Source organism: Hathewaya limosa (assembly GCF_030815255.1).
Taxonomy (GTDB): Bacteria; Bacillota; Clostridia; order Clostridiales; family Clostridiaceae; genus Hathewaya; species Hathewaya limosa.
This window is the reverse complement of sequence record NZ_JAUSWN010000026.1, coordinates 1-44,625: the sequence shown is the minus strand read 5'-3', so window position 1 is coordinate 44,625 and position 44,625 is coordinate 1. Positions and strand designations below refer to the sequence as shown.

The 44,625-nt window shown below is 28.1% G+C and carries 38 protein-coding genes; 34 read left to right on the top strand and 4 right to left on the bottom strand.

What is annotated here, in order from left to right:
• The first annotated feature begins 228 nt into the window (after window positions 1-228).
• The 27 genes from QOZ93_RS12385 (at window position 229) to whiA (ending at window position 30,735) form a co-directional block, all read left to right on the top strand.
• On the top strand, window positions 229-1,179 hold the full coding sequence (locus QOZ93_RS12385; protein WP_307356861.1) for an AAA family ATPase: 951 nt from the start codon (window positions 229-231) through the stop codon (window positions 1,177-1,179).
• A gap of 10 nt (window positions 1,180-1,189) precedes the next feature.
• Window positions 1,190-2,311, top strand: a complete 1,122-nt coding sequence (locus QOZ93_RS12380; RefSeq protein ID WP_307356859.1) for a DUF58 domain-containing protein — start codon at window positions 1,190-1,192, stop codon at window positions 2,309-2,311.
• Window positions 2,308-3,612, top strand: a complete 1,305-nt coding sequence (locus QOZ93_RS12375) for a hypothetical protein (protein WP_307356857.1) — start codon at window positions 2,308-2,310, stop codon at window positions 3,610-3,612. The genes QOZ93_RS12380 and QOZ93_RS12375 overlap by 4 nt, the downstream gene beginning before the upstream one ends.
• Window positions 3,613-3,957: 345 nt before the next feature.
• Window positions 3,958-4,311: a DUF6514 family protein gene (locus QOZ93_RS12370; RefSeq protein ID WP_111940592.1), complete on the top strand. Its 354-nt coding sequence runs from the start codon at window positions 3,958-3,960 to the stop codon at window positions 4,309-4,311.
• A 259-nt stretch (window positions 4,312-4,570) separates the two neighbouring features.
• Window positions 4,571-4,945 carry a holo-ACP synthase gene (gene acpS / locus QOZ93_RS12365; protein ID WP_111940594.1) on the top strand — a complete coding sequence of 125 codons (375 nt, stop codon included), beginning with the start codon at window positions 4,571-4,573 and terminating at the stop codon, window positions 4,943-4,945.
• Window positions 4,946-6,436, top strand: coding sequence for an NAD(P)H-hydrate dehydratase (locus tag QOZ93_RS12360; RefSeq protein ID WP_307356855.1), 1,491 nt, complete (start codon window positions 4,946-4,948; stop codon window positions 6,434-6,436).
• 99 nt (window positions 6,437-6,535) lie between these two features.
• Window positions 6,536-7,240 (top strand): germination lipoprotein GerS-related protein, encoded by a 705-nt coding sequence (locus tag QOZ93_RS12355; protein WP_307356853.1) that lies wholly within the window; start codon window positions 6,536-6,538, stop codon window positions 7,238-7,240.
• A gap of 69 nt (window positions 7,241-7,309) precedes the next feature.
• A complete protein-coding gene (gene alr, locus QOZ93_RS12350; protein WP_307356851.1) occupies window positions 7,310-8,470 on the top strand; it encodes an alanine racemase in 1,161 nt (386 codons plus the stop codon).
• A 154-nt stretch (window positions 8,471-8,624) separates the two neighbouring features.
• A complete protein-coding gene (locus tag QOZ93_RS12345) occupies window positions 8,625-8,945 on the top strand; it encodes a CopG family transcriptional regulator (RefSeq protein ID WP_307356849.1) in 321 nt (106 codons plus the stop codon).
• Window positions 8,902-9,252: a type II toxin-antitoxin system PemK/MazF family toxin gene (locus QOZ93_RS12340; protein ID WP_111940604.1), complete on the top strand. Its 351-nt coding sequence runs from the start codon at window positions 8,902-8,904 to the stop codon at window positions 9,250-9,252. The genes QOZ93_RS12345 and QOZ93_RS12340 overlap by 44 nt, the downstream gene beginning before the upstream one ends.
• 191 nt (window positions 9,253-9,443) lie before the next feature.
• Window positions 9,444-9,845, top strand: a complete 402-nt coding sequence (locus QOZ93_RS12335; protein WP_111940606.1) for a hypothetical protein — start codon at window positions 9,444-9,446, stop codon at window positions 9,843-9,845.
• Window positions 9,846-10,147: 302 nt separating this feature from the next.
• Window positions 10,148-10,834 (top strand): cell division ATP-binding protein FtsE, encoded by a 687-nt coding sequence (gene ftsE / locus QOZ93_RS12330; RefSeq protein ID WP_307356847.1) that lies wholly within the window; start codon window positions 10,148-10,150, stop codon window positions 10,832-10,834.
• Window positions 10,800-11,714, top strand: coding sequence for a permease-like cell division protein FtsX (gene ftsX / locus QOZ93_RS12325; RefSeq protein WP_307356845.1), 915 nt, complete (start codon window positions 10,800-10,802; stop codon window positions 11,712-11,714). The genes ftsE and ftsX overlap by 35 nt, the downstream gene beginning before the upstream one ends.
• Before the next feature lie 148 nt (window positions 11,715-11,862).
• Window positions 11,863-13,218: a S41 family peptidase gene (locus tag QOZ93_RS12320; protein ID WP_307356842.1), complete on the top strand. Its 1,356-nt coding sequence runs from the start codon at window positions 11,863-11,865 to the stop codon at window positions 13,216-13,218.
• Between the two features lie 88 nt (window positions 13,219-13,306).
• Entirely contained in the window at window positions 13,307-14,617 is a 1,311-nt protein-coding gene (locus QOZ93_RS12315) for a PDZ domain-containing protein (protein ID WP_307356841.1), read from the top strand.
• 30 nt (window positions 14,618-14,647) lie between these two features.
• Entirely contained in the window at window positions 14,648-16,621 is a 1,974-nt protein-coding gene (uvrB, locus tag QOZ93_RS12310) for an excinuclease ABC subunit UvrB (RefSeq protein WP_307356839.1), read from the top strand.
• A 26-nt stretch (window positions 16,622-16,647) separates the two neighbouring features.
• Window positions 16,648-19,479, top strand: coding sequence for an excinuclease ABC subunit UvrA (gene uvrA, locus QOZ93_RS12305; protein WP_307356863.1), 2,832 nt, complete (start codon window positions 16,648-16,650; stop codon window positions 19,477-19,479).
• Window positions 19,480-19,578: 99 nt separating this feature from the next.
• Window positions 19,579-20,016, top strand: coding sequence for an FHA domain-containing protein (locus QOZ93_RS12300; protein ID WP_307356838.1), 438 nt, complete (start codon window positions 19,579-19,581; stop codon window positions 20,014-20,016).
• A gap of 17 nt (window positions 20,017-20,033) precedes the next feature.
• Entirely contained in the window at window positions 20,034-21,296 is a 1,263-nt protein-coding gene (locus QOZ93_RS12295; RefSeq protein WP_307356836.1) for an FtsW/RodA/SpoVE family cell cycle protein, read from the top strand.
• A gap of 3 nt (window positions 21,297-21,299) precedes the next feature.
• Window positions 21,300-22,703 carry a peptidoglycan D,D-transpeptidase FtsI family protein gene (locus QOZ93_RS12290; RefSeq protein WP_307356835.1) on the top strand — a complete coding sequence of 468 codons (1,404 nt, stop codon included), beginning with the start codon at window positions 21,300-21,302 and terminating at the stop codon, window positions 22,701-22,703.
• A 234-nt stretch (window positions 22,704-22,937) separates the two neighbouring features.
• Complete coding sequence (locus tag QOZ93_RS12285) at window positions 22,938-23,567, top strand: metal-dependent hydrolase (protein ID WP_307356833.1); 630 nt, start codon at window positions 22,938-22,940, stop codon at window positions 23,565-23,567.
• Window positions 23,568-23,603: 36 nt separating this feature from the next.
• A complete protein-coding gene (gene uvrC, locus QOZ93_RS12280) occupies window positions 23,604-25,469 on the top strand; it encodes an excinuclease ABC subunit UvrC (RefSeq protein WP_307356831.1) in 1,866 nt (621 codons plus the stop codon).
• A 179-nt stretch (window positions 25,470-25,648) separates the two neighbouring features.
• Window positions 25,649-26,386 (top strand): phosphatase, encoded by a 738-nt coding sequence (locus QOZ93_RS12275; RefSeq protein WP_111940628.1) that lies wholly within the window; start codon window positions 25,649-25,651, stop codon window positions 26,384-26,386.
• Between the two features lie 71 nt (window positions 26,387-26,457).
• Window positions 26,458-27,381 carry a UDP-N-acetylmuramate dehydrogenase gene (gene murB / locus QOZ93_RS12270; RefSeq protein ID WP_111940630.1) on the top strand — a complete coding sequence of 308 codons (924 nt, stop codon included), beginning with the start codon at window positions 26,458-26,460 and terminating at the stop codon, window positions 27,379-27,381.
• A 176-nt stretch (window positions 27,382-27,557) separates the two neighbouring features.
• Complete coding sequence (gene rapZ, locus QOZ93_RS12265) at window positions 27,558-28,442, top strand: RNase adapter RapZ (protein WP_111940632.1); 885 nt, start codon at window positions 27,558-27,560, stop codon at window positions 28,440-28,442.
• Window positions 28,439-29,764, top strand: a complete 1,326-nt coding sequence (locus tag QOZ93_RS12260; protein WP_111940634.1) for a gluconeogenesis factor YvcK family protein — start codon at window positions 28,439-28,441, stop codon at window positions 29,762-29,764. Before rapZ ends, QOZ93_RS12260 begins: the two co-directional genes overlap by 4 nt.
• A gap of 20 nt (window positions 29,765-29,784) precedes the next feature.
• Window positions 29,785-30,735 (top strand): DNA-binding protein WhiA, encoded by a 951-nt coding sequence (gene whiA / locus QOZ93_RS12255; RefSeq protein WP_111940636.1) that lies wholly within the window; start codon window positions 29,785-29,787, stop codon window positions 30,733-30,735.
• A 71-nt stretch (window positions 30,736-30,806) separates the two neighbouring features.
• Here whiA and QOZ93_RS12250 read toward each other — a convergent pair whose 3' ends face one another.
• The 4 genes from QOZ93_RS12250 to QOZ93_RS12235 form a co-directional block, all read right to left on the bottom strand.
• Complete coding sequence (locus QOZ93_RS12250; protein WP_307356826.1) at window positions 30,807-31,325, bottom strand: chromate transporter; 519 nt, start codon at window positions 31,323-31,325, stop codon at window positions 30,807-30,809.
• Window positions 31,322-31,867, bottom strand: a complete 546-nt coding sequence (locus QOZ93_RS12245; RefSeq protein ID WP_307356824.1) for a chromate transporter — start codon at window positions 31,865-31,867, stop codon at window positions 31,322-31,324. Before QOZ93_RS12245 ends, QOZ93_RS12250 begins: the two co-directional genes overlap by 4 nt.
• 165 nt (window positions 31,868-32,032) lie before the next feature.
• Window positions 32,033-32,203 (bottom strand): hypothetical protein, encoded by a 171-nt coding sequence (locus tag QOZ93_RS12240; RefSeq protein WP_307356822.1) that lies wholly within the window; start codon window positions 32,201-32,203, stop codon window positions 32,033-32,035.
• Window positions 32,204-32,457: 254 nt separating this feature from the next.
• The gene (locus QOZ93_RS12235) at window positions 32,458-33,003 is read right to left on the bottom strand and encodes an NADH peroxidase (RefSeq protein WP_307356820.1); all 546 of its coding nucleotides are present in this window, start codon (window positions 33,001-33,003) and stop codon (window positions 32,458-32,460) included.
• A gap of 519 nt (window positions 33,004-33,522) precedes the next feature.
• Here QOZ93_RS12235 and QOZ93_RS12230 point away from each other — a divergent pair.
• The 7 genes from QOZ93_RS12230 to QOZ93_RS12200 all read left to right on the top strand — a co-directional run bounded on the left by QOZ93_RS12230 (window position 33,523) and on the right by QOZ93_RS12200 (window position 44,360).
• Window positions 33,523-37,029 carry a DNA polymerase III subunit alpha gene (locus QOZ93_RS12230; RefSeq protein WP_307356818.1) on the top strand — a complete coding sequence of 1,169 codons (3,507 nt, stop codon included), beginning with the start codon at window positions 33,523-33,525 and terminating at the stop codon, window positions 37,027-37,029.
• 37 nt (window positions 37,030-37,066) lie between these two features.
• A complete protein-coding gene (pfkA, locus tag QOZ93_RS12225; RefSeq protein ID WP_307356816.1) occupies window positions 37,067-38,026 on the top strand; it encodes a 6-phosphofructokinase in 960 nt (319 codons plus the stop codon).
• 26 nt (window positions 38,027-38,052) lie between these two features.
• Window positions 38,053-39,807 (top strand): pyruvate kinase, encoded by a 1,755-nt coding sequence (gene pyk / locus QOZ93_RS12220; protein WP_307356814.1) that lies wholly within the window; start codon window positions 38,053-38,055, stop codon window positions 39,805-39,807.
• 230 nt (window positions 39,808-40,037) lie between these two features.
• The gene (locus QOZ93_RS12215; RefSeq protein WP_307356812.1) at window positions 40,038-40,412 is read left to right on the top strand and encodes a DUF1540 domain-containing protein; all 375 of its coding nucleotides are present in this window, start codon (window positions 40,038-40,040) and stop codon (window positions 40,410-40,412) included.
• A gap of 209 nt (window positions 40,413-40,621) precedes the next feature.
• The gene (gene rlmD / locus QOZ93_RS12210; RefSeq protein WP_307356810.1) at window positions 40,622-42,013 is read left to right on the top strand and encodes a 23S rRNA (uracil(1939)-C(5))-methyltransferase RlmD; all 1,392 of its coding nucleotides are present in this window, start codon (window positions 40,622-40,624) and stop codon (window positions 42,011-42,013) included.
• A gap of 281 nt (window positions 42,014-42,294) precedes the next feature.
• Window positions 42,295-42,870: a TetR/AcrR family transcriptional regulator gene (locus QOZ93_RS12205; RefSeq protein WP_307356808.1), complete on the top strand. Its 576-nt coding sequence runs from the start codon at window positions 42,295-42,297 to the stop codon at window positions 42,868-42,870.
• A 161-nt stretch (window positions 42,871-43,031) separates the two neighbouring features.
• Window positions 43,032-44,360: an MATE family efflux transporter gene (locus tag QOZ93_RS12200; RefSeq protein WP_307356805.1), complete on the top strand. Its 1,329-nt coding sequence runs from the start codon at window positions 43,032-43,034 to the stop codon at window positions 44,358-44,360.
• The last annotated feature ends 265 nt before the right edge of the window (window positions 44,361-44,625 follow it).

Here is a 44,625-nt window from a genome sequence, read left to right as displayed (position 1 = left end):
AATACATAATTCTTAATGAACCGCCGTATACCGAACGGTACGTACGGTGGTGTGAGAGGACGCTAAATAAAATAATTATTTAGCTCCTACTCGATACTTTTCTAAAAGAATAAAGAATAAAATAATAGAAAAAGAAAGTAATACAATATTCTTAATATTGAGAAAAATTATGATATAATAAGTTTAATTAATTTAGTTAATAGATTTGATTATAGGGGGAAACTTAAAATGGAAGTTATGAAATTTAAGGAGTTTAGAGATAAAATTAATGAAAATGTTAGCAAAGTAATTGTTGGAAAGACAAGTAAAATAGATAAAATTATTGTTGCATTTATTTGTTCAGGACATGTACTTTTAGAGGATGTTCCAGGTCTCGGAAAAACAAAACTTGCAAGAAGTTTAGCAAAATCTTTAAACTGTGAGTTTAAAAGAATTCAATTCACACCAGATTTATTACCATCGGATTTAACAGGAATATATTTCTACAATCAGAAAAATGGCGAATTTGAGTTTAGAAAAGGACCGTTACTTTCTCATTTTGTTTTAGCAGATGAAATAAACAGGGCAACTCCAAGAACTCAATCTGCACTTTTAGAGTGTATGGAAGAAAATCAGATTACTGTAGAAGGTAATACGATTCAATTAAATAAGCCTTTCTTCGTAATAGGTACTCAAAATCCAATAGAACAATTTGGAACATTTCCATTACCTGAAGCACAATTAGATAGATTTTTTATAACTTTGTCTATGGGATATCCTAATAAGACAGAAGAATTAGATATGATGGAAAGATTTCTAGAAGAGGATCCATTAGATAATTTAGAAAGTGTAGTTAATTTACAAGAAATTAAGTATGTACAAGAAAATTATAATAAGATTCATATAAGTTCGCATATAAGAGAATATATTTTAGACATTGTAAAGGAAACTAGAACTAATAATGAGGTAGTTACTGGTTGTAGTCCAAGGGCTACCTTAGCCTTGATGAAAGCAGTACAAGCATATGCAGCTATAAATGGTAGAGATTATGTAATTCCAGAGGATATAAAAGAAATGGCAGTTTCTGTTTTAAGTCATAGATTGGTGTTACATACTGATATGGATTTAAACAGGCGTTTGTCTAGTAAGATAATAGAAGATATTTTAAATACATTACCAACTCCCTTAGAAGAAATTTAGGTGATGAAAAATGCGTATAATATTTATTTTAATTTTAATATATTGTTTGCTCAAATTTGATAAAAAGATGAATGCTAAAAGTTTTAATGAATTTAATATTAAAAGAGAGTTAGATAAAATAAGAGTTTTTGAAAATGAAAGGTTTAATATAAAGACTACTATTGAAAATAATAAACGACTTCCACTTTCGTTTATATATGTTAGAGAAAAATTACCTACTGAGTTTGTAAAGATGAAACAGGAATTACAAAAAGACGATAATGGATTCAAGGTAAATATAAGTAGATATACTATGAGATCCTATGAACGTAAAATAAGGAATACTACTTTTAAAAGCAGTAAAAGAGGGATTTATACAATAAGTCATATAAAAGTTACAATAGGTGATATCTTTGGCTTTTCAAATTGTAAAAAAGAATTTATAGATTACTTGGAACTTATAGTTTATCCAGAAGTAAAAAAGCTAAGTCAATTTAAATTTTCCTCTAACACTTTATATGGAGATAATATAGTTAAAAGATGGATTTACAAAGATCCTATATATATTAAAGGAATAAGGGAATATAACACTAATGATAGAATGAAAGATATTCATTGGGCATCTAGTGCTAAGATGAATAGGTTAATGGTTAGAGAATATGATCATACTTCAGAAAAACAATTAATTATGCTTTTAAATGTGGAATCTGGAAGAAAGGTATGGAGGAGTGGCGATGAAATAGAATTAGAAAATGCAATTAGCTTAGTTGCATCTTTAGCATCAGAATGTTCAAATTTAAATATTAATACAGATTTTTGGACAAATGCACAAATAATTGGTAAAAATAAAAAAGGTGTAAGTGAAGTTATATGCTCAGAATATTCTTTAGGAAATGTGTTAGAAATGTGTGCTAGGATATATCCATCTAAAAAAATGAACTTTAGTGAATTATTATCTAAGAAAAAAAATGAATTTAAAAGAAACTATTCATATATAATTTTAGGATTTTATTTAGATAAAGAGAGTATAAATATGGTACAAGAATTAGTTTCAAGGGGAATATCCATAGCTATGATGGATGTTTCATCAGACTTAAGGTTACCTAATATTAAAGGTGTTAAAAAATTTGATTTTAAGGGGGCCATAAGATGATGAGTTGGTATGATGAAGTAAAGTTTATTTTTGCTGTTTTTATGAATACAATGCTTTTTATTTTATGGAGTTTTTTTATTAAAATACTTTTAAATATAGATTTAAGTAGATATATATATATATTGAATTTAACAATTTTATTTTTAACATTATATTTATCCAAATATATATTTAAAAGGTTGTATAAAAACAATAGGATACTATTATTAACATTAATTATTAGTATCTTAACAAGTCCCGTAGTTTATTTTTTAATGGATTCTAAAGTATTAGGCGTTATCTTAAATTTAGTTTATAGCTTAGTCCTAGTTTTTTCGATTGGAACATTTAAAGAAACTTTATATTCATATTATCAATATCAAAATATTGTTAGAAACTCACTAATTATCATAGGTATTTTAGGAGTTTTTATGAATTTTATTTTTGATGAGTTATTCCAAAGAATTAACACATTTTATTTTTTAATTTTAGTTTTTAGTATTCTCTTATTAAGAGAAAGTAGAAATTATAAATATAAAATTAGAAATAAAAATGCTAAAAAGACTAATGGTATGATTTTTAGTGTAGTTATGTTAATGTCTATAGAACCAATTTATAATATATTTATATTATTTTTTATGAAATTAAAAGGATATTTATCAGGTTATTTTGATAAGTTTTTCTATTATATCTTTTGTAAAATTGGAATAGTAATAAATAAGGTCTGTGATTTTATAAAAGTTAATTTAGGTAACTCTGATTCAGGTAAAATAGATGTACAGAAGGTTGATATGAAAGCAATTAATAAAGTATTAGAAAGTAAACAAGGTGTTGCTGGCAAAGTAAGAAATTTTATAATTACTTTGATAGGAGGAGGAGTTTACTGTATATTAAAAATATTAGCATTTATTATAATAGCATATACGGTAGTTAAGTTAATTAAAATTATAGTGGCTAGATTGTTTGATCATAAGGAAGATGAAGATGAAATTGTTGAAAGAATAAAGGAAAGTAGTAATAATAAGAAGCATATTAGTATTAAGAGAATTTTTAAAAGTAAAGGTGATATTAGAGATAATATAAGGAGCATATATAGAAAGTTTTTAAATCAGTGTTATAAAAAGAAAGTTTTTAAACCGTATATGAGTGCAACCGTTTTAAGTAATGTTTTAAAAATTAAAGTTGATAAAAATGAGGAGTTAGAAAACTTAGCTAAAATTTACAATGAAGCTAAATTTTCTAAACATGAAATGAATGTGGAAAAGTTATCCACAATGAAAAAAAGTTATTTAACTGTTGATAAGTATATGAAAAAGTTATAAACATATCCACAGTTTTTTCTAGAAGGCTTAATGCGACATGTGATTAAGTGGAAAAAACTGTGGATATTTTCTTATTATTCTGTTAATAATTTTTGTAAAAATAAAAAATAGTTTTTCAATTTTGTACATATAGACAAGCAATTCGACATATAGAATTTTATAATAAGTGATATAGAAATAAAAAATAGGTATAAAAATAGAGTTATGTGACTCTAAGGTATGTTTAAGTGTCAATTGATAGGGAAGAAAATTATTAACAGTGATACACAAAATGACATAGTTTTTTTCCACAAGATGATAAAATTAAAACATGGTAATTAACCGTGAAAGGGTAGGGGGATCAAAATGGAAATTGTAGAAAGCGTTTCAAAACATATTAGTGAAAATGAGGTGAAACATAATTATATCTACAGATTAGTAAAAAGTGAAATGTCACTTTATATTGAAAGTGAATTGTCCGTGATTCAAACTTATGGAATAGAAGTTGAACGTCAAGATGTTATAAATGGAACTCTTGTGAATATTGAAAGAGATTGTATAAAAAGTATTAGTCCGCAAAGATATAAAGTTCATAATCTATTAAAAATTTTATACAATCATGATGTATCACCCATTCATTTGGTAGATATACTAGGAGAATACATAGACAGTTATGTATCAGATTTTGATAAAGATATGGAAAGTATATGTTCATATTAAAATTTAAATTTTGGTTTTATTTGATTAATTAAACATGTAACTAATAACTAATTATTATATTAAAAGTAGGCAATTCCATTTATGGTAGTTGTCTATTTTTTTTAAGTAAAAAGGAACATTTTAAAATTGTAACCAAATTTACTTGTTAAAACTTAATAATAAATATAATGTTGTTTAAATAATGTTATATAATAGTCTATAATAATATAAAATTTTATATTCCTATTTTTATTAAAATAAATATAGAAAGGAAGAAAAAATGATTATTGGAGTTGGAGTAGATATAATTGAAATTAATAGAATAAAAAAGGCTTTAGAAAGAAGAGATGCTTTTTTAAATAAGCTTTTTAATAAATCTGAAATAGATTATTTTGCAAGGAAGAAGTTTAGACCAGAATTTGTAGCGGGAAAGTTTGCTGCAAAAGAAGCAGTAGCTAAAGCTTTAGGAACAGGATTTAGAGAATTTGATTTTAAAGATATATTAATTGAGAATAATACATTAGGTAAACCAATGGTTTCATTAAAGGGAAAGGCAAAACTAATTGCTAGTAAAAATGGAGATTATAGAATTCATATAAGTATATCCCATAGTTGTACAGATGCTATTGCTTATGCTGTTATGGAGGTTGATTAAATGATAATAGGACAAGCTCGAGATATAAGAGAATTAGATAAATATTGCATAGAAGAATTGAAGATACCTAGTATTATATTAATGGAAAATGCAGCTCTTAAGGTATTAAAGAATATATCAATTGAAGCATATAAAGAATTTATAGTTATATGTGGTAAAGGAAATAATGGCGGAGATGCACTGGCATTAGGAAGGCACCTAATAGCCTTAAATAAAAAAGTTAAGTTTTTTATAATAGGGGACAGAGAAGGGTCTAAGGATTTTAATGTAAATTATCAGATCTTAAAAAATATAAATGCAGATATAAGTGAAATTCTCTTGGAACAAGATATAAAAAACATAGATGACAACATAAAAGAAAATAGTTTAATTATAGATGGAATTTTTGGTACTGGTTTAAAACGTAATGTAGAAGGAATGTTTGAAAAGGTAATAGAGTTGGTTAATAGAAAATCAAATGATGTTATAGCTATAGATATTCCATCGGGTTTACATAGTGATACAGGTGATGTATTAGGATGTGCAATAAAGGCTACAAAGACAATTTCTTTTGTTATGTATAAAAGAGGTTTTTTAAGTTATGAGGCCTTCGATTATTTAGGAGATGTTATTGTAGAGGAGATTGGTATGCCTTTAAATGCTGTAAATAAGTTTAATAAAGGTGAATATCTTGTAGATGATGAATTTGTTAGAAGTAATTTTAAACATAGAAATTTATTGAGTCATAAAGGAGATTTTGGAAAGGATTTAATTTTTTCAGGATCAAAAGGATTTACTGGTGCTGCTATAATTTCTTCGAAAGCATGTGTTAAAAGTGGGGCGGGATTGGTTAGAGTATGTTGTGACCAGGATGTGTATAGTAATGTAAGCTCTAGAGTGCTAGAGGCAATGTGTATTCATAATGAAGATGAAAAATTAGAAGAATATATAAAAGGAGCTTCTTCCATAGCATTTGGTCCGGGAATGGGAAATAATGAATGTACATTAGAGATATTAAAAAAAGTTTTAATGTATAGAAGATGTCCTATTGTTATTGATGCAGATGGTATTAATGTATTGCAAAATAGGCTAGACATACTGAAAGAGAACAATAGTTATCCCATTATTTTAACTCCACATTTAGGTGAGATGAGTAGGCTAACAGGTATAGGTATAGAAGAAATTAAAAAACATAGAATAGAAATAGCTAAAAGTTTTGCACAGAATAATGGAGTAATTGTTTTACTAAAAGGATATAACACAATAATTACGGACGGAAAAGACGCATATATAAATACTACAGGAAATAGTTCTATGGCAAATGGAGGAATGGGAGATTGTCTAACAGGTATAATAACATCTTTCATTGGACAAGATTATAATCCGATGTTGGCTGCAGTAATGGGGGCATATATACATGGATTTATAGGTGAAGAATTAAGTAAAGATAAATTTGTGGTAACAGCAGAAGACATAAACTATAGTTTGCCAAGGTTTTTGAACTTATTTTAAAAAGAAATCTATAAAATAAAATAGTAATATAATTTTAGCTTCCTTAATAAAATCTATAGTAAGAAAGTATTCATACTATAGGTTTTTAGGGGGCTAATTATGAAAAAAGAATTAATAGTAAAAAAAAATAAACAGATTCTAGAAAAAATAAAATTTAAGAAACTAAAAGAAAATAAAATAAATAATAAAAATGTATTTAATAAACTTAAACTAACAGATGTTTTAATCTTTATTCTTGCCATAATATTGGGATTTAATATATATAAAATTTTAACTGTAGGAAAAAAAGGCACTTTAAATTCGCTGGAAAGTTTAAAAAGCATGAGTTCCTATACTTCTAAAATAGATATTATTATGAAAAATAATAAAGAAGAAATTTTATATTCAGGAGAACAGAAATATAAAAGATATCAAGGAAGTAAGTTAGAATTAGAAAAAAACACTTATTTTTTTAAAAATGATAAGATATACGTAAAGGATAATAAAGGAAAAATATATGAGGAAAAATCACAAGATGGTATGTATAAGTTATGTTTTATAGAACAGTATTTACAGTATTTGTATTTACAACAATATAGTAAAGAAAAGAACATAGATTATGAAGGTAAAACTTGTCAAGTATTTAAATTTGAGGTTCCAATGAATAATTCAAATCTTGAAAAAGCTTGTGTTATTTTAGATAAGAAAGAAAAAATACCTAAGATGATTAAAGTTTTTAATAGAAAAGGTGAGGAGACTTTAATTGTAAAATATAAAGAATTTTTAAAGAATATTCAACTTGATAATGATCAGTTTAAGATTTAATATAGAATAATACTTTTAATATATAGATTGAGTTTTAATAATCAAAAGAATAAAAATGAGGTGAAGAAAGTGTTTAAGCATTTAAGACCAGTATGGGCAGAAGTAGATTTAGATAATCTAGCACATAATATGAGAGAAATTAAAAAACTTTGTAAGAATAAGGAAGTTATGGCTGTAGTAAAAGCGGATGCTTATGGACATGGTGCTCTAAATGTAGCTCCAGTTCTTTTGGAGAATGGAGCTGATAGTTTAGCTGTTGCAGTTTTAAGTGAAGCTATAGAACTTAGAAAGTCAGGAATCCAATGTCCTATTTTAATTTTAGGTTTTACACCACCAAGCTTTATTGAAGAACTTTTAAAATATGATATAGATCAAACTGTATTTTCATATGAATTTGCAAAGGAATTATCAGAATGTGCAAAAATAAAAAACAAAATTGCTAAAATTCATATTGCAGTAGATACAGGTATGGGGAGAATTGGGTATTTAAAAGAAGATGAAAATATAGAAGAAGTTATTAGAATAAGTAAATTACCTAATTTAAAAATTCAAGGAGTCTTTTCTCATTTCTCCACAGCAGATGAATTTGATAAAACTTATACTAAAATGCAAATAGACAGATTTAATTGGTTTTGTAATGCTTTAAAAGAAAAGGGGGTCGATATAGGGAAAAAACATATTTACAATAGTGCTGCAATAATTGATTTACAAGAACCAATATCCGATAGGGTAAGACCAGGTATAATTCTTTATGGATATTATCCATCTGATGAGGTTAACAAAGATAAAATTTCGCTTAAACCAGTAATGTCTTTAAAAACCAATGTAGTGCACGTAAAAAGGGTTAAAAGAGGGGAATATATAGGTTATGGAAGAGTATTCCAAACGGAAAAGGATAGTATTATAGCAACTCTTCCAGTAGGATATGCTGATGGATATAGTAGACTACTAACAGGTAAGGCAAAAGTGCTCATAAGAGGAGAATTCGCCCCAGTAGTAGGTAAAATTTGCATGGACCAATGTATGATAGATGTCTCCAATATAAAGGATATAAAAGTTGGAGAGGAAGTTATATTAATAGGTCAAGATGGCAATAATAAGATAACAGCAGAAGAATTGGGGGAATTGATCGGTACTATAAGCTATGAAATTCTATGCGTTTTAGGAAAAAGAGTACCTAGAGTATACATAAAAGAAGGCAAAGTAGTTCAAATTCGTAATTATATCTAATTCATATTTGGCACAGGAAACTATAACTCTATATTCAGTAATTTATGTAGTAATTAGGGGAGAGAGTATTATTGATTTTCAATAATTTATAGAAATACAAAAATATATTGAGCATACATAAAGCTAGAGTTAAATAGGAGGAATTGGTTTTACTATGTCAAGTAAAAAATTAGTTATTAACCTCTCAGATGCACTAAATAAAGAGTTAAATGAGATACTAAAAAAAAATAATAAAAAAAAGAGTGAATTTATCAGAGAAGCCATAATAGTATATATAGAAGAGACAAAAAAACAAAGTATACAAGAACAGATGAAAAAGGGATATGAAGAGATGGCAGAATTGAATATAGAATATTGTCAGTTAGGTTTTCAAAATTATAAAGAAGAATTAGAAGAATATGAAGCCCAACTATTGGAGAGTGAGTTTCCTTATGGCGATGATGATAGTAAAAAGGGGAGATATATTTTACGCTGATCTAAGTCCAGTAGTCGGTTCTGAACAAGGTGGTATTAGACCGGTAATAATAATTCAAAATGACATGGGAAATAGGCATAGTCCAACAGTGATAATTTCAGCTATTACTTCACAAATTGATAAGGCGAAATTACCGACACATGTAGAAATTTCATCAGAAGAGTATGGCCTCAACAAAGATTCAGTAGTATTATTGGAACAAATAAGAACGTTGGACAAGCGAAGATTAAAAGAGAAAATCGGTCATATGTCAGATAAAGACATGGTACAAGTAGATCGAGCTTTAAAAATAAGCGTTGGTTTATAACGTATAAAATAAAGGGTTATACTAGAAAATTAATTAAAGATTTACTAGTATAACCCTATTTATATTAATGATTTTAAAAATAAATTATGATATAATATATAAAACATAAATCGGTTTTTGTATAATTCTTATAAGTCAAAATGGTAATATACTGGTACAAGATAATTTACAATAAGATGGGGAGGATAATAATGAAAGAAGTTATAAAAGAAAATGCAAAAAATACTTTCAAAGATAGATTAATAGATTTTAATAGTTGTTTTATTCTATCTTTAAAAGTTAGCTTAATCCCTATTATAATAGGCATAATTGTAGGTATTATTGTAGGATTAGTAAAGAAAGATCTAACATATTTAAATGTGCTGTATTGGGTTTATGCTTTTGCAACATATATATCTTGTTTGGGTCTTGTTATATGTGCAATTGCTTTTATGAGTCCTAAGCATATGGAAAAGTTAAATCATCAAAAGCAATGGGAAAGATATTTTAAAGTATTTGGATTAATAAAAGTTATAGGCTATACTAGTACATTTATATTAATATATAGTCTAATTTTAGATATCATCATATTTTATTTAAAACATAGTATTTAACATAAACATAAAAAAGCTCTAATTCTTGACTATATTTTTATATAGAAGATTAGAGCTTTAAATATATTAGATAATATGTTATTTTATTATTAAAATTTTAATAAATTTAATTATCTATAATAAAGTATTATGTTATAATAAAAAGAGTAATGTAGTTTGTTTTATTACTTAAAAATATGTTTATTTTTAGAATGCAAATTGTGGAATAAAAATTATAAATAACATAAATAATAATGTTTTTTATCACAAAATATTATTATTACTATAAAAAAGTAGTAAAAAATAAAATGAGGAGAATACATATGATAGAGTTTAAAAATGTATCGAAAATTTATGACAATAATGTAACAGCTTTATCTAATATAAATTTAAGAATTGAAAAGGGTGAATTCGTATTCTTAGTAGGGCCTAGTGGAGCAGGAAAGTCTACATTTATAAAACTGTTACTAAAAGAAATAAAACCTACATCAGGTAGATTAATTGTTGCAAATGAAGATGTAACTCAAATTCCACGTAATAAGATACCTTATTACAGAAGAAAAATAGGCGTAGTTTTCCAAGATTTTAGGTTAATTCCAACATTAAATGTATATGAAAATGTTGCATTTGCTATGAGGGTTACAGGATGTTCTTCAAAAGAAATAAAAAGAAAAGTACCAGTTGTACTTTCGATGGTAGGATTATCTAAGAAGTATAAAGCCTTACCAGGAGAATTATCTGGAGGAGAACAACAAAGAGTATCTATTGCTAGAGCTATAGTTAATAATCCTAGTTTATTAATCGCAGATGAGCCAACTGGTAACCTGGATCCAGAAACTGCTTTAGAGATTATGGAGATTTTAAATGATATTAATAGAGCTGGAACTACTATTCTAATGGTAACTCATGCTAAAGATATAGTTAACCAAATGAAAAAAAGGGTTATAGCTATAGAAAAAGGTGTTCTGGCAAGAGATGAAGAGAAAGGTAGATATAACTATGAGGACTAGTACAATAAAATATTTTGTTGCTGAATCATTAAAAAGTTTAAAAAGAAATAGAACGTTAAGTATAGCTTCTATTGCAACAGTAATGGCTACATTGTTTATTTTTGGAGTATTCTTATTGTCTGCCATAAGTGTAGATACTCTAGTGGATCAATTAGGCTCTAATTTACAAGCTGATATATATTTAAAAGATGAAATAACTCAACCTCAATTAGAGGCTATTAAAGTTAAACTTAGTTCTGTTCAAGGAATTAAAAATATAGAATTTGAAGATAAAGCGGCGGCCCTAGAAAATGCTAAAAAGAGGTTTGGTGGTGAAGGGGAAGAAATGGTAAGAGGATTAGAAGAAAGTAATCCATTCCCAATGGCATTTGTCGTTACCGTTGATAAACCAGAATATATTACCCAAGTAGTTGATAAAGTTAAAGGTATGGAAGGTATACAAGAGATAAGAGATGTAAGAGATATTGCTAGTAAAATTCAACGATATACTGATGCCTTAAGATTAGTTGGTATGGTTATGTTTATAATCCTAGTTATAGTTTCTATATTCCTAATAGGAAATACAATTAAATTAGCTGTTTTTTCAAGAAGAAGAGAAATAGGGATAATGAAATTTGTAGGGGCTACAGACTGGTTTATTAGATGGCCATTTATATTAGAAGGTATGTTCATAGGGTTTATAGGAAGTGTATTTGCATCAGGAATTTTATATTATGTATATAAAATTTTCGTGTATTCAAGGCTTATGAACAATATGTTTGTTAAATTAATAAGTCCAACATATGTCCTAGTAGGAATGACATGGAAATTTATAATTGCTGGAGCTATAATTGGAGCTATAGGAAGTATAATTTCAGTAAGAAAATATTTAAAAGTTTAAAATAACTGTTAAGTATTTTAAAATAGGTGATTAAACTTTAAGGATTTTAGTAATAATAAATACTAAGAGATAAATCAGATGGGGTTATATTCTCCATCTGTTTTTTAAAGGGTTAATTTTATTTGTGTTTAGGAAAAGAGGGAAAAAAATGAGTAATGAAGAAATTAATAACAATGAAAAAAATATGGATGATAATGAAAAAAATAAATTTACTGAACAGTCAAATAATAAAAATATAGAACCAGAAGTAGAACAAAATAAAGATATTAAAGTATCACAAGAAAATGTGGATAAAAGACCTAAAAGAAGTAAAAAAGGTGTAGCTTTAATTATTGCATTACTGGTAGCTACTAATACTGCCACCGCTTACATAGCTCCGAGGGTTTATTCAAAAGTGGTTACAAAAGTGCCTTTTAGTGATATAGAATATTTTAAAAAGCTTTTTGCTGTAAAAGGTGATATAGATAGATATTATGTGAATGGATATAAAAAAGATAAGTTAGTAGATGGTGCTATAAAGGGCATGACATCGGCTATTGGAGATCCATATACAACTTATTTTGACAAGAAGGAATATGAAAAATGGAATACTGAAACAGGTGGGAAATATGTAGGTGTTGGTATTCAAATAGGTGTTACAATGGATAATAAGGTAGTCATAATATCACCTTTTGAAAAATCACCTGCAGATAAAGCAGGGATATTACCAGGGGATATTTTACTTAAGGTAAATGATTTAAATGTTACTCCACAAACCTTAGATAAAGCGATTGCAAAAATGAAGGGTAAAGAGGGGGAAAAGGTTCACTTGACTTTAGAAAGAAAAGATAAAGGAAAATTTGATGTAGAATTAGTTACTGCAGAAATTAAAATGATTACTGTAAAAAGTGAAGTTATAGATAATAATATAGGATATATGAGAATGTCTATGTTTGATGAAAATACTGGAGATAGCTTCATAGCAGAACTTAAAAATCTAAAGGATAAAAATATTAAAGGATTAATTTTAGATTTAAGAGGTAATCCTGGTGGACTTGTAACTCAATGCATAAAAATAACATCTAATTTTATCCCAAAGGGAGAAACTATAGTTTATACAGAAGATAAAAACAAAAATAAAGAAGAATATAAGTCTATAGGTGGATTAGCACAAGATTTACCATTGGTGATTTTAGTAGATGAAGGTACAGCAAGTGCATCAGAAATTTTATCGGCGGCGGTTAGAGACCATAAAAAAGGAACATTAATAGGAACTAAGACTTTTGGAAAAGGAAAAGTTCAAACTATTTTAGATAAAGGAATTTTTGGATTAGGGGACGGAACAGCTTTAAAAGTTACAATATCTTATTATTTTACACCTAAGGGAGAAAATATAGATAAAAAGGGTATACAACCAGATGTTAAAGTAGAATATCCAGAGGAATTAAAACAAAAACCTTATAATAGAAATACGGATCCTCAATTTAAAAAGGCTTTAGAAGTAATTAAGGGAAAAATTAAATAAAAATTTTATAATATGATTAAGTATCTGCTATTTATTGCAGATACTTAATTGTTGTTAAAGTTTAAGTATTTTAAAGGGAGAAATTTAAATGAAAATAGGTTTTTATGCTCTTCAAGGTATAGCGCATGCTATAACAGATCCATATTTTTTGATATTACTTTTTCTTATAGGATTAAATTTTTATAGAAAAAATAGAAAAACTGTATTTATGCAGAAAATGATTATAGGAGAAAGTATAAATTCATCTCTAGAACTTACATTTTCACAAATCGTAATAGGACTTTTAGGAGGTATAATAGGCAGTTTTATATTAAGCTATTTAGGAATTGCATTTCCAGATACATCAGTTATATATATGTTATTTTTATTTTCTATAATATTGATGTTTATAAAGCCTAAGTTAATTTGTTTTTCTTATTCAGGTGCTATTTTAGCAATTTTAGTTTTAATATTAAATTTTCTAAAAAATGATTTAAACCTTACTAGTCTAAGTGGAGTAACAATTCCAACTTTAAATATAGTGTCATTAATAACCTTAATAGGGGTCATGCATATAGTTGAAGGATTATTAGTTATGATAGATGGTAGTAGAGGAGCTGTCCCAGTCTTTACAAATCAACAAAATAAAATAATGGGTGGCTTTGCTTTAAGTAGATATTGGTCGGTTCCAATAGCGCTTATGCTTATTTTTTCTAAAAGTGTAATTACTGGAGGCGAAAGTGTAGCAGAACCTTCTTGGTGGCCATTAATAAATGCCGGACTTACCCCAGAAATACTTAAGGCATCTATTTTAATTTTTATGCCTTTTTATGCTGTAGTTGGCTATAATAATATAACTTTTACTAAGAGTAAAAAAGGAAAAAGTTTATTATCGGGATGTTTAATATTAATTTATGGAGTAGTCATTTGCTTTATAGCACAACTAGCTCATTTACAATATATCTTTAAAATTATAGCAATATTACTTACACCAATATTACATGAAGGAATGTTATATTTAGATACGTATATAGAATTGAAATCAAAGCCTAAATATATAAGTTCAGAAGAAGGATTAATGGTTTTAGAGGTTGCACCTAATTCTCCAGCAAAAGAAATGGGAATTGAAAGTGGAGATCTTTTAGTTTCAGTAAATAATACAATTATAAATAGCGAAAAAGAAATATTTGAACATTTAAGAGAGTTACAAAATTTCCTTTGGTTAAAGGTAAAAAAGCACACAGGAGAAATTAAGGAATTATCTTATAATAGATTAAATAATACCAAAAAGTTAGGAATAGTTTTTGTTCCTAAAAATCTAACAAATGATCATGAGGTAATAAAAATTAATTCTAGTGGACAGAGTTTTCAAGATGTATTAGAAAAAATAAAAAATAAAGATAGTGAAGAGGATAAGTAATTAACTGTTGTTTTTAGAGGATGTGATAATATGTTTAAAATTCATTCTAAGTTTAAACCTACAGGAGATCAACCACAAGCCATAGAGTCTATTGCAAAAGAAATTATAGGTAATAAATCTTTTCAAACTTTGCTTGGAGTTACCGGGTCAGGCAAAACATTTACTATGGCAAATATTATTGAAAAGGTTCAAAAACCCACATTAATATTAGCACATAATAAAACTTTAGCGGCTCAGCTTTGCTCTGAGTTTAGAGAATTTTTTCCGGAAAATGCTGTAGAATATTTTGTTTCTTATTATGATTATTATCAGCCAGAGGCTTACGTTCCTCAAACAGATACGTTTATAGAAAAGGATGCTTCTATAAATGATGAAATTGATAAGCTAAGACATTCTGCTACATCATCTCTTTTAGAGAGAAAAGATGTTATTGTTGTTGCATCTGTATCATGTATTTATGGACTTGGTAATCCGGAAGAATATAAAAAGTTAACGGTATCTTTAAGAGAAGGTATGGAAATTGAAAGAAATGAAGTAATGAAAAAGTTAGTTAGTATTCAATATGAAAGAAATGATGTTAACTTTGTTAGAGGAACTTTTAGAGTAAGAGGAGATGTATTAGATATATTTCCTGCATCATCTACTAATACCGGCATAAGATTAGAATTTTTTGGAGATGAGATTGACAGAATTTGTGAGTTTGATGTTTTAACAGGAAAGATTACGGGTAAGAGAAAACATGTATCTATCTTTCCGGCATCTCACTTTGCAACCTCAGAAAATAGATTATCAAATGCAATAAAAGTTATAGATAAAGAGTTAGAAGAAAGATTAAAAGAATTAAAAAAAGAGGATAAGTTATTAGAGGCTCAAAGATTAAAACAAAGAACGAATTTTGATATAGAAATGATTATGGAAATGGGATATTGTAGTGGGATAGAAAATTATTCCAGAGTGTTAGATGGCAGGGCACCAGGCACTCCACCAAATACATTATTAGATTATTTTCCTAAAGATTTTTTGCTTTTTATAGATGAAAGTCATGTTACTATACCTCAATTAAGAGCAATGTATGGGGGCGATTATTCCAGAAAGAAGAATCTTGTGGAATATGGATTTAGACTTCCTTGTGCTTATGATAATAGACCTTTAAAGTTTGAGGAATTTGAAAAAAAGTTAAATCAAACTGTGTTTGTAAGTGCAACACCTTCTGATTATGAAAAACAACATAGTGAAAATATTGCAGAACAAATAATAAGACCAACAGGACTTTTGGATCCTGAAATTATAGTAAGACCAACTAAAGGTCAGATGGATGACTTATATGAAAGAATACAGGATAATATAAAAGATAATCACAGAATCTTAATTACTACATTAACGAAAAAAATGTCAGAAGATCTAACTAAGTACTTAAAGGAGCTTGGAATTAAGACTACATATTTACATTCAGAAGTAAAAACAATAGATAGAATGAAAATTATTCAAGAACTTAGGTTAGGAAAGGTAGATGTATTGGTTGGTATAAACTTATTAAGAGAGGGACTAGATATACCAGAGGTAGCTTTAGTAGCTATTCTAGATGCAGACAAAGAAGGGTTTTTAAGATCTGAAACTTCATTAATACAAACCATAGGAAGGGCGGCTAGAAATTCTGAAAGTAAGGTTATTATGTATGCTGATAAAATTACTAAAGCAATGAATTCTGCTATTACAGAAACTGAAAGAAGAAGAAAAATTCAAATGGAATATAATGAGGAACATGGAATAGTTCCAACCACAATATACAAAGATATTAGAGATGTTATAGAGGCTACAGAAGTGGCTGAGGAAATAGAGGAATATAACATTTCGCGCATAGATATGGAAGGAAATGAAGACGATATATTTAAGTTAATAGGAGCTTATGAAAAAGAAATGAAACAAGCAGCAAAAGATTTACAATTTGAGAGGGCTGCAGAACTGAGAGATATAATTTCTACATTAAGGAAAAAAATAAAATAATTATAGGTAACAAAGGAGGGATTATGGTGAAAGATAAAATTATTATAAAAGGTGCTAAGGTACATAATTTAAAAAATGTAGATTTAGAAATTCCTAGAGATAAATTAGTTCTTTTTACTGGATTATCAGGATCAGGAAAGTCCTCATTAGCCTTCGATACTATTTATGCAGAGGGACAAAGAAGATATGTTGAATCATTATCAGCATATGCAAGACAATTTTTAGGTCAAATGAATAAACCAGAAGTTGACTATATAGAAGGACTATCCCCTGCTATTTCTATAGATCAAAAAACTACAAGTAGAAATCCACGTTCTACAGTAGGAACAGTTACTGAAATATATGATTATTTAAGGTTATTATATGCAAGGGTTGGAAAAGCACATTGCCCAAAGTGTGGAAAGGAAATTTCTAAGCAAAGTATAGATACTATGGTGGATAAAGTACTGAATTTATCACAAGGTACGAAACTTCAAATTTTAGCTCCTGTTATACGAGGTAGAAAAGGTGAACATAAAAAAGTTATTGAGAATATAAAAAAGAATGGATATGTAAGGGCTAGAATTGATGGAGAAGTATATGATGTTACAGAAACAGAAGAATTTAACCTTGAGAAGAATAAAAAACATAATATTGAAATAGTAATAGATAGAATAAAAATTAAAGAAGGTGTAGAGGGAAGGATTACAGATTCTCTTGAAACGGCCTTAAAATTAAGTGAAGGTCTTGCTATTATAAATATCATAGATGAAGAAGATATTTTATTTAGTGAAAATTTTTCTTGTGCCGAATGTGGGGTTAGTATAGGAGAAATAGCACCAAGGTTATTTTCATTTAATTCACCTTTTGGAAAATGTGATAAATGTGATGGACTAGGTACTTTAATGGAAATAGATGAGGAGTTAATTTTACCGGATAGAAGTAAAAGTATAATGGATGGAGCAATAGCTACTTTTGGAGAAGGAAGTTTAAAAGAGGATTCATGGAGATTGGCTGTTTTAAAGGCTCTTTCAGAAAGGTATAAGTTTTCATTAGAAACTCCTATACAAGATTTACCAGATAATATCATTCATATTCTTTTATATGGTATGGATGAAAGTGAAGGTAGGTTAAAAGTAGAGTATGTAAAAGAATTCAGAACAGCAATTTATAACCATAAATATGAGGGAATAATAAATGGACTAAAAAGAAGATATTTGGAAACTAATTCTGATTACATAAAAAAAGAGATAGAAGGATTTATGAAAGATGCTTTTTGTCCTAAATGTAAAGGAGCTAGGCTAAATAAAGAAGCTCTTTCTATTACTGTTGGAGAAAAAAATATAAATGAATTTTGTATAATGTCTATAAGAGAAGAATTAAATTTTTTAAATAGTTTAGAGTTAAGTGAAAAAGATACTATAATTGCTAGCCAAATCCTTAAAGAAATTAAAAGTAGACTAGAGTTCTTAATTAATGTAGGATTAGATTATTTAGACCTAGCAAGATCTGCAGGAACATTATCAGGTGGAGAAGCTCAAAGAATAAGATTAGCAACTCAAATAGGTTCAAGTTTAGTTGGAGTTTTATATATATTAGATGAACCAAGTATAGGTTTACATCAAAGGGATAATGATAGACTAATTGAGACTTTAAAACATTTACGTGATTTAGGAAATACATTAATTGTTGTAGAACATGATGAAGATACAATTAAAGAGTCAGATTTTATAGTTGATATAGGACCAAAAGCAGGAGAGCATGGTGGAAAAGTAGTTGCAACTGGTAGTTTGGATGATATTAAGAACTGTAAAGAATCAATCACAGGACAATATTTAAGAGGAGAAAAATTTATCCCAGTACCTAAAGAACGTCGAAAAGTAAGTGATAAAAAGATTAAAATTATTGGAGCTAAAGAAAATAATTTAAAAAATATTGATGTAGATATACCACTAGGTGTATTTACTTGTGTAACAGGTGTTTCAGGCTCTGGTAAAAGTACGTTGGTAAATGAAATACTTTACAAAGGACTTGTTAAAAAGATAGGAAGTTCTAAAAAGATACCAGGAGTTCATAGAGAAATTATAGGTTATGAAAATATAGATAAAATAATAAATATAGATCAAAGTCCTATAGGTAGAACTCCAAGATCAAATCCAGCAACATACACAGGAGTATTTGATGTTATAAGAGAATTATTTGCAACAACCGCTGAAGCTAAAATGAGAGGATATAAACCAGGAAGATTTAGTTTTAATGTAAAAGGTGGTAGATGTGAGGCTTGCAGTGGAGATGGAATAATAAAAATTGAAATGCAATTTTTATCTGATGTATATGTTCCCTGTGAGGTATGTAAAGGAAAAAGATATAATAGGGAAACCCTAGAAGTTAAGTATAAGGGGAAAAATATAGATGAAGTTTTAAATATGACAGTAGAAGAAGCTTTAGAGTTTTTTGAAAATATACCAAGGATTAAAAATAAACTTGAAACTTTAAATGATGTAGGATTGGGATATATAAGACTAGGCCAACCTTCAACTCAATTATCTGGAGGAGAAGCACAAAGAATTAAGTTAGCGTATGAATTATCAAAAAGAAGTACGGGTAAGACATTATATATTCTTGATGAACCGACAACAGGTTTACATATAGATGATGTAAGTAGGTTAGTTCAGATTTTACAGAGATTAGTTGATAATGGAAACTCTATTGTAGTAATAGAACATAATTTAGATGTGATAAAATCAGCTGACTATCTTATTGATCTAGGTCCAGAAGGTGGAGAAAAGGGGGGCACTATTTTATGTTCGGGTACACCGGAAATTATAGCTAGTAACAAAAATTCTTATACAGGACAATACTTAAAAAAGATGTTATAATAAAATGTAAAAAAATTAAGACTAGCATAGAAAAAGCTAGTCTTAATTTGATAAATAGCATATAATAAGAAAAAAGAATTTTAAAAGGAGGGAGAACCTATGAATCTTAGTGGACTTAGTGTGATTTTTAAGTTTGTGATTATTGCAATTATATATATAATAATTTTCTTAGCTCTAATTATTATTTATAGAGATATAAAGAAACCTAAAAAAAGAACAAAACCAAAGTCTACATGTAATTTTGGGTTTGAAGTAATAGATGCTGGCGGAAATTTAAACTTAAGGCAAGGCTCAATAATACCTATCCAAGGTCAAATTACTATAGGTAGAAAACAGGATAATTTACTTGTTTTAAGTGATCAATATACATCTTCTTATCATGCAAAAGTAACTGTGAAAAATAATTCTTGTTTTATAGCTGATTTAAATAGTACTAATGGTACTTTTATAAATGAAGCACGTATAAGTGGAGAAGAATTATTAAAGGCAGGAGATAAAGTAAAAATAGGAAGTGCTATTTTAAAAGTTATATCTTAGTTTATAGGAGGCAAAAAATGAATAGCTATAAACAAGAAAAAAAATTATTAAGATTTACTTATTTGTTTATTTTAGCTTGTTTTTTTAATTTAGCGATTATTCAAAACAACTTTGATAAAGGTGCAATAGGCATTGCTATTGTGCTTATGTTCTTATTAGGTTTTTCACATTTTATTGTTAGAAAATTTTTCCCTAACGGGGATAAATATTTACTTATATTTGCTAACCTATTATCTGTTATAGGAATGGTTATGATCTATAGAATAAATAAGGTAGAAGCGATAAAACAAATTATGTGGTTTACTGTAGGAATAAGTGTATTTATTTTTATTGTAGTATTATTACCTGATTTGAAGAGATTTTCTAAATACAAGTATTTTTATCTTGTAATAACTATAATTTTAATGTCATTAGGAACTTTCTTTGCAAAGAGGGAGATGGGATCTAAGAACTGGATAAAGATAGCTGGATTTTCGTTTCAACCTTCTGAGTTTGGGAAAATTACTTTAGTTGCATATTTAGCAGCGGCATTAAAGGATTACCAAGAAAAAATAAAGGAATATATGAGTAAACATAGAGGCAAAGGTACTAGAACAAGTAAAAAAAGTATATCTCTTTTAATAGAACCTGCCATTGTTGTGATGATAAGCTTAGGGTTTATGGTACTTCAAAAGGATTTAGGTTCTGCATTGATGTTTTTTGCCATAGCAGTAACAATGTTATATATAGGAACATCAAAAGGTAAATATGTAGTATTGTGTATTGGGCTATTTATTGTGGGGGCAGTCATAAGTTATGCTCTCTTTGGACACGTAAGGGTTAGAGTTCAAATATGGCAAGACCCCTTTAAGTATGCAGCTAATGAAGGCTATCAATTAGTTCAATCCTTAATTGCTATAGTATCAGGAGGATTTTTTGGTACTGGATTAGGATTAGGACAACCAACTATAATTCCGGTAGTAACATCTGATTTTATTTTTGCAGCTATATGTGAAGAGATGGGAATAATAATGGGTATAGGTATTGTTCTTATATACTTTTTATTATTTTATAGAAGTATGAGAGCTGCATTATATACAGAAGATGACTTTTCTAAATTATTAGCGGTGGGATATAGTACAATGATGGCAGCACAAGTTTTGGTTATTATTGGAGGAGTTATTGGAGCAATTCCATTAACTGGTATAACGTTACCTTTTGTAAGTTATGGAGGAAGTTCTATGATAATAACATTTTTTGCTTTAGGAATTCTTCAGAAAATTTCAGAAGAGGGTAGATAAATTATGAAAGATATATCTCAAAACATAAAGAAGGTTTTAGCAATATTCCTTTTATTATTTATAATACTAATATCATATTTAATGTATGTGTATGCTATGCAAGGTGAAAAAATAGCTAGCAGTCCATATAATAACAGATTATGGTATGAGAGATTAACTACCGAAAGAGGAAGTATTTTAGATAGAAATAAAAAGGTATTAGTTGAGAGTAAGGGTGTAAAAAATAATAATCAAAGATTAAATTATGTTGGTGGATCGGCCTTTGCACATGCATTAGGATATATGGATAAGGCATATGGATTAACAGGACTTCAAAAAATTTATGATAAAGAGTTAATGGGAAAAATTGATGGAGTTTTTAATCCTATGAATTCAAATGGTAATAAAAGAGGATATGATATTGAAACTACATTAGATTACTCATTACAAAAGAAAGCTTATGAATTATTAGGTGATAGAAAAGGGGCAGTAGTTGCAATAGATCCAGCTACAGGACAAATATTAGCATTAGTATCTACACCATCTTATGATCCGAATAATTTAAAAGAACAATGGAAGGGAATAAATACAGATAAAAATAGTCCACTTTTAAATAGAGGTACATCAGGATTATATCCACCAGGATCTACTATGAAAATTGTTACGGCATCTAGTGCTTTAGAAAATATGCCAAGCATAAGAAATAGAAACTTTTATGATTCAGGAGTATTAAGATTTAATTCAAAGGATTCTATAAGAAACTATGGTGGAGAAGCATTGGGAAATACAGATTTTAAAAATGCATTTGTTCATTCTAGCAATGTAATTTTTGGACAGTTAGGATTAGATTTAGGGAACTCTAAGTTGAAGGAAACAGCCGAAAAATTTTTCTTCAATAAAAATATACCAGCTGAAGGGCTAGTAATAGAAAATAGTAGATTTCCAGAACTGAAAAGCTATGAAAAAGGAAATATAGCTCAAAGTGCTTTAGGGCAAGGATCAGTCTTAGCTACACCAGTACAGATGGCATTAGTTGCAAGTACCATAGCTAATGATGGAAGTCTTATGAAACCTATTATGGTGACTAACATATATAATAACAAACAAAAAGTTATAAAAAATTATAAAAGTGAACAATTATCTCAACCATTAAGTAAAGAAAATGCACAATTTTTAAAAGATGCTATGAAAGAGGTTGTAAATAGAGGAACTGGTAGAAGGGCTGCTATAGATGGAATACAAGTTTGTGGAAAAACAGGTACTGCACAACATGTAGAAAATTCAAAAGATCACTCTTGGTTTGCTGGTTTTGCACCATATAATCAACCTAAGATTGCATTTGCTGTTTTAGTAGAAGAAGGTGGCACAGGTGGAGGAGCTGCAGCTAGTATAGCAAGTAAGTTGGTTTCAAGTTACCTTCAAAGATAAATTAGAATAAGTAAAAAAGCTAATTAAATAAAAAAATAAATTAAAATCAAACAATATTTTAAGTTTTTCTAAGAATATAGAAGAAAAAATATATTGTTTGATTTTCTTTTTTTACATATTGTAAATGTTAAGATAGTGTAAGTTAATGTTATAATAGAGAAAAAAGAAACGCTAAGATTAGTATAAAAATAATATAATAAATATAGAAAAATCAATTTTTATCAGGAGAAAATTATGCAGGGAAAAACTCATGCAGCTATTGGCGCAGCGACTTATGTATTTTTTTGTAATAAATTACCCGGGAAATTTAATATATTAGGGATGATTATAACAATATGTAGTGCTTTACTTGCAGATATTGACCATCCAAAGAGTATAGTGAATAAATATATATTACCTATAAAAAATGAAAAAACAAAACGAGTTTTTTATGCTACAGTTGGCATAATTATTTTAGGGTTCGACAATATATATGTAAGAGATAGTGGGTTAAAGGCTATAGCAGCAGCATTCATAGCTATTAGTTTAAATTCACATAGAAATGGATTTTCACATAGTTTTTTAGGATTTGTTTGTTTTAGTATTATTGGCAGTTTATTGGAGGTTAAAAGTAAAATACCATACTTTACTTTTTATATAGTTATAGGTTATGCGGGACATTTAATAGGAGATATGTTTACAAAACAGGGTATTCCATTGTTTTATCCAGTAAATAATAAAAAGGTTAAATTTCCTATGACCTATGTAGTTGGATCAAAAAAAGGAAATGCTATAGAGAGTGTTATAACTATGATGATAGTATTATATATAGGATATAATTTAATGCCTTGGAGTATCCTTCCTTTGGATGCAATTCTAAAATAAATTACATATAAAAGGGAAAGGAGAGCGAATTAGGATATGTTTGATTTTGAATATCATTTAAAAAATTTACCAGATAAAGCCGGAGTTTATTTAATGAAGAATTCCTTGGGAGAGGTTATATATGTAGGAAAAGCTAAAATACTAAAAAATAGAGTAAGACAGTATTTTCAAAATTCTAAAAATCATTCGGAAAAAGTTAAAAATATGGTTAAGAATATAGCAGAATTTGAATATATAGTTACTGATTCGGAAATGGAAGCTTTAATTTTAGAGTGTAATCTTATAAAAAAATATAGTCCTAAATATAATATTTTATTAAAAGATGATAAATATTATCCATTTATTAAAATAACTGTAAAAGAGGATTTTCCCAGAGTATTTATAAGTCGTAATTATGTAAATGATGGTGGTAAATACTTTGGTCCATATCCAGATAGAAAAGCTGTATATGAAGTTATGGAATTAATTAAAAAAGTATTTACTTTAAGAACTTGTAAACTATCTATAAAAGAGGAAGAAAAAAGTAATAGACCTTGTCTTAATTATCATATTGGAAAATGTAAAGCACCTTGTGCTGGGTTTATAAGTAAAAAGGAATATGCAAATATAATTAATCAAATTATAGATATATTAAATGGTAGGGATAAGTCATTAGTTCATTCTCTTGAAAGACAAATGGAAGAAGAAGCAGAAAAGCTTAATTTTGAAAAGGCTGCAGCATTAAGAGATAAAATATTATCTATTAATAGAATCATAGAAAAACAAAAAATTGTAAGCAATAATTTTAACAATGAAGATTTTATTAGTTTATATCAAGATGAAAAAGATAGTTGTGTCCAAATTTTCTTTTTAAGAGAAGGAAAGATAATGGGAAGAGAAAGCTTCACATTTGAAAACACAGCAGATATAAATAAAAGCCAGATTATTTTAGATTTTATAAAAAGATTTTATGGAGGAACTGCTTTTATTCCTAAAACCATTTATATATCTGATATAGAAGAAAAGGAACTAATGGAAGAGTGGCTATCTTTAAAAGCTGAAACTAAAATTACCTTAAAGATTCCTCAAATAGGAGAAAAAAGAAAAATTTTAGAGTTAGTAGAAAATAATGCGAAAATGACTTTAGAAGCTTTTAAATATAAAATAATGCAAGAAAAAGAATTAGAAAGAATTGCTATGGAGGAATTTAGTGAGCTTTTGGGGCTTTCAAATAAAATAGAAAGAATAGAGGCTTATGATATATCTAATTTAATGGGAATGGATTCTGTTGGAAGTATGGTGGTGTTTGAAAAAGGAAAACCTAAAAATAGTGATTATAGAAGGTTTAAAATAAACACAATACAAGGACCAAATGATTATGATAGTATGAGAGAAATCTTGTACAGAAGGTTTTCTCATGGAATAGAAGAAATTAAAAAAATTAAATTACAAAAAATTAGTTTAGAACAAAGTAAGTTTTGTTTATTTCCAGATTTGATTCTAATGGATGGGGGAAAAGGTCAGGTTAATGTAGCATTGGAGGTATTAGATGAATTAAACATCAATATACCGGTATGTGGTATGGTTAAAGATGATAATCATAGAACAAGAGGATTGATTTATAATAATGAGGAATTATTTATAAAAAGTAATTCCCAATTAATGCATTTAATAACAAGAATACAAGATGAAGTTCATAGATTTGCAATTACCTATCATAGGAGTCTAAGAGATAGACGGAGTTTGCATTCTATTTTAGAAGATATACCTAATATAGGACAAAAAAGAAGAATAGCACTTTTAAAAAAATTTGGAAGTGTCAATAATATAAAAGAGGCTACTTTTAATGAGTTAATGGAAGTTAACGGAATGAATAAAAAGTCTTGCGAAAGTATTATAGAATATTTTAAAGGAAAAAAGTAATTATTTAATTACAATTTTAGCTTATAAATTGCATTGAAAAAATAAAATGTTATAATAATATAGAGATTTTATGTTATATGTCAAATTAAATTAATATAATTGTTTAATCGCTTTTTTATTAATGTTAAATAACTAAAATACTAAGGATGAAATATATATATAGTTTTGGAGGAAAGCACATGAAAAAGTTTGTAGTTGATACACATACACATACTATTGTTAGTGGTCATGCATACAGTACTTTAATGGAAAATATTAAGGAAGCTTCTAGAAAAGGTCTAAGGGTATTAGGAGCTACAGATCATGGCCCTCAAATGTCAGGAGCACCAAAGGCTAGTTATTTTAGTAATATGAGATTAGTTCCTAGAATAGTAGAGGGAGTTACTATCTTAAAAGGTTGCGAAGCAAATATAGTTGATCATAATGGAAATTTAGATTTACCACAATGGGCATTAGAAAGAATGGATTTAATAATCGCTAGTTTTCATGAAAGTTGTATAAAACCAGGAACAAGAGATGAAAATACCAATACTTTAATAAAAGTAATGGAAAATCCTTATGTTGATATTATTGGTCATCCGGGTAATCCTGCTTTTCCAATAAATGAAGAATTATTTGTTAAAAAGGCTAAAGAAAATAACGTATTAATAGAACTAAATAATAGTTCTTTAGGAGTTTCAAGAGAGGGTAGTGCACCTAATTGTATAAAAATTGCTTTGCTTTGTAAAATATACGGAGTAAAGGTTGTTTGTGGAACTGATTCACACATATGTTGTACAATAGGAGAATTTGATAAAGTAAGACCTATTTTAGAAGCAATTGATATGCCAGAAGAACTTATAATTAACACTGATGAATGTAAGATTATAAAATATTTAAAAGAGAAGAAAAAATTAAAAGATGTAACTATTGATTAATAATCATAATGCACTTATACTTATAAAAGTAAGATTTAATATAAAATAATATTAATTTTAAGGAGTAAAAGATGTATCAAAGAAATGAATTCTTAAATGAACTTCATAAAGTATTAAGCCAAGAAAACATTAAATTTGAAGTACCTATGAAAGAACATACAACTTTTAGATTAGGTGGTAATGCAGAGATTTTTATAACTCCTGAAAGTTATGAAGAGGTAAGAGATACATTAAAACTTTGTAAGAAATATGATGTGGCATATTATATATTAGGTAAAGGATCAAATATAATAGTTAGAGATGGTGGAGTACAGGGAGTAATCATTAAATTAAGCAAACTAAAAGATGTAAACTTAAATAAAACAACTTTAGTGGTTCAAGGTGGTGCATCTTTAATAGATGTTGCCTTATTAGCATCTAGAAATGGATTATCAGGATTAGAATTCGCATCAGGTATTCCAGGCAGCATTGGTGGTGGAGTTGCCATGAATGCAGGTGCTTATGGTGGAGAAATTAGTAATGTACTTAAATGTGCAAAAATTATAGATGATAATTTAGAAATAAAGGAATTATCTTTAGAAGAAATGCAATTCTCCTATAGAAATAGTATAATTTTAAAAAAAGGTTATATAGTTTTAGAAGCTACCTTTGAACTAACAGAGGGAGATAAAGAAGAAATTAAACAAACAGTTCATGATTTAACTAAAAGAAGAATAGAAAAACAACCTTTAGATAAAGCCTCAGCAGGAAGTACATTTAAAAGGCCAGAAGGTTATTTTGCTGGAAAGTTAATTCAAGATTCTGGGCTTAAAGGATATAAGATTGGAGAAGCTCAGGTATCAGAAAAACATTCAGGTTTTATTGTGAATAATGGTAATGCTACGGCTGATGAAGTATTAAATTTAATTAAACATGTACAAGATACAGTATATAAAATGTATAATGTTAAATTAGAAACAGAAGTAAGAATTATAGGTAAAGAATTAAAAAAATAATTAAGTAAAATCAGGCACTCTACTATAAGTAAGAGTGCTTTTATATTAAGCAATGAAAAACTTTTTAAACTTAAATTCCTATGATATAATTATAAATAATATAATAATTAAATGGTTTAGAATGATTTATTAAAGAAATTCAATTATTTAATTTAAATTTGTTAGGAGGGGTAAATATGAAAATTGTAATTGTTAGTGGGTTATCTGGAGCAGGTAAAACTCAAGCTATGAGGGCTTTGGAAGATTTGGGATATTTTTGTGTGGATAATTTACCTCCTACGTTAATACCAAAATTTGCTGAGGCATGTGGTAAGGGATCTGCGAAAGTTCAAAAAATAGCATTAGCTATAGATATCAGAGGAGGAGAATTCTTTGATGATATTTATGAAAGTTTTAATTACTTAAGTAAAGAAAATTATAACTATGAAGTGTTATTTTTAGAGGCTAATGATGATGTCTTAGTTAAAAGATACAAAGAATCTAGAAGAAAGCATCCCTTGGCACCTGATGGTAGAATATTAAAAGGTATTACTAGCGAAAGACAAAGGTTAAGTAAGGTTAGAGATAAAGCAAATAACATAATAAATACTACAAAATTATCATCAAGAGGGCTAAGACAGAAAATTACAGATATATTTGGCGAAGAAGGACAATTAGAAACAGAAGTTATGGTAACTGTTTTATCCTTTGGGTTTAAATATGGAATTCCAGTAGATTCGGATTTAGTATTTGATGTTAGATTTTTACCAAATCCTTTTTATATAAAAGACCTAAAACCTTATTCAGGAAATGATGTTCCTGTTAGGGATTATGTATTATCTTTTGAAGATACTAATAAGTTTATAACTAAGTTAGTTGATATGTTAGAATTTCTAATACCTAATTATAAAAAAGAGGGTAAAAGACAACTTATTATATCAATAGGGTGTACTGGAGGAAGGCATAGATCAGTAGCCATAGCTAATAAGGTTTATGCGATATTAGATGAAAAAGGATTTAATACAAATATAGATCATAGAGATATAAATGAAGATGTAAATAAGGGAGTTTTAAAGTTATGAATTTAAAGTTCTGGTTAAACGAATCTAAGGGATTTAAACGATGGATTGTTTTAGGGATTTTAAGTATACTTATAATAGTTATAGGAATCTTGAATGCAATTATATCTGGGTTAGATAATCTTCATGAAATATATTTATGTACAGGGATTATATCATTTGGTATATTCTCTGTATTTATTTCTGTTAAGAATGGGATTAAAGCTCTATTTAAATTTATAAATAAAGAATTTAATAATCCTAATTTGGATACAAAAGAAATTAAAGACATGATTTATGAAAAAAGAATTTTAGTAAAAGGACCTAAGGTTGTTGTAATAGGCGGAGGTACAGGATTATCTAATTTATTAAGAGGTATGAAAAAATTTACATCCAATATTACTGCAATAGTAACTGTTGCTGATGATGGAGGTGGGTCAGGTGTTCTTAGAGATGACCTTGGGATGCTTCCTCCAGGGGATATACGAAATTGCATTTTAGCATTAGCACATACTGAGCCAGTAATGGAAGAATTACTTCAATATAGATTTACAGATGGTAGATTGAAAGGGCAAAGTTTTGGAAACTTATTTTTAGCGGCTATGGATGGTATATCTGATAATTTTATGGAAGCAGTGCAAAAAGTTAGTTCTGTTTTAGCAGTTACAGGACAGGTTTTACCCGTAACGTTAAAAAATGTACGTTTAAAAGCAAAGCTTAAAAATGGAAATATTGTAGAAGGAGAATCTAATATTCCAGAGGAAGCTATAAAACAAAATACATGTATTGAGAAAGTATTTATAGAACCTAAAAATGCAAGAGCTTTAAGAGAAGCGGTACTTGCAATAAAGGAAGCTGATGCTATAATTTTAGGGCCAGGGAGTTTATATACAAGTATAATACCAAACCTACTTATAAAAGAAATAAAAGATGAGGTACATAAGAGTACTGCTAGCAAGATATATATATCTAATATAATGACACAGAATGGAGAAACAGAAAATTATACTGTAAAAGATCACATAAAAGCTATATATAAACATGCTGGAAAGGGAATAATTGATTACACTATAGTAAATAATGGAAGTATAGAAAAAGAATTAGAAGAAAAATATAAAAAACAAGAAGCTACATTAGTTAAGGTAGATAGAGAAGAAGTAGAAAAAATGAATATAAAGGTTATAGAAGATAATCTTATTAAAATAAAAGATGGATATATAAGGCATGATACAACTAATATATGTAAAATAATCATGCAAACAATTATGGAAGATAAGTTTAATTATGATAAAGGAAAAATGTCACAGTATTTTTATCTTTTAGGACGTTTAAGAAAAAAATCATAGTTTAGATTAGGAGTTTAGATATGTCGTTTTCATCAAAAGTTAAAAGTGAAGTTTGTAGAAATACTAATATGTCAAAAGAAGAAGCAAGGGCGTTATTATCAGCAATAATGAAAGTTAGTGGATCTATATCAATAGGTGCAAATAGAAAGCTTAGTTTTAAAGTAACTACAGAGAATCCTGCAATAGCAAGACTTACATTTAAGGTTTTAAAACAATATTTTGATATTCATACTAGGCTTTTAGTAAGACGTAGTAATTCATTAAAAAAGAATAATGTATATATGGTAATGATTACAGAGGAAATGGGACTTACAAATTTCTTGGTAGATATAAAGGTTTTAGATAATAAGGAAGATATTTTATCTTTAAATTATTCTATACCAGAGGAATTAATAGATACAGACTTGACTAGAAAAGCATATATAAGAGGTGCATTTCTAGGAGGAGGAAGTATTAGTAATCCAGAAAAAACATATCATTTGGAATTTGTTACGCATAATGAAGATTATGCAAAAGAATTGAGTAAGGTTGTAAATTCTTATGGATTAAATTCCAAAGTTATTCAAAGAAAAAGTAGCTTTGTAATATATATAAAAGAGGGCGAGCAAATAGTAGATGTTCTTAATATAATTGGAGCTCACAGTAATCTTCTTTATTTAGAAAATGTTAGAATAATGAAGGAAATGAGAAATAATGTAAATAGATTGGTTAACTGTGAAACAGCTAATTTAAGTAAAACTGTAAATGCTGCTGTAAGACAAATTGAAAGCATAAAATTGATACAAAGTCAGTTAGGGCTTCAAAGATTACCAGAAAACTTAAGAGAAGTTGCGGAACTTAGACTTAAATATCCAGATGAATCATTAAAGGAATTAGGAATGATGTTAGATCCACCAGTAGGAAAGTCTGGAGTAAATCATAGATTAAGAAGAATTGAAAAAATAGCAAGCGAATTACATAAAGATATGTAAATAAAAAGTTATGTTTTAATCCGTTTAATAGGGTTATAACATAACTTTTATTTTTTATAAGAACTTATGGATTAATATAAAACAATTCCTATAATTGCAGATATTATAGTCAATAATATTGGATCTAATTTAAATTTAAAGGAAGCTATAAATGCTATAGCAAAAATAAGAATACTTTTGTAATCTATAAAAGCATCTTTAGCAACTAAAATAGCGGCAGCCCCTATTAAGCCAATAGTAGCAGGTCTTAAAATTTTAAACGCATTTTCTACATGTTGATTATTCTTAAAATAAAAAAAGAATTTGCAAATAAGAAGCATAATAATAATGGAGGGAAGGCTCACACCTATGGTTGCAAAAATAGAACCTAAAATGCCACTTGTTTTATAACCTACATAAGTTGCGGAATTAATTGCAATAGGACCTGGAGTTACCTGTGATACTGCAACTACATCGATAAATTCTTTAGAAGAAAGCCAATTGTTTATGTTAACTACTTCTTGTTGAATTAAGGGAAGCATTGCATATCCACCGCCAAAACTAAAAAGTCCTATTTTAAAAAAAGTAAGGAAAATTTTTAGTAAAATCATTTATTTTTTGCCTCCTTATTTCTAAAAAATATAATTCCTATAATGGCAGCTATGATTATAATAATTATTGGGGTTATATGTAATATAGATACCAGTAACATAACAAATAATACAATAGGTACATACATTTTGGGGGTTTTAGAATTTTTAGTCATGTTTACTACAGGAACAGCTATTAATGATACGATAGCAGGTCTAATGGCTAAAAAAGCTTTTTGCACGTATATATTGTCTTGAAAATTAGTAAATATAGAGGCAATTGCAAGTATAATTAAAAAGGATGGAAGAATGGAACCTAAAACCGTACAGATACAACCTTTAGATTTTTTTACCTTATAGCCTATAAAAACTGCTACGTTTACAGCAATAGGGCCAGGAGATGATTGAGCAAGGGTTAACATATCTAAAAATTCTTCTTTTCCAATCCAATTTTTCTTTTCTACAACTTCCTTTTCTATTAAAGGTACCATGGCATAACCACCACCTAAAGTGAAGGCACCTATTTTGAAAAAAGTCCAAAACATTTCTAAAAGTTTTTTCATATATATCACCTATAATTTAAAAGTAAAATTTATAAAACAAAGAAAATTTATACAAATAATATTTTAGCACTTAATAAGTTTTATTTCATTAATTATTATGTTCAATATAAAAGGATAAGCTAAAGCTTATCCTAGAAATTTTATTTATAAATTGTATAATCTAAATTAGATAGATTCTTCAGAAGTAGGTAATTGTTTAAAAGTGTCACAAGAAGAATCATGGCAAGAAATTTTATTAGAATTTTTTTTGCTTTTAATTGAACAATATTTACTTAAAATAATATATCCAGCTGAGGCAGCTAGAAAAATAAGCCCCTTTGTTGCTTTGTTTTTCATTTAATTTTCCTCCCTTCAATAGACCAATATAACCGACTTAATTTAGTATTTGCTTATAAATTAATATATATTCTTATATATATTCTACAGAAGAATCATATAAATAGAAAGGACTATTTTAAGTTATTTTCAAAATATTAAATAATAAAAAAACTCCAAACTAAACACAAATTAGTTTGGAGTTCAAGGTAATTAATCTTTTTGGGTATTATCAATATGGGTATTACTGATTTGGGTATTATTAATTACAAATATTATTTGAAATATCTATTTAGTAAACCTTTAAAAGCAGAACCGTGTCTTGCTTCATCTTTACACATTTCATGAACAGTATCATGAACAGCGTCATAGTTTAATTTTTTAGCAAGTGTAGCTAAATCTTTTTTACCTTGACAAGCACCATGTTCAGCATCTACTCTCATTTGAAGATTTTTCTTAGTATCATTAGTTACAACTTCGCCTAATAATTCAGCGAACTTAGCAGCATGTTCAGCCTCTTCCCAAGCTATTCTTTTATAAGCTTCAGCAACTTCTGGGAATCCTTCTCTGTCAGCCTGACGACTCATTGCTAAGTACATTCCAACTTCTGAACATTCACCGTTAAAATTAGCTCTTAATGCTTCAACAACTTCTGGATCCATATCTTTAGCGATTCCTACTTGGTGTTCATCAGCCCAAGACATGTCTTCTTGATTTTGTTCTACAAATTTATCGCTTTGTGCCTTACAAACAGGACAGACCTCTGGAGCTTGTTCCCCTTCAAAAATATAACCACATACAGTACAAACGAATTTTTTCATATTAAAAAACCTCCCATAATTAAATTTATTTTATATTAATTTCTTTGTATTTATCATAAGTGTTATTGACTTCTTGACAATTAATATTATATAACAACAATTATCCATTAGCAAGTCTTTTTTGAGAAATTTTTTTAAAATTATAAAAAATTTTTTTAGATTTAAATAAAAAAACTATTATATCTAAAGGTATATACTTTAAAGAAAAATTCAACATAAAAATGAGCATTTTTTCAAAAAAAGTATATAAGGTTAGTGATTATTATTGTTTTTATAAGGCAATAGTTTTTAATATTGAAAAATAATATACTCAAATGATTTAAATGTAATATTTTTAAATAAAGAAAGGATAAATATATAAAAATGCAATCTTTTATAAATTTATGTATAATAATATATGTAGAGAATTAAATATAAAATATTACATATAACCAATATTTTTAATATAATTTGATTTTAGCATTAATATAAGAAAAAACTTTTAATAATATTTGAACAATTTTGGAAGGAGGGGAATATATGGATAACATAAATGAGAATCTTGGGGATTTTGTGCATTTACATAATCATACAGAGTATAGTCTTTTAGATGGTTCAGGAAAGATAGCCCCTATGATTCAAAGGGCTAAAGAACTAGGGATGAAGGCTTTGGCTATTACAGATCATGGTGCTATGTTTGGATGTGTAAACTTTTATAAAGAAGCCAAAAAGGCTGGCATTAAACCTATTATAGGGTGTGAAATATATGTATCACCTAAATCCATGCATATAAAAAATCCTGATAGAGATAATGAAACCTATCATTTAGTCCTTCTAGTTAAGAATGAAAAAGGTTATGAAAATTTAATGAAAATAGTTAGTACGGCATCTATAGAAGGATTTTATTATAAACCTAGAGTGGATCATAATTATTTAAAGGAACATAGTGAAGGGTTAATAGCTACCAGTGCATGTCTTGGTGGTGAAATACAAAAATATTTACTTAGAGATAACCTTGAAAAAGCTAAACAAACAGCTATTTTTTATAAAGAAATTTTTAAGGATGGTTTCTATTTAGAACTTCAAGACCATGGAGTAGAAGAACAATTAAAAGTAAATCAAAAAGTAATTGATTTATCAAAAGAATTAGATATTCCATTAATATGTAGTAACGATGTTCATTATATAAAAAAAGAGGATTGGAAAGCACATGATATTTTACTTTGCATTCAAACAGGAAAAAATATAGATGATGAAAATAGAATGCGGTATCCATCAAAGGAATTTTATCTAAAGTCTCCAGAAGAAATGAAAAAGATATTTTCATATGTTCCAGAAGCTCTTGAGAACACGGTTAAAATAGCAGAACAATGTAATTTTGATTATGAATTTCATAAATCCAAACTTCCTAAATTTCCTTTACCAGAAGGAACGGATCCTTATGAATATTTAAAAGATCTTTGTTATAAGGGACTAAAAGAAAGATATAGTGAAGTTTCAAATGATTTAATTGAAAGACTTGAATATGAACTTAATGTTATAAGTACTATGGGATATGTAGATTATTTTTTAATAGTATGGGATTTCATTAAATATGCAAGAGACAATGGTATTATGACTGGGCCAGGTAGAGGTTCAGGAGCTGGATCTATAGTTGCATATACATTAGGAATTACAAAAATTGATCCTATTAAGTATAATCTAGTTTTTGAAAGATTCTTAAATCCAGAAAGAGTTAGCATGCCAGATATTGATTCGGATTTTTGTTATGAAAGGCGACAAGATGTTATAGATTACGTGGTAAGTAAGTATGGTAAGGATAATGTATCACAAATTGTAACCTTTGGAACTATGGCGGCTAGAGCATGTATTAGGGATGTAGGAAGAGCTATGAATTACTCATATAGTGAAGTTGATAGAATTGCCAAAATGATTCCTACGGTGCTTAATATAACGATTAATAAAGCACTTGAAATAAATCCAGAATTTAAGAAAGTTTATGAGGATGAAGATAGGGTTGCAGAGCTTATAGATATAGCAAAATCCTTAGAAGGACTCCCAAGACATACTTCCACTCATGCAGCAGGTGTAGTTATAGCATCTCAACCATTGGTTAAGTATGTTCCGCTTTTGAAAAACGAAGAGAGTATAGTTGCACAATTTGATATGGTAACGTTAGAAGAATTGGGACTTTTAAAAATGGACTTTTTAGGTCTTAGAACTCTTACTGTAATAAGAGATGCAATAGATATAGTCAGGGAAACTAAAAATATTAATATTGATATTGATAAAATAGATTATGATGATAAGAATGTTTATGAAATGTTAGGCGAAGGTAAAACAGCAGGAGTATTCCAATTAGAATCACCAGGAATGACTAACTTTATGAAGGAATTAAAGCCTGACAGTTTAGAAGATATCATAGCCGGGATAAGTTTGTATAGACCGGGTCCTATGTCGGAAATTCCTAGATATCTAGAAAATAAGAAAAATCCTTTAAATGTTCAATATGAAACTGAAGAACTTGAACATATTTTAAATGTTACCTATGGATGCATGGTTTATCAAGAACAAGTTATGCAAATAGTTAGAGATCTTGCAGGATATTCCATGGGAAGAAGTGACTTAGTTAGACGTGCCATGTCTAAGAAAAAACATAAGGTAATGGAAGAGGAAAGAAAGAATTTTATATATGGTATAGTTGATGATAATGGAAAAACAATTGTACCAGGATGTATTAGAAATAATATAGGTGAAGAAGCCGCTAATAAAATTTATGATTCTATGATGGATTTTGCATCTTATGCATTTAATAAAGCACATGCTGCAGCTTATGCAGTAGTAGCTTATCAAACAGCATATTTAATGAGATATTATCCAACTGCGTTTATTGCAGCAATGTTGAACTCTGTTATGGGAAATAATGATAAAGTAGCATTTTATACAAGGTTTGCTGAAAAAGCAGGAATAGAAATTTTAAAACCTAGTATAAATAAAAGTTTCCCTAAGTTTACTGTTGAACATAATTGTATAAGATTTGGATTAGCGGCGGTTAAAAATGTAGGCGTAAGTGTAGTTGAAAGCATAGTAGAAGATAGAAAATCAAAAGGAGAATTTTTAGACTTTATGGATTTCGCTACAAAGTCAAATCCTACCCAAGTTAATAAAAGAGCAGTAGAAAGTTTAATAAAATCCGGTGCTTTTGATGAATTTAATATATTTCGTTCACAACTTTTATCTGTATATGAAAGAATTTTAGATGGTATATCTAATGAGAAAAAGAGAAATATAGATGGGCAAATAAGCTTATTTCAAACTGTTCCTGATACTTATAATAATTTTAAAATTGAGTATCCTAATATTAAGGAATTTGATAAAAAACATATTCTTTCTATGGAAAAAGAGATGACAGGAATATACATATCAGGTCATCCGCTAGAAGAATATGAGGAAAGCTTAAAAACTTTAACTACTACTAAAATATCAGAAATTATACATGATAATGAAAACTTAGAAGAAGATTTAGAAAATATAAGTGAAAAATTAAAATTTTATGATCAAGATAAGGTAGTAATAGGTGGAATAATATCTGCCGTAAATAGAAAAGTTACAAAGAAAAATGACTTTATGGCCTTTATAAAGGTTGAGGATATGGAAAGTAGTATAGAATGTATCGTATTTCCTAAAACTTTAAATAAATGTAATGAGTTAATAGAAGAGGATAATTTAGTTGTAATAAAGGGAAGAATTAGTATAAGAGAAGATGAAGAAACTAAGATTTTATGCGAAAGTGTTGAACCACTTTATAAAATAAATAAAGACAAAATATATGTATTAGTAGAAGATAATAAAGAAATGAAAAAGACAGTTGAAGAATTTAAAAGCCAACTTACTGAATATGTAGGTAATACTCCAATTTATATATGTACCAATTCAGATAGAAAAAAATATTTAATAGATAGAAATCTTTGGGTAGATGGTGAAATAGAGGTATTAACTTATCTGAGAGAAAAATTTGGAGAAGAAAATGTTAAGATTCTAAGGTAATTTAAGAGAGAGATGCAAAAAGTAAGGGGGAACAAGAATGAAGACAATAGGTATTTTAACAAGTGGTGGAGATGCTCCTGGAATGAATGCTGCTATTAGAGCAGTAGTAAGAAGTGGTATAGCTAATGGAATAAGAGTTATGGGAATAAATAGAGGATACAGTGGACTTATTAATGGAGAAATATCAGAAATGACTAGACATAGTGTATCGGATATTATCCATAAAGGAGGAACTATATTAAAAACAGCAAGAAGTGAAGAATTTAAAACTGAAGAAGGCAGGAAGAAGGCCGCTAAGGTTTTAGAGGTATTTGGAATAGATGGTCTGGTTGTAATAGGTGGAGATGGTTCATTAAGGGGAGCTCAATTATTATCTAAATTAGGAGTATCAACTATTGGACTTCCAGGAACTATAGATAATGACCTTGCTTATACACAGTATACTATAGGATTTGATACTGCCCAAAACACAGTATTAGATGCTATAAATAAAATCAGAGATACTTCATCATCTCATCAAAGAGTTAGTATTGTTGAGGTTATGGGAAGAGATTGTGGAGATTTAGCTCTTTACACTGGAATTGGTGGTGGAGCGGAAAAAGTCATTATGCCTGAGAAAGGATATGATTTAAATGAACTTTGCAAAGTTATTTTAGAAGGTAAGGTTCATGGAAAAATGCAAAATTTAATTATTTTAGCAGAAGGTGTTGGTGGAGCAGAAAAATTAGCCAAAGAAGTAGAAGAGATTACTGGAATGGAAACAAGAGCAACAGTGCTTGGTCATATTCAAAGAGGTGGTAGTCCTTCAGCATTTGATAGGTTAATAGCATCAACTATGGGCGCTAAAGCAGTAGAATTATTGATAGAAGGAAAATCTAGTAGAGTAGTTGGATTAATGAATGGAAAAATTGATGATATGGATATAGATGAAGCACTTTCTATGAAACGTGATTTTAATGATCAACTATATAATTTATCTCATGTATTATCTTATTAATTTTATTAACTTAAGGAGTGTTATTTATGAAGAAAACTAAGATTATTTGTACTATAGGACCTGCTAGTAAAGATAAAGAAACTATTAAAAAATTAATAGAATCTGGAATGAATGCATCAAGACATAATTTTTCACATGGTACTCATGAAACTCATAAAGAAAACATGGATACAGTAAAAGAAATAAGAGAAGAGTTAAATAAACATATTGCCATAGTTTTAGACACTAAAGGACCAGAAATAAGAACCGGAGATTTTAATAAAGATAAAGTTGAATTAAAAGAAGGAACTAAGTTTACTATTATTTGTGGAGAAGAAGTTTTAGGTAACGAAAATAGGTGTTCAGTAACGTATGATAACTTATATCAAGATGTTAAGCCAGGAGATTCTATATTAATTGATGATGGTTTAGTAGGATTAAAAGTAGAAGAAATTTTAGAAAATGAAATACATTGTATTGTTATAAATAGTGGAGTTGTAAGTAATCATAAAGGTATTAATGTTCCTAATGTATCTATAAAACTACCTTCTCTTACACAAAAAGACATAGAAGATTTAAGATTTGGTGTTGAACAAGAGATTGATGCGGTAGCTGCATCTTTTATTAGGACAGGGGAAGATGTTTTAAATATAAGAAACACTCTAAATAAGTTTGGTGGAAAAAATATATTAATTTTCTCTAAAATCGAAAATAGAGAAGGTGTTGATAATATAGATAAGATTATAAAATATTCTGATGGAATAATGGTAGCGAGAGGCGACCTAGGTGTAGAAATCCCAGCAGAAGAAGTTCCTATAGTACAAAAAATGATTATAGAAAAATGTAATACAGTTGGTAAACCAGTTATTACAGCAACTCAAATGTTAGATTCAATGATGAGAAATCCAAGACCTACAAGAGCGGAAGCATCAGATGTTGCCAATGCTATTTTTGATGGAACAGATGCCATTATGCTAAGTGGAGAAACTGCAAATGGTAAATATCCAGTAGAAGCAGTTAAGACTATGGCAAGAATAGCAGAAAGATCAGAAGCAGCATTAAAATATGAGAATTTAGGTAAAGTACCAAATGGAAACAAACAAATAACAGTACCAGATGCAATAAGTTTTGCAACTTGTGCTACAGCAAAGGAATTACATGCAAGAGCTATAATAACAGCAACTCAAAGTGGGCATTCAGCTAAAAGTGTTTCGAAGTATAGACCTGAAAGTCCAATTATTGCAGTAACACCTTATGAAAAAGTAGCAAGAAAGTTAGCGCTAAGCTGGGGTATATATACTATATGTACAGATCAAGTTGATACAACAGATGAACTTATTGAAAAGTCAGCACAAGAATGTTTAGAGCAAGGATTTGTACAAAAAGGAGATTTAGTAGTTATAGCAGCTGGTATACCTGTAAACTATGTTGGTAGTACAAATATGTTAAAAGTTCATATAATTGGAGATGTATTAGTTAAAGGAAATGGTAAAGGTGAATTAAATGCATCTGGAACAGTTAAAGTTGCATGTAGCCATTCAGAGGCTTTAGATATATTAGACGATGGAGATATATTGGTTATTAAAGAAATAGATTCAAGATACGAAGATATAATATCTAAAGTATCAGGAATAATCGTAGAAGGTGATGTAGAGATGTCTATATTATCTTTATGTGAATCTAAGAAAACTCCTATTGTATATGAGGCAGAGGGTGCTACTGAAATTCTTAAAACAGGATCATTTATAAATATGGAAGCTTCTCGTGGACTAGTATATTCAGGAAAGTCAACTATGAATTAAAATAAATAATGCCAAAAAGATAAAATTAACAAAAAATTAACGAAAAATTTACTAAAAGGCAACATATGAACAGTTGTATCGAATATAATATATAATATACAAAAACAACATAACTAATTTTTTTGGCAACTGATTATTATTCTATTATTTTGCACCCTCGGGTGCTTTTTTTGTATATTAAATTACAAATCTACTAATACTATAAAAAAGGGCAAAAGGATGTGAATATAGTGAGAGTAGATTTAAATTGTAGTGCAACTAATTGTGTTAATAATCAAGCTGGGCTTTGTTCTGCAAATACAATTTCTATAAAAGGAAAAAAGGCTAAAACAGCAGAACAAACTAAATGTGAAACTTTTAAAGAAGGTAGTATTTACAATTCATTAGCCTCTATGGGAAATTTAAATGTGGGAGGAACAATAAAACAAGTCTTTAATACAGACGAAATAGAAATGACCCCCAATGTGCATTGTGATGTAGACAATTGTGTTTATAATATTAAAAATCTATGTACAGCACCAGGACTTGTTATAAAAGGAAATGAATCTACTAATAGTAAGGAAACCTATTGTCAAACTTTTATAAAAGAAAAGCGAGATAAATAATATCTAATAGATAAAATAAAGGCTTCGCTACTGGAAATGTAGTGAAGTTTTTTACTTTACTTTAATTTTATACATATAAATATCAAAAAAGAAATTAATAAGACTTAATTACAGATTTTAACATAGAGTTATTGTAAAATATATTGAAATTACTATATAGAAATTGGTATAATTGAATACATGATTATAAAAGAGAAAGGAATTTTCCAATGAAGGATACAAAAGTACCAGTAGTAAAGAATAAAGAGTATGAATTAGAGATAATAAATATGGGATTTCAAGGAGAGGGCGTAGCTAAGTTAGGAAATTTCACCATATTTATTCCCGGAGCTATAACAGGTGAAAAGGTTATGGCAAAAGTTTTAAGAGTAGAAAAGAAGTTTGCTTTTGCAAAAGTAATGGATATTTTAAAAGCTTCACCTTCAAGAAAATTTCCTAAGTGCGCAATTTATGAAAGATGTGGGGGCTGTAATTTACAACATATAGCTTATGGAGAACAATTAGAATATAAGAGAAATAGAGTAATTGATTCTTTAACTCACATAGGAAGAATAAATAATGTAATAATGCATCACACTATAGGAATGGAGTATCCTTATGCATATAGAAATAAGGTACAATTACCAGTAGGTGTAAGTAAAAATCCAAACAATCCAGTATCAATAGGTTTTTATGCTCAAAGAAGCCATAATATTATTGATATGAATGTATGCTACATACAAGATGAAGTTGCAGATGAAGTTGTTAAGTTAACAAGAAAATGGATGAAAAAATGCAATATAGCTCCTTACAATGAAGAAACAGGTGAAGGCATAGTAAGACACATAATGGTTAGAAAAGGTTTCAAAACTGGTGAGATTATGGTGGTTGTCGTTACTAATGGAAAAGAGCTACCTTGTGCAGATAAGTTTGTGGACATGATCAAAGCTAACATAGAAGGTGTAAAGAGTATAGTGCAGAATATTAATTCTAAGAAAACTAATGTAATATTAGGGTTTAAGAATATTACATTATGGGGAAGTCCTAACATAACTGATTATATAGGAAAGTTCAAATTTAATATTTCACCACTATCTTTCTTCCAAGTAAATCCAATGCAAACAGAAAAACTTTATGATAAAGCACTAGAGTATGCTGAATTAACAGGAGATGAAGTTGTATTTGATGCTTATTGTGGAACAGGAACAATTTCATTGTTTTTATCACAAAAAGCAAAAAAAGTATATGGCGTAGAAATAATTAAAGATGCTATAGATGATGCTAAGAAAAATGCAAAACAAAATGGTGTTAAAAATGTAGAATTCTTAGTTGGAGAATCTGAAACAGAAATTCCTAAGTTAATAGAACAAGGAATAATTCCAGATGTAGTTGTAGTAGATCCACCAAGAAAAGGCTGTGATATTAAACTATTAAATTCTATAGCAGAAGCAAAACCACAGAAGATAGTATACGTATCATGTGATCCTGCAACACTTGCAAGAGATTTAGGTATATTACAACGTTTAGGATATGAAACAATAGAAGTTCAACCAGTAGACATGTTCCCTCAAACAGCACATGTTGAAAGTGTTGCACTTTTAAAAAAGAAAATTAACAGATAAAGATAAATTAAAAAATATATAATGTAATATTATTAAAAGGTTGTCACCAACAAATTTAGTTGGTAGCAACTTTTTTTATTTGTATTAAGAAAATACTGATACACATATTTGAAATATTGATAATATCAGGTATATAACATAATTTAAAATTTAGAAATAATAAAACATGTTATATTATAAAAAATTAATAAGATGAATAAAAGTCAATGAATAAAATTCATTGACTTTTATTCATTCAAGTATTATATTGTATTTATAATGATTAAAGAAGGAGTGATAATATGACACGAATTTCAAAAGCACCTGAAGTTCGCAAACAAGAAATATTAGATACAGCTATGAGATTATTTTATAAAAATGGATATGAATCAACTTCTATGGCAGACATAGCAAAGGAAATGAATGTAGTACCAGGTTTGTGTTATCGTTACTTTAAATCTAAACAAGAACTTTTTGAAACTGCAATGGATCAGTATGTTGAAGAATGTGGACAAAAATTTTTAAAAGTTATGTGCAATGATAAAAAAACATTAATAGAGCGTATGGATGATATGGCTAAGTTGATGATAAGTCAAGAGGAGAATAGTAAGTATCATAATTTTTACCATGAAGTTGGAAATGAAATGTTGCATGAACAACTTATTATAAAACTTGCAAAATATTTAATCCCAAGTTTGTGTAAAGAATTTGAAAAGCTATGTGAAAATGGAGAAATGCATATTGAAAATGTAGAAGTTATGACTAATTTTATTATGTATGGACAAATAGGTGTTTTATCATGTAAAGGTATTTCAATGAATGAAAAAATTAAACAAATTTGTGGATTTATATATTCAATATTAGGTATAAAACAATAAAAGTAATATGATTTATGGCGATAAAATATAGGACAAGATATCCCTAATCTGATATTATCCTAAAGTAATATCAGATTAGGGTAAAAAATACAAATCGAATGAATTAGATTCAATGAATTAAATTCACCGCATTAGACAAATATAGAAAGAAGAGAAATTGAATGGATAACATATTAGAAAAAGATTTTACCATAGGTAATACAACTAAAAAACTTATAGGGGTTACTGTTCCGGTACTTATAGCATTCATCTTTAGTATGGCTTACAATATAGTTGATAGCCTTTGGGTTGGAAATTTGTTAGGACAAAAAGCAATGGCGGCACTTACTGTGTCAATGTCACCTATACTGTTAACAAATTCTATTGCAATGGGGGCTACCAATGGTGTAGTAATTTTGTTATCAAAGTATATTGGAGCAAGGGATAAAGAAAATGAAAATAAAGTAATTACTACTTCGTTTATAGTAGCTATTATTTTTAGTTTAGGTTTAACTATTATTTGTGAACTTGGTGTACATACTATTTTAAATATATTAAATACACCAAACGAAATATATTCTATGGCAAAAGAGTATCTTATGATCTATATGATGGGATATGTTTTTGTATTTATGTATTTATATTTTACTGCTGTATTACGCAGCTTTGGTAATACAACTATGCAAATGTTATCAATTATTATATGTACTATACTTAATGTAATTTTTGATCCTATTTTTATTAATAAAATGGGACTTAAAGGAGCAGCAATTGCAACTCTATTTTCTCAGGCAATAATGATGCTCATTATGATTGCTTATATTATTAAGAAAAAGTTAATTGTAATTGACTTTAAGGTGTTTAATAACAATACTTTAAAAGAACTTGTTTTAAAAGCAAATCCATCTATTATTCAACAAAGTGTTCCAGCAATAAGTACAAGTTTTATTACTTATTTAGTTAGTGGATTTGGAGTGTTACCTATAGTGGCCTTTGGTATTTCAGGAAAATTAGAAACGATTTTATTTTATCCCGCTATGGCACTTAATATGACACTTACCATGTGCATTGGTCAATGCGTTGGTGCTAAAAATATAAAAAAAGCAAAAGAATATCTTAAATCTGGGATACTATTAGGGAGCGGATTTTTAATAGTGTTAACAATTATAGTAGTGTTCTTTTCTAAAAATTTAGCAGGAATATTTGGTGGGAGTGAGAAGGCAAAGGATTTAGTTAAAGGTTATTTTTTAATTATTTCTTGTGGATATATTTGTAATATAATTACTAATTGCGTTCTTGGTGCAGTAAATGGTTTTGGAAAACCAAAGTCAGCTATGTTTTTAATGATTTTTTACTATATTATTGTCCGTATGCCATTGGCAAAAATATTATGTATAAGTAAGTTAGAATTGAATGGAATTTGGACTGCTGTTTTAATAAGTCATATTGCAGCAGCTATAGCGGGAATTTGCTATTTTAAAGTAGTGCTAAAAAAGATTATATCAAATTAGTATTAATATTTATATAATTTAGATATTATATTAAAATATAGTCTAAAATATATAACGTTAAGTAAAAAAAGCTATGAATTAAGTGTTCATAGCTTTTTGAATATGTATATGTAAATGTGTATATTTATAGGTAACACTAGACAATCTCTGAAGCTAACTACAAATTTAATGGTTCTGTTAATTAATTATGAAAGATTAACTATCTCAATCGCAAAATTACGAATTTAAGCGTTAGCTTGGAATAATTATATATATAAATTTAAAA

Bases quoted from the DNA above. Each gene is read 5' to 3' on its own strand.
- acpS (WP_111940594.1), top strand. From the start codon at position 4,571: ATGATTATTGGAGTTGGAGTAGATATAATTGAAATTAATAGAATAAAA.
- QOZ93_RS12200 (WP_307356805.1), top strand. From the start codon at position 43,032: ATGGATAACATATTAGAAAAAGATTTTACCATAGGTAATACAACTAAA.
- QOZ93_RS12285 (WP_307356833.1), top strand. From the start codon at position 22,938: ATGCAGGGAAAAACTCATGCAGCTATTGGCGCAGCGACTTATGTATTT.
- QOZ93_RS12235 (WP_307356820.1), bottom strand. From the start codon at position 33,003: ATGAAAAAATTCGTTTGTACTGTATGTGGTTATATTTTTGAAGGGGAA.
- rlmD (WP_307356810.1), top strand. From the start codon at position 40,622: ATGAAGGATACAAAAGTACCAGTAGTAAAGAATAAAGAGTATGAATTA.
- QOZ93_RS12345 (WP_307356849.1), top strand. From the start codon at position 8,625: ATGTCAAGTAAAAAATTAGTTATTAACCTCTCAGATGCACTAAATAAA.
- QOZ93_RS12275 (WP_111940628.1), top strand. From the start codon at position 25,649: ATGAAAAAGTTTGTAGTTGATACACATACACATACTATTGTTAGTGGT.
- pfkA (WP_307356816.1), top strand. From the start codon at position 37,067: ATGAAGACAATAGGTATTTTAACAAGTGGTGGAGATGCTCCTGGAATG.
- ftsE (WP_307356847.1), top strand. From the start codon at position 10,148: ATGATAGAGTTTAAAAATGTATCGAAAATTTATGACAATAATGTAACA.
- QOZ93_RS12385 (WP_307356861.1), top strand. From the start codon at position 229: ATGGAAGTTATGAAATTTAAGGAGTTTAGAGATAAAATTAATGAAAAT.
- QOZ93_RS12375 (WP_307356857.1), top strand. From the start codon at position 2,308: ATGATGAGTTGGTATGATGAAGTAAAGTTTATTTTTGCTGTTTTTATG.
- QOZ93_RS12240 (WP_307356822.1), bottom strand. From the start codon at position 32,203: ATGAAAAACAAAGCAACAAAGGGGCTTATTTTTCTAGCTGCCTCAGCT.
- QOZ93_RS12380 (WP_307356859.1), top strand. From the start codon at position 1,190: ATGCGTATAATATTTATTTTAATTTTAATATATTGTTTGCTCAAATTT.
- QOZ93_RS12290 (WP_307356835.1), top strand. From the start codon at position 21,300: ATGAAAGATATATCTCAAAACATAAAGAAGGTTTTAGCAATATTCCTT.
- QOZ93_RS12230 (WP_307356818.1), top strand. From the start codon at position 33,523: ATGGATAACATAAATGAGAATCTTGGGGATTTTGTGCATTTACATAAT.
- QOZ93_RS12360 (WP_307356855.1), top strand. From the start codon at position 4,946: ATGATAATAGGACAAGCTCGAGATATAAGAGAATTAGATAAATATTGC.
- whiA (WP_111940636.1), top strand. From the start codon at position 29,785: ATGTCGTTTTCATCAAAAGTTAAAAGTGAAGTTTGTAGAAATACTAAT.
- QOZ93_RS12355 (WP_307356853.1), top strand. From the start codon at position 6,536: ATGAAAAAAGAATTAATAGTAAAAAAAAATAAACAGATTCTAGAAAAA.
- QOZ93_RS12320 (WP_307356842.1), top strand. From the start codon at position 11,863: ATGAGTAATGAAGAAATTAATAACAATGAAAAAAATATGGATGATAAT.
- QOZ93_RS12335 (WP_111940606.1), top strand. From the start codon at position 9,444: ATGAAAGAAGTTATAAAAGAAAATGCAAAAAATACTTTCAAAGATAGA.
- QOZ93_RS12250 (WP_307356826.1), bottom strand. From the start codon at position 31,325: ATGATTTTACTAAAAATTTTCCTTACTTTTTTTAAAATAGGACTTTTT.
- murB (WP_111940630.1), top strand. From the start codon at position 26,458: ATGTATCAAAGAAATGAATTCTTAAATGAACTTCATAAAGTATTAAGC.
- uvrB (WP_307356839.1), top strand. From the start codon at position 14,648: ATGTTTAAAATTCATTCTAAGTTTAAACCTACAGGAGATCAACCACAA.
- QOZ93_RS12300 (WP_307356838.1), top strand. From the start codon at position 19,579: ATGAATCTTAGTGGACTTAGTGTGATTTTTAAGTTTGTGATTATTGCA.
- uvrC (WP_307356831.1), top strand. From the start codon at position 23,604: ATGTTTGATTTTGAATATCATTTAAAAAATTTACCAGATAAAGCCGGA.
- QOZ93_RS12340 (WP_111940604.1), top strand. From the start codon at position 8,902: ATGGCGATGATGATAGTAAAAAGGGGAGATATATTTTACGCTGATCTA.
- QOZ93_RS12370 (WP_111940592.1), top strand. From the start codon at position 3,958: ATGGAAATTGTAGAAAGCGTTTCAAAACATATTAGTGAAAATGAGGTG.
- QOZ93_RS12315 (WP_307356841.1), top strand. From the start codon at position 13,307: ATGAAAATAGGTTTTTATGCTCTTCAAGGTATAGCGCATGCTATAACA.
- ftsX (WP_307356845.1), top strand. From the start codon at position 10,800: ATGAAGAGAAAGGTAGATATAACTATGAGGACTAGTACAATAAAATAT.
- rapZ (WP_111940632.1), top strand. From the start codon at position 27,558: ATGAAAATTGTAATTGTTAGTGGGTTATCTGGAGCAGGTAAAACTCAA.
- pyk (WP_307356814.1), top strand. From the start codon at position 38,053: ATGAAGAAAACTAAGATTATTTGTACTATAGGACCTGCTAGTAAAGAT.
- QOZ93_RS12295 (WP_307356836.1), top strand. From the start codon at position 20,034: ATGAATAGCTATAAACAAGAAAAAAAATTATTAAGATTTACTTATTTG.
- QOZ93_RS12260 (WP_111940634.1), top strand. From the start codon at position 28,439: ATGAATTTAAAGTTCTGGTTAAACGAATCTAAGGGATTTAAACGATGG.
- QOZ93_RS12245 (WP_307356824.1), bottom strand. From the start codon at position 31,867: ATGAAAAAACTTTTAGAAATGTTTTGGACTTTTTTCAAAATAGGTGCC.
- QOZ93_RS12205 (WP_307356808.1), top strand. From the start codon at position 42,295: ATGACACGAATTTCAAAAGCACCTGAAGTTCGCAAACAAGAAATATTA.